Source organism: Paraburkholderia sp. J11-2, assembly GCF_905220185.1.
Taxonomy (GTDB): Bacteria; Pseudomonadota; Gammaproteobacteria; order Burkholderiales; family Burkholderiaceae; genus Paraburkholderia.
The window spans coordinates 1-54,980 of the sequence record NZ_CAJMYY010000028.1; the positions used below are offsets into that span (position 1 = coordinate 1).

Genomic DNA, 54,980 nt, shown 5'->3' on the forward strand with positions numbered 1-54,980 from the left:
TGACCCCCATCGCCGCGCGCGCCTTCGCTGGCGCGCGAGACCGTGACGACCGCCTCACCGCGACTCCTGTCGCAACAACGGCCAGGCGGACGATCGGCGTTCTGCGACAACGATCAAAACATCAGCGTGCCGAAATAATTTTTCGGCACGCTGATGCTCTCAATACGCAAGTTAGGCATTGCGGCCCATCGCATCACTCGATGACGCGGGGATGACAGTCTGCTCACCGCTTATCAAGTAGTCACGCAGGTACGCACATGCAGACTCGTACACATGTGCTGGAACCAACTGAAGCTGCCAATCGTGCACGGTCAGTACGATCTTTAGCGCGTCGATATCGGCTGCGGCAAGCTGCCATGAACCGTCCTCGCCGGCACGCAGGCTGCATCGATACAACGCGGATTCTGCGTTCTGGAACACGTCCGGCTCGCAGCCCTGCTCGATGGTGTCATGCAGAAGGTAGGTCAGATAGAGGGTGCGAAAGAGCAGCGTGACATGAAGGCTCGCGCCGTAGCGGCTGCGCAGCGCCTCGAGCGCCAGATGGTTTTGCAACGAGGTCGTGCGAACCATTGAGGCAGCCAGCGGCAAGAGCTTGTTGCGGGTCACGCGTTTGCAACCTGTTTTCCTGAATGTGGGGCGCCCCATGAATGAGTGTCCTGATGGCTCACTGAACGGGCGGAGCAAATTGCTCGCGGCGTAGGGTGCGATCTCTCAAAACACCGGATCAAGCCGGCAACGCCGAAAGGGAATAAGTGCCTGCCACGCTCCTCCATGTGAGCCGCAGGCTCTGCGGGTTGGGTAGGCAACACGGGCACTCACGCAGTAATCCCAGCGCGTTGGGGGTCAACGAATCCTGGTTCCGCCCCACGGTACGCCATCCCGCTTCCAGCAAAACTTTTCGCACTTGCCTCGCAAGGCTGCCGACGCCGTGGCCAGGGAGAAGCGTCTTCTCTGCGCGCGCTGCGCTCGATCTCAGCTACCGAAATAGATATTGCAGAAGCTGACTGGTCCGACGCATTCGTCCTTCTTTGCAGGTTTTGCGCTCTCGCTACCGGCAGGGGTTTGCGCTGCCTGTGGTGCGGCGGATTGCGCGACATGTTCGGGGACACCCGCTGCCGGTGCCTCGCTCTGCGCATAAGCACCGGCGACGGCAAACAGCGAACAGGCAGCAACAGCGATCTTCACGGACTTCATCTTTATCTCCAGTGCTATCACGTACTGTGTAAGCAGTGATGCGACTATATGATCTGGAGTCGAAATGATTAAGGACGCGGCGTGGATCGCATCTTTGCAGACCACAGCAAGATCGACGGGCCCTCGTCTTCAAGCGGTCCGCCCGCGCCGCGTTCGGTGAAACGCGGCCTGGCGCGCAATCGCGCCGAGCGGAGTGTCATGGTCGATGAGCGCGCTGCGGATGAAATGCAGATGGCTAAGGAGCCGCTGCACGTCGTGGCGGCGCTCGCGGTCGTGGCGAACGCCGGGAAGCGCCTGCTGAGCGATCCAAGTGACCGCGCGCACCGCAATCAGCGCGCGTTCGAGTTGCTCGGCGCCGGGATGTTCGAAAAGCTGCGCGATATCGCATTTGACCTGCTCGAGGCACGTGCCCCATCGGCTGTCCGTTGCATCCATCCACGCGGCGGTTTGCGCCTCGTGGCGTAGGTCGATGACGGCGTGGCCCACTTCCAGCGTGATCAGCATCCAACGCAGTGCGCGCCGATGCGCCTGCGCGCGCCCGTTGAGGAGAAGCCGCAACTGGTGCATCAGATCGTGCGTGCCCGACTGAAACGCCTGATTGAGGCCATCCAGTTCGCCGTGGCACGCAAGCATGACCTGAGCGCGCAACGCCGCGCGCATGCGCTCGACAAGCCAGGTCATGTGAGGCGGAAACACCACCGCGAATGCGAGCGCGGCCACGACCATCGCCGCGACGACCGCGATGCCGTTGTTGATCAGCAGATCCGGCGTATAGACAATGACGTTGTCGGGGCCTGCGAGCAAGCACAGGAACACGGAGAAGCCCACACCGAAGCCTCCGATGCGCGCGCGCGTCGCGAGGAATGCACCCAGAGCGAATAACGGTGCGAGCACGGCGCAAAGCAGCGGAAAAACGTCGACGTTCGGATACACGTAGCACATGAGCAGATAGCCCAACACGGCTGCGCAACCCGCGCCTGCGGCCATCTGGAAGGCCATGCGCGTGGCGCGCGGCGCGGACGAAGTCAGTGCGCATGTCAGAGCGGCCGCGATCATCGCAAGGCCACCGCTGGGCCAATCCGTCTCCACCCAGAACCAGCCGAGCGTGGCGACCACCACGGCCGTGCGCATGAAGGTGAACGCCACCACGTGCCAGCTCGTGCGCGGCACATATCGGGTGATGCGGCGCTCGGTGGGCAGGCCCGCGTGCTTGAGCGACGCCCAGGTGCGGCTGTAACGGACGATCTCGGCCGCGAAGCGATAGATCAGCTCGGCCGACGTATCGAATTCCTGCAACACGTCGGGCAAGGCAGCTTCTAGCGGCCGGCGCGTCTCGCGCACGTGGCACGGCAGCGTCCGCATGAACGTCTCCAGCCCTTGCGCGATGCGCAGCGCGTACGCGTGATCATCTTCGCCCTGGCGCGGTCGCTGCGCGAGCAGCGCGGCAAGCTCGCTGAAATACGGCGCGAGCGGCGCGATGGCTTCCTCGCTCCAGCGCAGGCGCTTTTTCAGTTGTCGCAGCGCGTGCAAACGCGCGCACACGTCCATGAACTCCCCGTTCAACCGCGCCAGCAACTGGCTGCGCGCGCGCATGATCGGGTCTTCGAAAAACGAGAATGCACGCGTGGCCTCGAAACCCACGATCTCATCGACGAGTTTCGCGAATCGCCCTTCGAACGCGCCTCTTTCGAGCCCGCTCGACAAAACGAGCGCCGCGAACGAGGTGAAGTCCAGATACCGTGTGCGCAGTGTGCTCTCCAGCAGCGAGACCGTTTGCCGGGGCAAGATGACGGCGCTAACCACGCCAGAGCACAGAATCCCCACGGCCACTTCGGCCCCGCGCCCGAGTGCGGCGAGAAAGAGACCGTTGGGCTGCATCACGAGCGGAATGCCGATCAACGCGGCAGTATAGCCCGCCAGCACGAACGCATACCAGCGAAAATGCCGATTGCGCATGGCCGCCGCCGTGCAGGCGGCGACCCATGCCGTGATACCCATGATGTATAGCTCGGGCTGCTGAATAAACACCGCGCCCAGCACCACCGCCGCAATCATACCCACAGCGGTGCCCACGATGCGATATACGCTCTTTGCGAAGACCATGCCGGACAACGGCTGCATCAGCACGAATACCGTCGTCATCGCGATACGCGGCTGCGGCATGTCGAACAGCATCGCAATGCCCGTTGCGAGCAAAGCGGCCGTGACCGTCTTGAGCAGGTGAAGCCAGATCGCGCCATGACTGGCCTGCCAATCGCGCAGGCCGAGCCGCAATGCGCGTGAGATAACTCGGGCGCGATGACGCAGATTTATCGCTCGATTTACTGCTCGCACGCGATTCATGGAGAAAGCACGACACCCGATATGTTACGAAGAGAGCCGCTGCGCACGGCGGGTTCGGGCGCCGATTGTATGAGGCTCAATCGGCCGAATTAATGGAAGACAAAAAGAACCTCCGTTCCAGATCGCTCAACAATGGCGAATCGCAACCAGCGACAATATCGCTTTTACAGCGAACAAAAAATATTCACAAGGAAGTCTGGCAGGTCTGATGGATACTCTACAAAACATGCGAGTACTGGTCCGCGTCGTCGAAGCCGGCAGTTTCACGGCTGCGGCCCAGTCGCTCAATTCACCCACGAGTGCGGTGTCACGCGCGGTCTCGGAACTGGAAGCCCGTATTCGCACCCGTCTGCTCAACCGCTCGACGCGCCGGCTCGCGCTCACGCCGGCCGGCGAGGTTTATCTAAGACGCTGCAAGCAGATACTTGCCGACGTCGCACGCGCGGAAGAAGAAGCCGGCGGCGCACACGAACGCCCCGCGGGCGCGCTGCGCATGCACAGCTTTGCGAGCATCGGCCAGCAGTACATCCTGCCCGCCATCTCGCGCTATCGCATGATGCACCCCGAAGTAACAGTCGAACTCACCCTTTCGCAGTCGCTGCCGGATCTGTTCGAGGGCAGCAGCGACGTATCGGTCATCACCGCAGCGTCGCTGCCGAATTCCGATCTCATCTCCCATCAACTGGGCAGCTCGTGCAGCATCCTTTGCACGTCGCCGGAATATGTACGAAAGCACGGCACGCCTCGCACACCGGCGGATCTCGCGCGTCACGATTGCCTGATACTCAGGACGCCAGGCACGCCCGCCCACGAATGGACGCTTGAAGGCCTCGAAGGCAGCGCCAAAATGCATGTGAGCGGTCCGGTTCAGGTCAACATTGCCGAGTCTCTCGCGGTGGCGATACGCGAGGGCCTGGGCATCGGTATGCTGCCAGTCTATACGGCGATAGAAGGCCTGCGCGACGGCACGCTCGTGCGCGTGCTGCCGCGGCACGTACTCCAGAAGAACAGCATTCATGCGCTCTATCCGTCGCGCAAGTTCGTGGATGCAAAAACGAGGACGTGGGTGGAATTCCTGCGCGTGCATCTTTCACAAGTCATCGCCCGGGACATGGCGTTGCTCGAACAACTCACGCAGCAACAACTCGCCGGTGCCGCCTCTGCGATAGCAGCGATCTAGCCGCTTCCCTTTCGATTCGTAATGCGATCCAGTCAGCGCGGAAACTTCCAGCGGCAAATCGAAGCCCAGTTGTCTGGGCCAACGACGCGCGGGGTTCACTCCCCAACGCGGGTGCCACAGCACGGTGATCGACGCTCACGAAAGTCGCGCCGGCGGCATGACGTCGACTATCTCTGGCGAACCGTTCCGTGGTGATCGGCGTGGCCTTGCGATGTTTTCGCACGAGCACGCGGAAGATGGGCCCTGCCGATCCTTCCGTCTGCCGGAAAAGTGCCTTTGGTAATCAGGGGTTAACCGCAAGTCATACGACTTCTACACTTCTTGTCATGGGTTGCAGCAAATGCCGCACCCAATACCTACCAAACTGGAGGTCGTCATCATGAAGTCGCTTGTTCGGGCTATTTTCGTTGCCGCTGCCCTTATCGTCCCGGTTGCTTCGTTCGCCCAGTCGAACGCGCCGCTGACCCGCGCACAAGTGCGCGCAGAACTCATCCAGCTCGAAAACGCAGGCTATCGCCCCGGCGACGGTGACAACGCGCACTATCCGGAGGCCATCGAGGCTGCCGAAGCCAAGGTCGCTGCGCGGAACAGCGCGGTGGGCGGTGCTCCCGCGGGTTCGTCGGCATCGGGTCCACCCGCCGTCGTGCGCCCGTCGGATGACGGCATGAAGCCGGTCTACTTCGGCCAGTAATCCCCTGCGGCCTGCGAGTCGCAGGCAAGCCGGGTTGAGCGCGCGTGAAGCGCCGGTTCCTGGCGGACCCTCCGGTTGGAGCGCGCGCCCCGCGCTCCAACCTTGCCCAGACCGCCACGGTCTGGGTCTTTTTCGCAGCCGTGCCGTTTGTCCCCCACGGCGTGACCCGATCGAGGCGAACGGGCCTTAGCGGGCGGCGCTTGTCACGCACTTCCATGCAGTTTCCGGTTGCCTCCTAGTGTAAGCGCGAGGCTTCTCCCACCTCTCCCTTGTCCTGACCCAAACACCCTGTTGCGTGCTCGTCCCCCGGCCTCCGACCAAGCTCGGCTGAGCGGTGCGTCTTGTTGACTGATAGCCCAGATAAAGCCGATGAGCTCGCGCGCAATGGCAGTACAGACCTGGTTCTCCAGATTTCCACGAGCTATCAAGTTTCGAAAGCACTGACACAGACGCTTTTTCGCGCACTTGACGATCTCCCGGACTTCAAGGGCTGTACGCTCTGCGCACCGCTGCTGCATCGCTGTCTTTCGTCCAGCATAACGATAGGTCCACGCTGCTTCGATGAATACCCGCCGGACATAGCTGTTGCCGGTCTTCTTGACGCCGCTCCGGTAACCGTCAAGCAAGATATGGCGATTTCCAAATCGCAAATCGATCGATACCCCTCGCACGGCTTTCAGCCGCCTGTCAGCTGAATCGTTGAGCTATCTGGAACACTCTCTTGCAGAAGCCGTGATTTCTTCGTCGCCGTTCTCAATCAAATATACCGATGCTAAAACGCATAGCATTACAAAATTTATACTCACATAATCAGAAGTTCCGTCAACACGATGGACTCGAAGACTTATTACGCATTACTTATAAAAAGGAAAAACATATGCCTAGTCAGAAAATAAAACTCGAAATTGGCATGGTGAATGTCGCGATCGCACTCGCCAGTTCCACCAGCGACGCTCAGTCCCTACGCCTGTCCGGGTCTATCGACGCCGGCATCGCGTATGTGAGCGACGCGGGCAACACGAACGGGCATCAAAGCGCCTGGCAGGCGAAGAACGGCGACATCAACATCAGCCGTTGGGCCTTGTCTGGCACCGAGCCGCTCAGCAGCGATCTTAGTGCGATCTTCACGCTCACCAACGGATTCTCCGTGATGAATGGCAACGCAGCGCAACAAGGGCGCCTGTTCGGCTTCCAGGCATGGATGGGGCTCTCGTCGCAGCGCGCGGGCACGCTCACGATGGGGCGTCAGTTCGACGAAGTCGTTCAGTTCGTCGAACCGTTCGCGCTCGGCGGAACGTCTTATGGCGGCGCGGGCTTCGCGCACGTCTACGACAACGACAATCTCGACAACTACACGCGCATCAACAATTCGGTCAAATACGTCACGCCCGTGCTGGGAAACCTGAAACTGGGGGCCCTGTATGGATTCTCGAATGCAGCGGGCGGCTTCGCGAACAACCGCGCATACAGCTTCGGCTTCTCGTACCAGTACGGCAACCTCGACTCTGGCGCAGGCTACCTCCAGCTCGACCGCGCCTCGAACCTGTCCACGGCCAACACGGATGGCGCCGTCCCCACCGGCGCGCCCTTCAATGCCGAGCGGCAGCGCACGTGGGCGGCAGGTGGCCTGTACCATTTCGGTCCAGGCGCGGCGGGTCTGATCGTCAGCGAAACGCGTCTCGACAACGCCACCTCGATCAACAACGTAGCCGACACCGCGATCAGCCTGCCGGGCGACGACGTACGCTTCGACAACGTTGAAGTCAACCTCCGTTACTACGTAACGACGAACTGGAACCTATCGGCGGGCTACACGTTCACGCTCGGCCGCTTCGCGATGCCTACCGGCGTGCGTTATCCGAAGTGGCACCAGGCGGGCATCGTGTCCACGTATTTTCTCACGCCGCGCACCGACGTCTATGCCGAGACGATCTATCAGCGCGCGAACCAGCTAGGAGGCACCGGCATTCAAGGCGCGCAGATCTCGAACTTCTCCCGTGCGTCAGGCGCGAACCAGCTCGTCGCGGCAGTGGGCCTGAGGCATCGCTTCTAGCATCGCGGATCACCCGCACGATCATTCAACGCGCGTCTCTCGTCGCGACATATGGCGCGTCACGCATCGCGATTGCCGCCATGTTCACTGGCGTATCCACGAGTTGCCCCCGCGCCAGTTCTTCCAGCAGCGCCATGTCGCGATCGATTACCTGCGGCAGATAGGCGCGCAGGAACTCCACCCATGTCTTCGTCTTCGCATCGACGAACTTGCGCGATGGATACAGCGCATACACGTCGACCTTTTGCAGGATGAATTGCGGCAGCACGCGCACCAACGTGCCGTTGCGCAAGCCCTCGATCGCCGCATAAACGGGTAGCATGCCGATACCTATGTGCTCGCGAATCGCCACCGCGAGCGACTCCGCGATATTCACCTGCACCGGTCCGTCCACGTGCATTTCGACGCTGCCCTCCGGTCCTTCGAGCGTCCATTCATGCACGGGCGACGTCGGCGTCTTGAGGATCAGGCAGTCGTGATGCACGAGGTCGGCGGGACTCCGCGGCGTGCCGTGTGTCCGCACGTAATCTGGCGAGGCACACAGGATGCTGCACGACACGCCCAGTCGATGCGAAACGAGATCGGAGTCCGGCAGGGAAACGGCGGTCACCAGCGATACATCGCTGCTGCCCTCGAACAGGTCGACCATGCGCTGCGACAGGGTGAGTTCGACTGTCACCTCGGGATGCAATGCCCGATACTGCGAAATCGCCGGTAGCACATACTGTTGCCCGATGCTCGCGAAACTGTGCATACGCAACGTACCCGCAGGACGCGCATGAGCGCCGCTGGCTTCTTCTTCCGCACTGGCGACGTCGGCGAGAATCTGCTTGCAGCGTTTCAGGTAGACTTCGCCGGCGGGCGTGAGCGCGTGGCGGCGAGTCGAGCGGTTGAGCAGGCGGGTGCGCAGATGCGCCTCCAGTTCCGAGAGAGCGCGCGACATGGCGCCGGTGGTTGAATCGAGCGAGTGGGCCGCGGCGGTGAAACTGCCGGCCTCGACGATGCGGACGAAGGCCCGCATGTTTTGTAGCGTATCCATCGGGCAAGATCAGGCAAGATGAGACGGGACAAGCTGGTTTGGGATCCGGTTGCGGAGCTAGGTGCGCGGTCTAATCGTGGCCGTTGCCCAGCCATTCTGGAAAGATGGGGGTCGATGAACATCGCCTCGCCTGCGTTGATTTGATTGCGCAGGATTCGGTCCGACTGGAACGGCATGCGATGCTCGATGACGCCCCCTTCGGCAAGCACCGCGTCTATTTCGTGGCCCACCGGCGTGCACGTTATTGGTGGCAATCCTTAAAGAGTACTTTGGGATGAGCTCGTCGAGCACGAGAGCGGACGCCTTGGAGGCACCGGGGGCATCATATTCTCTCATCTCGTCACGAATCAGCGATGTGGCCTGATCCGAGGTCGCAATCCTGTCGCGAAGCTGCGTCAGGCGAATCCGCTCCTCGAGCACCTCTTTCTCCTTTGATATGAAACTGTCTACCTGCCCTCCGTACGAGGAATGACGCCTCTCCAACTCCGGATGTCATCAAGTTTAAAGAAGATTGTTCGATGTATAACGCGATTTAATATCATTAAATCCATTCGTTTTTTTCATGCCATCCCTTTACGAGGCAGTGTCGCGGTAAGGCGCTGCGGCCGAATTCGCCTCTTCAACTCCATGAAGACCAGAATGCCGAAGTCGAAGACGCCGTTGCCGGCCGGGATCGGCAAGTTGTTCAAGCGCCTTCACTATCGGCCTAATGTGATTTTCTGTATGCCTGAAGTGATATGGCTTATGCGTTGAGTCTGCGCAATCTCGAAGAGATGATGGGCCGAGCGCAGCGTCAACGTTGCCCACTCGACGCACCGGTGTCCCCGCTTGAGTCGAACTCCACGCGCAGGTGGGAGCAGTCACCGTTCGCACCCTAACTGATACGCTACACTGCCTGCGTGGCACAGAACCGCCAGGAGGCTACCATCCCGACCGCCAGACGCATTACACAACGAGAAGCTAGCCCAACTCCGAGGCAATTCGATCACGAGCCGATCGGTAGTCTGGACCTTGCATACCGAACCTGAGCGCGATACGTGCCAGGTCGCGTTGCCATTGAGCATTAAAAGGTTGGTCGCCAGCCGATCCTGGGCTACCCGGCGGCTCCGCGGCTAGCAGGAAATGTGCGCGCTCACCGGTTGGCATGGACGTTCGCTCCCAGCTAGCTTCCACGCCCTTCAGCCACCGCAAACTCCACGGATCGTGCATCAGCAGTGCGAGCCTCTCCTCCCAGAGAATCAGTTTCGCATGCTGCACGTAAATGTTTGACATGCAGTCGGATCTCGAGGCGCCGTTCCAGGCGCGCATCCACGCAGTGAACTCCCCTGCGGGCATGGGGCGTGAAAGTGCATATCCCTGTACCGCATCGACACCGAGAATATGCAGCGCAGGCATAAGGTCAGCATCTTCAATACCTTCTGCGACAACCGACATTCCCAAAGAATGGCCAAGGCGGGTCAACTGATAGACGAAGCGCAGCGGATCCAGTGCAGCGCGGTTCACAACCCCAACGATCGCACGATCGATCTTGACGAGGTCAAACGGGAGCTCATTGAGCCTTGCGAGACTGCTGTGTCCCGAGCCGAGATCATCCTCCGCCAGCAGAATACCCATTGCCTTGAACTTGCCAAACTCGTCACGGGTTTCCAGGCCGGTTGGTACACGTTCCGTCTCCAGAACTTCAAGCGTCAGATACCGGGCGGCACACGAGAACTCATCCAGCGCCTCCCGTGTCGCCTGAAAATAACGGTTGTCCTGCAGGGCCTCCGTCGGGAGGTTGACAGACAATCCCATGTCAATACCCGCCTTTAACCAGAGATTTCGCTGGCCAAGTGCTTGCTTAAGTCCCCGCACATAGAGCATGAAATAGTCTTCGGCAGAGAGGACTCCCAAAAATTCGCCAGGCGTGATGAGTTGCTCTCCGTCGCGCAAACGTGCCAATACTTCGACCTTTTTAATCGATCCGCATGCCAGATCCATGATCGGCTGATAGTACATCTCAAGCGCGTCCGAACTTATCAGTTCGATCCATCTTTGCCGGATGCCAAACGGAACCGTGCGCGCGGCCCCCTCCGCCGCCTGAATGCGCGCAATTGCAAAGCCCAGTACGGTTTGAAGCAGATCAACGAAAAGACACTGACCGGCGCCGCTATATCCGCCGGGCGAGGAGCTATACAGGGACAGTATCGCCAGCGGGTGATGAGCCGGATCACGAATCGGTATGGCGACACTGGAACGAAACCCCTCGCGACGCGCTGCCTCGCGCCATATGACGGCACAAGGATCAGTCTGAAAATTCAGAACGCGCTCAGGCCTGCCGCTCCGCCATGCACGCCCTGCCGGACCTTGCCCCCTCTCTTCTTCGGAACGAATCGAGATCGGGTGACTTGATTGCTCAGCTGCTGTGAGATAGCGAACCATTCGCTTACCCGACACAGCCTCAAACCTGAGTATGCCCAGATGATCCGGACGGCCGATGGCACATCCCGATACCTCCTCTAGCGATCCTACAATCACGACGAGTTGCCGGATCAGTTCGGCATAGCACTGGGCCGCCCAGGCGAGTCGAGTCACCTGGAGTACGGCGCGTTGACGCGCGTCCTGCAAGTTCTCGTATGCTTCCAGTTGACACGCAAGATCCCGGTTAAGCCGGCGCAACAACACGGACAGCGCTTCACGACAGGAAGGGCGTTACACTTACCGGTGCTTGATCGATATCAAGCCGGACACAGGTGCTTTCCGCCAGACTGGTTGCAAATGCCAGGTCCGGGACCGTGACGCGCGGCAGGAGAACTTGAACATGAAACAAGCGGCGTAACGGACAGCACATGAGCGAACTACGTGCAGAAAACGATAAAACTCTCGCGATCCCGGGCGAGCCGGATCAAACAGCTGATGCTGGAATTTCCCAGCTCGTGCGCGTGTCGAAACCACGCACGTGCGCACATCGGGAATTTCAACGGTACTGCTTAGCTGAACATCAGACATGCTTCGCTCGCGGCCCTCACGGCAGCTTCCGCCAGAAGAGTGACGTGCTGCGCCGATGCCTCCATGATGCGAAAACCCGAAATGGCTGCTTGTAGGTGCCCCGCAAGCAGCAACGCATTCCCAGCGCCGTCGCCATTCGGTATCGCCAGGCGTCGGTTGCTGCCTGTCCGGTCACGATTCCTGTCCGTGACCCAGTGGCAGCGGTCCGGGAGAGCGGCTGAGCAGCCGTTACGACTGAGTGCACTGACGGAAAGGCCAGTCAAAGGGATACGTGTTGCTTTTCCACTAAGAGGCAAGCGATGTAGGAAATGAGTGACAAAGCGATGCCTAATACCTACGCAAAGATCCGCCGAAGCTGATTCTAATTGGCATCTAACTGACCAATACTTCCGCCACGACAGGAGAACAAGCGGTATCACCCTCCCGCTGCCGGACGGAGGCAAGCATGAGCATGAGCCCGATCGCGAAAACCCTTGTCGAATTGCTCTGCATCGCCAGAAACGACGCTGGCGCCCTGAGCCAGCATCTCCTGTTTGAACTTGCCGGGAGTCTGATCACACCCGGCGTCGCCAGTGTTCACGGTAGTAGCTGACCGTCCCGACCTCGTGGCAAACGTTTGCGAGCGCACGGGAAATGCACCAACCACAAGTGAGCGTCGATTGGCGGCACTAAAGGCAACCGGCGATGGCGTACATATCATGAGCGACTACGGCACGCTGCGGGCAATCGGGGAAGTCAATCTTTCATACATCTTGCTTGCGCAGCGCATGCTTCGTGAGAACCGTCGCATCGGCATATTCCGGCGAGGTATATCGGAACAGGTGGCCGATCTGCTGACGGGGCTTACCGTCGAGCAAACGCTCAAGCTTGCAGCAAATGATCACCTTCTGTGTATATTTAATATTACTGATCATCAGATACTGGGCGCTTTGGCGGAACGCGACAAACGCATTGATATTGCTGAGGGGGACGCAGCCGCCACTAGTGCGACCGAACCCGTCGAACGGGTCGCCGAGTGAAACGGCCCGACTGACATTGCGCCATCTGTCATTCATGTGTATTAGCCGGGACTCGATCTGACAGGTAGTCGGGCTTCGTGATGCCTGCCAGCACATACCCGGTTCCGCCCCAGCCCCTTGGCTGCGTAAACCGCATCGTCTGCAGCCTTCACCAGCGTGCAAACGTCGATAATACCTGGCGCGCCAGTAGTCGAAACGCCAATGCTCACCGTAACATGCCCGAACGGGCTTTTCACATGTTCGACCTGCAGATGCTCGATTGCGCGGCGAACTTTCTCCGCAACGCACAGCGCCCCGGCCGTACCGGTTTCAGGCAGGACCACGACAAACTCTTCGCCTCCGTAGCGCGCCACGTGGTCACAAGGCCTCGTGATGCTGGTCGATATGCTTCTTGCCACCGCCTTCAGCGCTTCGTCGCCAGCCTGATGCCCATAGTAGTCGTTGTAGGCCTTGAAGTTGTCGATGTCGACGAAGAGCAGCGAGAGCGGGCCGCCCTTGCGCCTGGCCCGGCGCCACTCGGTGGCTGTGATCTTGTCAAGCGTGCCACGGTTGTCCAATCCGGTCAGAGCGTCGCGTTGCGCCAGCCGCCGCAGTTCGGCTTCGATACGTTGGCGTCGGCGCAATTGCCTGACGAGCACCCAGGTCCCGGCCGCCTTGACCGCGGTGAACACAGTCATCAGGATTGCAAACCACCTGGCTCGTGACCACCAGTCGGCAAAAACCTCGCTCATGGCGGGCGCAACTTCGACAACCATCGGCAATCCCGCCAGGTGCCTGTAGACGTACAGCCTGCGTACTCCGTCAATGCTGGCTGTGCCAGCAAACGCGCCCTGTGTCCCCGTCATGATGCGCACGAACACCGCCGTCTTCGCAAGACTTCTTCCCACCGTGGCACGATCGTAAGGAAGCCTGGCGATCAGCGTGCCGTCTGTCTCGAACACCGCCACCGTACCGCCCGGTCCAATCGACAGTCCGTCGAGGAGACCACGAAAATAGTCGACGTCCAGCCGACCCACCACCGTACCCGCCGACGTGCCATCTGGGCGCGTGACGCGTCGAGCCAGCGCGATAACCAGAGTATTCCGCGCCGCGGCGGAAACGTAGGGGCGGCTGATAGAGAGTCCAGAGTCCGTCACGCTCGAGTGGTCCGGCAATGACGTCCGGTCTGCCCGTTCGTTTGGCTTCATCGGTGCGTCATCGGAACGGACAAGCGGATCTCCGTTTGAGTCCAGGAGCGTGATCGGCCCAAGGTAGCGGGCAGTCGCCGCGCGATCAAACAGTGCCCGGTGGCGCAGTTTCGCGGGGAGAGACATCAAACCCGGGTCTGCGGCTCCCTCGGCAACGGCCCGCAGGGAAAGATCATAAAGTTCTATGCTGCGTTGTACGTCCCGCTCCAGCACCAGAGTGAGGTTGCTTGCGTTCTGGACGGCACGATCATAGGCATCTGCTCGCGCCTCCAGGAGCATCGCGACCCCGATTCCCGCGGTGCCCAACCAGAGCATCACGCTGCAACACAACAATCCAGCCGGTGTGAGGACAGATTTCGCAGCCGTCGAACAGAACCGGGCGAGCATCCGGACCGCACTGGACGACCTTGACCTCGCCCACAACTCCGTCACGGCCTTTGGCCGCTTATATTGTTCCGGCTTCACCTGCTTTCCCCGATTCTGCTCATGTGGGCGGATTGCGCCCTTTGTTATGCACTGCGCATGGCTATACCCTATGAACTAAGCCGTCGCGGTGAACTGATCCAGATCAAACCGGCCTGCCAGTCGGGCCAGAGGTGCGACGATGCGGTACATACTTTCTCCTGCAATCGGATTCCCGAAAGGCGCGCCGGCATCGGTCGACCACGCCACGCTGCATCTTGAACTCGCGGGCAATATTGGCGCTTATGGGGCGTCCGCGCCGAATCACTGGCCCAACGAGATCTGGGCGATCAGCAGCCCGGGGGATCAGCATCGGCCGCAAGGCGGCGCCGGAGATGTTGCCGGACGGGCCGCGCCGCATTGCAAGGTATTTTCGAAAGTCTCCCGCCTTTGCCTATAGTTCAATTGCAACAACGAATGTCGTAGAGCATGGCCCAATTGCCTTGATGGCAAGCACAGACCCCTATTGATATGACCCGGCAAGGCCCGACGCGGGAGTTCGTTTCAAACCGCGAGGTCGAATCCCGGATGGAGCGAAAGTGTCATGAGCAAGTATCTGCGACTATTCCTTGCGGTCCCGTTTTTACTACTCGCGGCAGCCTGTTCAACGCAGGAGGCTTTTTCAACGGGAGCGGGTGATCCAGAACTGGAGGCTCAAGCGCGCGCAGCGCTGCAGCAACTGTTTGACACTGCGCCCAGAGCCAGGGACCTTCATGATCGGGCAAAGACTGTACTCGTATTTCCAAATATCGTTCGCGCGGGCCTCGGGGTAGGCGCGCAAGGCGGACGAGGAGTACTCTTCGACTCCGACGGTAAAGTTCTGGGCTACTTCAGAAATACCGGGGTTTCCTGGGGCCTGCAGGCTGGTGCGCAGACGCTCTCGGAAGCGTTGTTCCTGATGACCGACAGCGCCGCGCGCCAACCCTTCGATAGTAGCGGTTGGGCCGTTGGCGTAGGCCCGACCGTCGTCGTCGTGGATGCGGGTGCAGGCAGGTCGATGAACACGACAACGCTGCAGGCGGATGTCTACGCATTTATCTTTGGTCAGCAGGGGTTGATGGCCGGGCTCGGCGTACAAGGCCAACGGATTACGAGGCTCAATCCATGAGTTGGACAACGGCTTCATCGCACATCACGTTAGTGCCACTATTCCACTACACTCGCTCGCGCTGGTAGTCGTCTCCGCCCGCCACGTGCCATGCATAGACTCCGACAAACGGAACCATTGCATTGCCGAAAGTCTGTGGCGGGCCTAAAACCCCGGCGCACAACGGACCTGCGACTATCGCCGTGAGCAACTACATGTAAACCGTCTTCTGCACGGGACCAGCCTCCGCTTTCCTCGCCAGTAGTGTCAATCGAGAAATGGAAACATGATGGGCTTGATGTTGTCCTCCCATGTAGCGATACGACCAGAATTCGCGTAGTGCGCGACGGAATAACCCGCTTTCCGCCCGCGGTCCAAAAATTGCCCGCACGTTATCACTCGTCCAATCGCGGGACATGGGCCGGTAACCGCCAAACTGGCAATTCATGGATTTCATGCGGTTGTCTCGCACGCGGAGTGTTCGCGGATCAATCCGCCGTGCATTACCGTTGCGTGTTGGAATTCACGTGACTGCCCGTACCGAGCCCTACACGAAAGGGAAACTGCCTCTCAACCGATCAGCAAGCTTACTGACGACCACCGTGTATGTTGCCGGCCACGCCGCCCGCGACGCCGCCAATAATTGCGCCGGTCCACGCGTCGCCACCTGCGATCACCGCAATGCCCGCGCCGCCGGCCGGCCCGATCGCCGAGCCGCTCATCGTTCCCTGCTGACGAGGGGTCATATCCGTGCAGCCGAAGACGGCAACGAGTGTTCCTCTGCCGTTCGCTGCGGGCGAAGACGCCTGCCGGCCACCTGAAACAGGCCCACACGCATCCATGCCCCGCGCTACCTGAATAATCATCACCACACTCGTCGCGGGTTTTGGACCGATTGTGATTGAAGCCAAAGCAACGCGAATATAAGTCCGGGAGCAAGCGAACGCCGAGCTGTTCACCGCATGCGTCCATTCTCCACGAAGCGCCGGTGCCACGACAACGCTTCGCCAAGAAGATGCGGCGTGTGCTTGCCGACGCTCTCGCGGCAGGCGCGCTCGAAGTAGTCTTCGAGCAACGGACGATAATCGGGATGAGCGCATTGGGCGATGATGGCCCGTGCGCGCTGCTTGGGCGAGAGTCCGCGCAGATCCGCGAGCCCCTGCTCGGTCACGATCACGGTCACGTCATGCTCGGTGTGGTCAACATGGCTCGCCATGGGGACGATGCACGAAATGGCGCCATTCTTCGCAATGCTTGGAGTCACGAAGCACGACAGGAACCCGTTACGCGCAAAATCTCCCGACCCGCCAATGCCGTTGATGATCGACGTACCCGCGACGTGAGTGGAATTGACGTTGCCGTATATGTCGGCCTCCACCATACCGTTGATGGCGATGCAACCCAGGCGCCTCACCAGTTCGGCGTGGTTCGAGATTTCCTGGGGACGCAGCACGATACGGCTGCGGTAATGGTCGATATTGCGCTGGAATTCCTCGACGCCCTCCGGGCTCAGCGAGAGCGCTGTGGCTGAGGCGACGCGCATTGTGTCGGTACGGATCAGGTCCAGCATGCCATCCTGGATCACTTCAGTGAATGCGCTGAGGCCTTCGAAGCCGCCGTCGCGCAAACCACTGAGTACGGCATTGGCGATGTTGCCCACGCCCGATTGCAGCGGCAGGAGTTCGGGCCTCAGCCGTCCGTGAGCGATCTCATGCCGGAAGAATTCGACGAGATGTCCGGCGATGCGCGCGCTGATTGCGTCGGGTGCTGCGAAGCGGCCGAGTCGGTCGGGCGCGTGTGTCTCGACGACCGCCACCACTTTAGCGGGATCAACGCGTAAATATGGCTCGCCAATGCGGTCGCCGGGCGCGACGAGCGGAATCGGCTTACGCCCCGGCGGCAGCGCGGTGCCGTAGTAGATGTCGTGCATACCGTCGAGTCCGGCGGGCTGATTCGAGTTCACCTCAAGGATCACCTGGCTCGCCAGATCGAGCCACGTCTTGTTGTTGCCCACCGAAGTCGAAGGAATCAGGCGTCCGTCAGGCAGAATCCCGGCCACCTCGATCACCGCCATGTCGATCGGGCCGAGAAAGCCGAACCAGGCGTACTGCGCCACCTGCCCGAGGTGGATGTCCATGTACTCGATTTCGCCGCGATTGATGCGCGCACGCAGTTCGGGGTCGCTCTGGTAAGGCAGCCGAAAATCGATCGCTCCCACTTTGGCAAGCGCCCCGTCGAGTTCCGGCGCGGTGGATGCGCCAGTCAGCACGCGAATGGCGAACCGTTCGCCCCGGGCATGTGCGCCCTCGATCAGCCGCGCGAGCTCGAGCGGCACGGCCTTCGGATACCCTGATCCGGTGAACCCGCTCATGCCTACCGTCATACCCGGTTGAATCAATTTCGCCGCAGCAGCAGCGGGCATGATTCTCGACATGAGCGAGGCTTGCTGAATTCGCGTTTCCATACGCGTTCCCCCATGTTTGAACTGCGAGGCGCCCACTCGAGCCGGACTCAGGAGCACTCAAGGGCAACATCGACGCCAGCCAGTGCCTTCACGTGCGCGGCGGCGCTTCGCCCCAGTGACGACAGTGCGTAGCCACCCTCCAGACACGAAACAACACGTCCCGCCGCATGTTGCCCGGCGACTTCGACGATGCGCTGCGTAACCCATGCATAGTCGCGCTCAGTCAGGCAGAGGTTGCCCATGTCGTCTTCACGATGCCCGTCGAAGCCCGCCGAGATGAAAATCATCTCTGGCTTGAAGGCGTTCAGCGCAGGGAGCCACTTGTCGATGACCGCGGCCTGAAGTGCCTCTCCGCCGGAACGTGGCGGCAGCGGCACATTCACCATGTTTCTGCCCCGCGCAAGGTGTCCCGAATACGGGTAAAGCTGATCCCCGAAAATCGAGCACATGAGGACGCGATCGTCGTCATGAAAGATGTCTTCGCTGCCGTTCGCGTGATGCACGTCGAAGTCGACGAGGGCCACGCGGGAGAGACCGTGCACGTTCAGTGCGTGACGAATCCCCACCGCGACATTGTTGAAAAAGCAGAACCCTCCAGCTGCAGCAATCGCAGCATGGTGCCCTGGGGGCCGCACGTTGCAGAATGCCGAGTCGCACTCGCCGCCGATCACAAGGTCGGCTGCGAGCACAGCAGCCCCTGCCGCGCGCAACGCAGCGATATAGGTACAAGGATTCATGCTGGTGTCGGGATCGACATGCACATACCCTTCAATCGGCGTCATGCCCACCAGGTGTCGGATGTACGCGACGGAGTGTACCTGGGCGAGCTGCTGCTCGGTGGCAAGCGGCGCGTCGTAGGTCCGCATGTAGTCGAGGAGCCCCTTCATGAGCAGCATGTCATGGATGGCGCCAATACGATCGGGCGACTCCGGGTGCATGTACCCCATCTCATGACGCTCGCAATCGGGGTGGGAAATATAGGCTGGAAACACGTCGGCTGCTCCGAATCGAGAAGAACTGGCCGCGTGACTGACGGGAGCCTGCGGTCTCGCCAGCACGCGCGGGCTTACTCCAATGCGTCGAGTACGCGTGCACGGATTTCCTCGACGCTGCCGAGGCCCGAGACGCGCCGGTATTGCGGCGCTGTCAGGCCATGCTCGGCGCCGCGCCGCATCCATTCGGTGTAGTAGTCGATCAACGGCCTGGTCTGCGCGACGTAGACCTGGAGGCGCTTCCTGACCGTTTCTTCCGTGTCGTCATCTCGCTGGATCAACGGTTCGCCCGTCAAGTCATCCTTTCCTTCGACCTTCGGCGGATTGAACTTCACGTGATACGTGCGGCCCGATGCCGGATGGAAGCGGCGGCCGCTCATACGGACGATGATCTGATCGAACGGCACGTCGAGTTCGAGGACGTGATCGATCGTGACGCCGGCCTGCTTCATCGCCTCGGCTTGCGGCAGCGTGCGCGGAAATCCATCGAACAGATAGCCGTTCTTGCAATCGGGCTCGCGCAGGCGTTCCTTCACCAAATTGATGATGAGCTCATCGGGCACGAGTTCGCCCGAATCCATGTAGCGCTTCGCCTCGAGGCCGCATGGCGTGCCGGCCTTCACTGCCGCCCGAAGCATGTCACCGGTGGAAATCTGAGGTACCCGAAATTTTTCGCCGATGAAGCGAGCCTGTGTACCCTTGCCCGCGCCGGGCGCACCCAACAATATCGAACGCATTTGATGTCTCCTGTCTCCGGCCGTCAGGGCACGGCATTGCATGCCATTGAATTCTCGGCGCCGGCGCAGGCTGACTCTTGATGTGCATCAATCGAAGCAGAGCAATGTGTCAGCGCGGAATGTAGGCAAATCCCTACAACATCGCACATACGACTACGACACTTTCAGCCCGCACTGATTTCGCCTCTCCAGAACGCAAACAATAATGCTTTCACATACTCGACCCGCGCCCCCTTCGGCGCAGTGCGACCGGAATCAGGAGAAAGCGATGAACGGCAGCGAAGTTACCCTTCGATCACTCGTGGACAAGTGGCTGGCTCCCACTTTTTCGGCGCCGGCGCGCGTCGCGCAAGTGGGTCGCTTGCTGGCCACTCGTAGCCGCTTCGTGCGGATCGAAGGCCGCACCTCGAGCGGCACACTCACAATAGTCTTCTTCCGCCACAACGACGGCTCGTGGTGCGTATTTCCGCCCGCGCAGACAAAGCCGGCAATGCGTCAACGTCTTGCCGCGCACTGAGCTCGTTGTCGGGAGCGCGACGCTCCAGCGATTCAGGCGAGGCAAGTATCACGTCATCGTCAACACTGCAGCGCCGCTCAACCGCCCTTCGCGCAAATCGGCGAGCGCCTCGTTCGCGCGCGCGAGCGGGTACGGCGTGGTCTCGATTTCGAGCTTGTGGCGCGCGGCGATTTCCATGAACTTCACGCCGTCTTCACGCGTGAGATTCGCCACCGAGACAATGCGCCGCTCCCCCCACAGCCACGCGTAAGGAAACGAGGGAATGTCGCTCATGTGGATGCCGCCGCATACGACCGTGCCGCCCTTCGTCAGCGAGCGCAGCGCGGCGGGCACGAGTGCGCCGACCGGCGCGAACAACAGCGCCGCGTCGAGTTCCTCGGGCGCGCGCTCGTCGCTGCCGCCGGCCCACGTTGCGCCGAGCCGCCGCGCGAACTGCTGCGCCGCGGTATCGCCCGGACGCGTGAAGGCGTAGACCGTACGCCCCTGGTGACGCGCGACCTGCGCGACGATATGCGCCGCAGCGCCGAAACCGTAAATGCCGATGCGCCGCGCATCGCCCGCCATCGCCAGCGAGCGATAGCCGATGAGCCCCGCGCAGAGCAGCGGCGCGGCTTCGACGTCGCTGTACTGGCGCGGCAAATGGAAGCAGTAGCGGGCGTCGGCGACAGTGCGCGTAGCATAGCCGCCGTCGATCGTGTAGCCCGTGAAGCCGGGCGCATCACAGAGGTTCTCGCGCCCCTCGGCGCAAAAGCGGCACTGGCCGCAGGTATGGCCGAGCCACGGCACGCCCACGCGGTCGCCCGGCGCGAAGCCCGTCACGCCGGTTCCCAGCGCCGCGACCGTGCCGACGATCTCGTGGCCGGGAATCACCGGCTTTTTCGGGTGCTCGAGGTCGCCGTCTACCACGTGGAGATCGGTGCGGCACACCCCGCATGCAAGCACGTTGATCAAAATCTCGCCGTCGGCCGGCGCAGGGTCTCGCAACTCGACATCGCGCAGGAGAGGACTCCCACCATCAAATATCATCGCTCGCATTGCTCGCTCCTCGCCGCCGTATTAGCGCTGTCTCGACAGTACGATCTGGCGACAATGCCCTCGATCTCCACCAAGCTTGTCATGGCAGCGCGCCAATACCGCCGCAGCATTCCATACATCAACACCGAGTTGCAGTGTTCATCGGGCTAACCGAAGTGAACCGACGTCGTACCCCGGCCGAGTGTTGGATTCCTCGCGAATCACTGTTCGATGCGCCTGACATGTCGCCACCCGGAGCGTCCCACTGCCTTGGCGGTTTCATCCTGATATAGATCAATTTAGGTACGCGCGGTGGGACGCTCTTTGAGTCCGGTCTGTTTGATGGGGGCGCGTTGCCGTATGCAATGTCAGGGGCCGCGCAATTCCGCTTGATCTCGGTCAAATACCGCCATGGTTGCGATGCTTGGGCTACGAGCCTGCATGGCGCGCGAATCTACGTGCCCTGTGCTCATCCTCAACCATTAGGTGGGCCGACCCAACAGATAAGCAATGCGTTAAAGGCGCTACGGAACCTGTCCTCGATAGCGCTTTGTGAACGTGAGGAGTGCGTTCGAGGGGCAGCATTGATCTGCATCAAATGATCGTGCACGGGTTGGCTGTTTCATGTTCGCTACGGGTCGGCATTCAAATGCGGCAGACCCCATCTGCCAGTGGGGTCGCACAGATGACGCTCATCACCGCATTCGTCGCGCTCGTCTTCCTCTACGCTCTCGTGTCCCGACGCCTCGAGCGGACCGTAGTTACTGCGCCTATCCTGTTCACAGCGCTCGGCGCACTCATGTCGTTCTCGCATGAGGCGCTGACAGAACTCGCGCTGGACCGGAAAGATCTGCTGCTGATCGCCGAGCTGGGTCTCGTGATGACGCTGTTCACGGACGCCTCCCGCGTGCGACCGCAGATGCTCAAGGGTGAGACCAATCTGCCTGTCCGTTTGCTAAGCGGTGGAATGCTTCTCACCATGACGCTTGGCATTCTTGGTGCGATGGTTGTCGTGCGGTCGCTTACGTGGTGGGAAGCAGGCATTCTCGCGGCAATCCTGGCGCCGACCGACGCGGGGCTCGGACAGGCCATCGTCAATAGCCCACGCGTGCCGCGGCGCATTCGTCAGGCACTGAATGTGGAAGCAGGGTTGAACGACGGCCTCTCGGTCCCCTTCCTCATGTTCTTCATCGCGTTGGCGCAGACCAGGGAGACAGGCGCGGGCGGTTCGGTGCTGGCCCGCTTCCTGATTGAGCAGCTCGGTTACGGAACGCTGATCGGACTTGGCATTGGTCTGAGCGGCGGTTGGCTGCTCGGTCTCTGCCGTCGCAAGGAATGGATGGCCGTACCACTCACGCAGCTTGCCGTCGTTGCGCTCCCCTTTGCCTGCGTCCTGGCTTCGGAGGCCACCGGCGCGAGCATGTTCATCGCCGCCTTCGTCGCCGGGCTGTCGACCCAGGCGGGCTTCGGCGAAATCGGCAAGCACAGCGTCGAGTTCACGGAGGATTGGGGGCAACTGTTTAACTACTTCGTCTTCTTCCTGTTCGGGCTCCTCGTCACGCGTGTGTGGCGGCAGTTCGATTTCGCCGTCATTGCCTATAGCGTGTTGAGTCTCACGCTGATCCGCATGATTCCCGTCGCGCTCGCGTTGAGGGGCACGCACCTCAGTTCGCCGACCGTATTGTTCATGGGTTGGTTCGGCCCGAGAGGGCTCGCATCGATCGTACTCGGCCTCGTCTACCTTGAAGGTGACACAAAGCTGCTTGGCGAGGCGACCATCAAGCTGGTCGTCATGGCGACGGTACTGTTGAGCATCGTCGCACACGGGCTTACCGCGTTGCCCGCGATCCGCAGCTATACGCGTGCACTCGCGACTCTGGGTGACGACGCGCCCGAGCACGAGACTGTCGGCGTCGATCGTGCGAGCGCGGGTGGTCCCTGATTCGCGATGGTCTCGCTGGTTGCGCAAAAGAACGCCTGCGCTAGCCACGCACGACCAGCACCGGACACGACGAAATACGGAGAAGCCCCTCGGAGACGCTGCCCAGCACCGCCCTGCTCACACCGTGCCTGCCGTGCGTACCCATCAGAACAAGATCGGCGTCCTGTATTTTTGCGCAGCGCTGCAGGCATTCCGGGATCGAGTCAGATTTCCCAAGTGTCTCGCAAATCTCATACGTGGCGGCCACTTTGCGGTCTTTCATCGCTAGCCGTACTTCTTCGAGTGCGACGCGGCCGTCCTCGTTCAGCACCCTGCCGAGCGCTTCAGGATCGAAGTAGCCGGAGTAAGGCGCAAGGCCCCATTTATGCACGACGTACACCGCATGCACGTGCGCGTGAGCCACTGCTGCGAGCGAGGCGGCCTCCTTCGCAGCGCGGCGAGCGGATTCACTACCGTCGACTGCCAGCAGAATTTTTCTATAAGCGGGCTTTGTCATTTGACGGTCTCCCTGGGGCGCGACGTGACGACCGCCCAACCGTATCCGACTGGCTCCAGGTTCGGCTGATCTGCGTCAAGTGAAGCCGAACCGGCGGCGGCTTTGCGCGCCCCAAAACTAATTGATCTGAGTCAACCGCGTTCACGGTCGAGGCCGTGAGACTGAAGCAACACGACACGAGCGATATGCGTCGTGACTGCTACCGACTTGCACATGCGAGGAGACTATGTCCCACCCCGACCCAACGCCCGCCGGCGTCGCTCCATCCCCGATCCCCTTGTTGAAGGGCGCCACCATCGACGGCATGCCGGCGTATCGCGCGCTCGTCGATGAAGCGCAGCGCGACCCCGACTCGTTCTGGGCACGTCTCGCCCGCGAGCACCTCGACTGGAAACGCCCGTTCACACGCACACTCGATGCGTCGAATGCGCCGTTCTTCAAGTGGTTCGACGACGGCCTCCTCAATGCCTCGTACAACTGCCTCGACCGCCATCTCGCAAACGGTTCTGGCGAGCGCACCGCACTGATCTTCGAGGCGGACGACGGCAAGGTCACGACGCTCACCTATGCCGGATTGCACGCACGCGTATGCCGGGTCGCAAACGCTCTGCGCGCACGCGGCGTGCGGCGCGGCGATCGCGTGATGATCTATCTGCCCATGTCGATCGAAGGCGTAGTCGCGATGCAGGCGTGTGCGCGCATTGGTGCGCCGCATTCTGTCGTGTTCGGTGGTTTTTCCGCCAAGTCCCTGCATGAACGCATGGCCGACGTCGGCGCGTGTGTGCTCATCACCGCCGACGAGCAGGTGCGCGGCGGTCGCCATTTGCCGCTCAAGACGATCGCGGACGAAGCGCTCGAGATGGGCGGCGCTGCGAACGTGCACACCGTGATCGTCTATCGCCGCACGGGCGGCCCGATTCCGTGGAACGCGCAGCGCGACGTTTGGCTGCATGAACTGGAGCAGGCTCAGTCAGCCGAGTGCGAACCCGAATGGGTCGACGCGGAGCATCCGCTTTTCATTCTTTACACCTCCGGCTCCACGGGCACACCTAAAGGCGTGCAGCACAGCACCGGCGGCTATCTGCTGTGGGCGGCGCTCACGATGAAGTGGACTTTCGATATCCGGGCGTCCGACGTGTTCTGGTGCACGGCCGACATCGGCTGGATTACGGGCCATAGCTATATCTGCTACGGCCCGACCGCTGCGGGCGCAACGCAGGTTATCTTCGAAGGCGTGCCGACGTGGCCCGACGCTGGCCGCTTCTGGCAGATGATCGAGCGCCACAAGGTCTCGATTTTCTATACCGCGCCCACCGCCATCCGCTCTCTCATCAAGGCGGCGGACAGCGAACCTGCTGTGCACCCTTCTCGTTACGACCTCAGCACACTGCGCCTGCTCGGCACTGTAGGCGAACCAATCAATCCGGAGGCTTGGCGCTGGTTCGCGGAAAATGTAGGCGCGGGCCGCTGCCCCGTTCTGGACACGTTCTGGCAAACCGAGACCGGCGGCCACATGATCGCGCCGCTGCCTGGCGTCACGCCGCTGGTGGCAGGCTCGTGCACACTGCCGCTGCCCGGCATCGAGGCGGCTATCGTCGACGAATCGGGACACGATGTTCCAAACGGCCAAGGCGGCCTGCTCGTCATCAAGCGGCCCTGGCCTTCGATGCTGCGTACGATCTGGGGCAACCCCGCACGCTATCGTGCCGGCTACTTCCCGGAAGAACTGGGCGGCAAGCTCTATCTCGCCGGAGACGGCGCCATTCGCGACACGCAAACCGGCTATTTCACGATCACGGGCCGCGTGGACGACGTGCTCAACGTCTCCGGTCACCGTATGGGCACCATGGAAATTGAGTCTGCGCTGGCTGCGCACCCGCTTGTCTCGGAGGCTGCCGTGGTAGGCCGTCCCGATGCGACCACGGGCGAAGCGATCGTCGCCTTCGTCGTGCTCAAGGGCCCGCGTCCGGTCGAGGAAGAGGCGCAGCGCGTAGCCGATACATTGCGCGCCTGGATCGGCCACGAAATCGGACCGATCGCCAAGCCGCGGGAAATCCGCTTCGGCGACGCCATGCCGAAAACGCGCTCCGGCAAGATCGTTCGCCGCCTGCTGCGCTCCGTCGCGAAGGGCGAAGCCATCGAGCAGGACACTTCGACCGTCGAAAACCCCGGCGTCATTGCCCAGTTCGGCAAGGCTGCGTAAACAGGAGACACTCACCATGAAAACTTCCGCACCCAATCCCGCTGCGCTCGGCCTTGCCGGGTTCGCCCTCACGACGTGGCTGCTCAGCATGATCAATGCCGGATGGTTCGGCGGCGAGGCGCTCGGTCTCGTGCTTGCCTGCGCCCTGGCGTTCGGCGGCAGCGCGCAGGCCATTGCGGGCCTGATCGAGATTCCGCGTGGCAATACGTTCGGCGCCACGGCCTTCATCGCCTATGGCGCGTTTTGGTGGTCGCTCGCGCTGTATCTCATGTACCTGCACGAGCACGTCGTGCCGGCTTTTGTCGGCTGGTATCTGCTGCTCTGGGGTGTATTCACACTTTACATGTGGATTGCCACATGGCGCGCCTCGCGGGTCCTGCAACTCCTCTTCCTCGCGCTGTGGATTACGTTCTTCCTGCTGGCCGCGAGCGAATGGACAGGCTCGCTCCTGATCCATCACGCAGGGGGTTATGCCGGGCTCTTTACGGCACTCGTCGCGTTCTACCTTTCCGCGGCGGAGATCATCAACGAAACCCACGGCCGCTGCGTGCTGCCGACCGGCGCGCCGGCCCGCTCGAATGCCGATGACCTCGCCGCTGCACGCCCTGCGTGAACCTGAACGACTGGAGCACACCATGACCGAGCTTCAACGCATCGAATACGAACCCGCGCCGTTGCTGCCGCCCGCCCCCGCGAGCGGCGAGGCGCAAGAGTTCATCAGCCTTCCGCGCCCTCACCTCGACGGCGGCGCGCCTCTCATGACGGTTCTAGCCCACCGCAAAAGCACGCGCACCTGTGCCGACTCGGCCCTGACGCTCAATACGATCGGCGAACTGCTCTGGGCCGCCGACGGCATCAACCGGCCCGAAAGCGGTGGCCACACCGCGCCATCCGCGCACGGCATTCACGAGATCGACATTTACGCTGCGCTCCCCCTCGGTGTGTATCGTTACGAGCCTGCGCTTCACCATCTCGTGCTCAAGCATCGCGTCGACGCGCGCAACATGACCGGCTATCAGGACTTCGTGGCGAAGGCGCCGCTCGACCTCGTGTATGTGCTGCGAGGGTCGCAGGTTCTCGATACGCCGCCGCAGCAACGCGAACTTTTCGCTGGGATAGCGGCGGGTGCGATCTGCCAGAACGTTTCGCTTTACTGTGCGTCCGAGGGGCTTGCCACCGTAGTGCGAGGCTGGATCAATCGCAGGCTGCTCGCCGATGCGCTGCGTCTGAACGAGGACGAGATACCGCTCCTCGCGCAAACGGTCGGCAAGCTCCCGGTGAACTGATCCGCAGACTGGGCCGAGGCGAAGCGGCGTAAGCCGGAAAAGGAAACCACGATGATGACACGCGTCGATTTGAGCGCCGTGCAACGCGTTTATCGGCTTTGTTACGTCCGTACGCCCTGGGCATGGTTCACGCGCATTCCACTTGACCAGCAATGGGGCGAGCACTGGGAACGGGCGCCGTTCACGCGCGAGGCCGGCCTGCCCTACTCCGATGCGCCCGAACAGATCCTCAAGGTCGGCTTCGACGCGCCGCTGCTGGATCCGGAAACGGGAGAGCACGCTCACCCGTACAGCGTCCAGGAGATCAACACGCAAGCGGCGCCGTGGCTGCGCACCGAGAGCTATCTCTGCGGCCCCCCCATTCACATCATGGCGGGTGTAACGCTGCAGCGGTTTACGGAACTGGTCGAACTGGCAGGGGGAATCGTCTACGCTCCGCTAGGCTGGGGAGAACTCCCCAGGCTGCAAGTGACGTCGGACGCTGCACACTGAACGGGTGTGATGTGATTCGATTCGGAGCGGGGCCGCGGTTGCCGCAACGGTGCATAAATTCAATGGGGGTCGATTGAATCGTTCCCCCAGCCGGCGATATCGCCCAGGAAGACAAAGAAAAGAGACGATCTGATGAAGCTCCTTTTTGGCTTCGTCGATGCCGGCAGTGTCGTTGAACGTCGTGCCGGTGGCTTGCTGCATGTCAATCCGTGCATGGCTTCTGCCGATGCTCATGAAGTCGCGGGCCGCGAGCAGGACCAGGACTCCGATAAACAGCATGATGCTGCCAGGATCAAACGTCTCCTCCCTGCGCAACCCACCACCGGTTACTGAGCCGGCCCGCGAACGAGCAGCACCGGACACTGTGCCGAGCGCACGAATCGCTCCGCGACACTGCCGAGCAGTGCGCGTTTGATACCGCGCCTGCCATGGGTACCGAGCACGACCAGTTGCGCACCGTGTTCCGATGCGCAGCGCTGCAGACATTCCGCCACGCTGTCGTTGATGTCCTCAATATGGAGCAGTTCCGTTTCGCACTGCACGCCAGCCACCTGCGCTTCGGCACGGGCCTCTTCGAGCTGGATCACGGCATCCTCGCGGTACGCTGCAATCGTGTCGGCGGGCACGTAGGTGAGTCCCATGCCCACGCCCATGGGTGCCACGATATCGAGCGCATGCACAATACGCAGTTGCGCGCCCGTTAAGCCCGCGAGCTTCACCGCTTCGGCAAGCGCCCGCTTCGATGTTTCGCTGGCGTCGTAAGCCACCAGTATTTTTTCGTACATAGCAATCTCCTCTCGGGCCATTGCCCTGCGGATCGTGTGTTGCCATCTTCGAATCGGTCGGCGTTATGCGCTTGACTTGAATCAATGAACTTGGGCATCGTCGCGCCAGCCCCCGCCCAATGCCGCATACAACGCCACTGTGTCCTGCAGCCGCTGCGCCGCAGCTTCCAGCCAGGCAATCTGCGCCTGATGCAACTGGCCGTCGGCAATGAGAATCTGCAGGTAATCCACGGTCCCCGCCCGATAGTCGGCTCGCAGCAACTGCAGCGCTTCCTGTGCCGCTGTCAGCGCGCGCGATTGCGCGTCGAGCGCGAGCGCGTCGTAGTCGAGCGCATAGAGCACGTCCGCGACCTGCGCGAAGGCCGAAAGCACGGTTTGACGATATTGCGCGCGCGAGGCCGCGTAAGCCTCTTCGGCGGCCTTGCGTCCATACCAAAGCGTCCCGCCCTGAAAGAGCGGTGCGGCCACGTCTGCCGCAAGACTCCATGACTGCCCCATGCGCTGTGCGATCGATGCGGGGGACGCACCCGAGAGTCCACCCTCGGCAGAAAGCGTGATGTTCGGCAACATAGCCGCCGTCGCCACACCGATCTGCGCGCTCGCCGCATGCAGAAGCGCTTCGGCCTGCATCACGTCGGGCCGCTGGCGTACGAGTTGCGACGGCACGGTTTGCGGCAGCTCCGCTGGGAGAGTGACATCCCGCAAGGAGAGCCCAGGCGCGACCCATTGGGCAGGGAGTGCGCCTGTGAGCGAGGCCAACAGGTCGCCTGCCTGAGCGCGCTTTTGTTCCAGCACCGGCAAGGTGGCCTCCAGCGTGGCCTGCTCGTTCTGCAGCGTGAGCACCGCCGCATACGCGGCCGTTCCAGCACGCGCGCGTTCGTCGGCGATGTGCACCTGCTCGCTAACGAGGCCGATCATCTCTTGCGTCGCGTCGATCTCGTCGCACCACGCCGCACGCGCAATCATCGTGTTGACCACGTTCGATGCGATGGTCAGCAAGGCCGCCTCCAGCGCGTAGCGCTGCGCATCGCGCTCGGCTGCGAGGCCTTCCACATAACGTCGGTTGCCGCCCCACAGGTCAATGGCATAGCTGATCGAGGCAGAAAACGTGAAAAGATTGAAGACGGAGGGTGCCGCCTGCGAGCCCACGTGCAGCGGGGAATAGCGTTCGCGCGACGCGCCCGCTTCAGCATTGACCTGAGGATAAAAGACGCCCGCCCCCGCGCGCAGCAGGTCGTCGGCACGGCGCAGCGAGGCTTGCGCCTGTGCGAGCGTTGCGTTGTCGGTGAGCGCGTCGTCGACTGCGGTGTCGATGGCAGCGCTGCCGAACTGCGTCCACCAGTCGTCGCGCACGCTTACCTCAGCGCGCAGGGTCTGTGACGCTCCGGCCGCCGAGAAGGTGGTGGAACCGCCGCCCGGCAGGAACGTGTCGACTTTCGGCGCCGGCGGCCGGGAAAAATCCGGTCCGACGGCGCAACCCGCGAGCGACGCCGCGCAAAACAACGCGCGCAGGCAGACCGACAGCGTGGCGACGACGCGATGCGTTCGCCGACCTGCGCAATCGTGGTGGCCGCGCGTTCGCGCGGGCATCCTGTCAGCGAGCGGAGATATAGACATCGACGATCTGCCCAGGATAGAGATGGAGCCCCGCTTTCGGCACCACGCGAAAGATGACTGGCAGCACGCGCAAGTCCACGCGTTCGGTGCGCTGGTCCGAGAGTTCGATCTTCGGCGTGACATAGGGCTGGATACGCTCGAATTGAAGATCGGCGTCAATGCTCGCCCCGCGTACCGACATGCGCGCCTTGAGCCGTGCAGGCTCCGGCAGCCGGGATATCAGGATCTCGTCCACGTAGCACCGCACCGCGAGTTGCTCCGGTGCGGTGCCGAGCACGATTGCAGGAGCCATGCCCTGCGTGTAGGTGTCGTAGACGCCCTGTTGCGAAAGGTAGGAGCCCTGCGCCGTGTTCACTGCGAGCACCACCCCGTCGGCCGGCGCGCGCAACGTGTAATGGGCGAGCAGCGCCTCGGCGGAGGCGGCGGCCTTGCGAAGCGCCTCGACCTGGCCTTGCTGGTTGCGCACGTCGTATACCCATGCGCCCGCACGCGTGAGGCGATCCTGCCGCGTCACCACTTCCAGATTCGCGCGCGCCACCCGAACTCCGTTCTCCGCGTTGTCGAGCACGTCGCGGCTCACGGCTTTGGGGTCGATGTTCCAGGCCTCCTTCTGCTTCGCATAGGTATCCTCAGCCATCTTGAGGTTGGCCTGCGCCGAGCTCACCTGGGCGTCCGCGACATCGCGCGTTTCTGGGCGCGGCTGCGCCTGTAGTTCCTCGAGCAGCGCCTGCGCGGCGTCGGCCTGTGCGGCGAGCTGCTGGGCGTTGGCGCGCTGCACGGAATCGTCGATCGTCAGCAGCACGTCGCCAGCCTTTACGCGCTCGCCGTCGTGCACGTAGAGCCGCGTGACGGCGCCTCCGACGTCCGGGTAGATGTTGACGTTCGCGCCGGCAGGCTGGTCGCTTTCCACGATGCCTGTTGCGTACACGCCGTGTTCGTAGGGGTTGGCCGCCGGCTGGAACACCGGCGGCTGCGGCGCCTGCTGGACGCCGAAAACCCATGCGGCAACGACGCTCGCAATGAACCCCGCAATCGCGGCGGCGAACAGGATGCGATGCTTCATCGCGCGCCTCCTGTGTCGATGCCTTTGAGTTTGCCGTCCTCCATATGCAGGATGCGATCGGCGTATTCGAAAATGCGGCTGTCGTGCGTGACGATCACGATGCACCGGCGCGCATTGAGCACCTGGTGCTTCACGAACTCGATGATGGTCCGGCCCGTGTCGCCGTCGAGCGAAGCGGTAGGCTCGTCGAGCACGAGAATGTCGGGCTGGCTCACGATCGCGCGCGCGATCGCCACGCGCTGCTGCTCGCCGCCCGAGAGCTTCACGGGTGGCAGCGCCGCGCGGCCGGCGAGGCCCACCACTTCCAGATAGCGCGCGGCTTCAGTCAGTGCTTCGTCCCACGGGCGGCGCTTGAGAATGAGCGGAATCGCCACGTTCTCCGCCGTCGTGAGACGCGGAAACAGGTGATAGTCCTGAAACACGAAGCCGATGCGGTTGAGCCGGAAGTCGGCCAGCCCGTCGTCGGGCTGCGCCCAGAGGTCCACACCGTCGATCGAGACTGATCCGCCATCGGGCCTCAGAATGCCGGAGATCACACTGAGCAGCGTGGTCTTGCCACTGCCCGACGGGCCGACGATGAGGACCATTTCACCAAAGTGCGCCTGCATGGAAACGCCTTGCAGCGCCTGAGTGCGCGCCGCCCCCTCGCCGAACCATTTGTCGAGCGCGCGTGCCTCGATGGCGATCGAATCCGTCATCGCATCAACCCCGGAAGATATCGAACGGCTCGATGCGCAGCACGCGGCGCACGCCGAGATAGCTCGATAGCGAGGCGATCACCACCACCATGGCGAATGCCAGGACAAGGTTGCCATACGTGATCATCGCCGCGTAGTCGCGGATACGCAGTCGCGCGAGTGTGATGGAGGCGGCACACAGGCCCACGCCCAGCCCATAGCCTGTGAGCGAGGTGAACGCCGCCTGAAACAGGATCATCGCAACGAGTTCCCGGCGCTTTGCGCCGATTGCCTTGAGCGCGCCGAATTTTTCGAGGTTTTCGAGGATGAAGGTGTAGAACGTCTGACCCGAAATCGACAGTCCGACGATGAAGCTGATTACGGTCATCAGCAGAATATTGGTGCCAAGACTCGTCTCGTACTTGTAAAAGTTGGCGATGCGCTGCATGAACTCCTCTTTCGTATAGGCGATATAGCCGAGTGAGGCCACGATGGCCTTGATGTGCGCGATATCGCGCTCCGATTTCGGCTCGACGAGGATGTACGACGTGGTGTAGCGCGTGGAAGGGATGTACTGGATGGCCCGGCTGTATGTGGTGTAGAGCGTAGGCGTGCCGAAGAGCCCGCTGCTCGCTACTGTCGCAATGCCGACAACGACGGCACGATGGTCGTTCAGCTCGAAGTCAGTGCCCGGCGCGGGGCTGCCCAACTTGTAGAACTCGGCGTCTTGCACGGCGATAAAGCCGTTCTCCGCGTAAATATCTTCGATGCGCCCACGCTTCATGCGCGGCCAGCCATAGAGCGTGGTGTCGTCGAGACCAATGACCGTTGTGGCCTGGTAAGTGCCGTCGCGCAGTTTGACGAGCGCCGCGCCCGAATACAGCGGTACGGCGTACTTCACCCCGTCGATGCTGCGCACGGCGTCGAGCACGTAGTCGGGCATACCGATGCTGCTGGCGATCGTCTGCACAGCGGGGTCCATGACCCAGATCTTCGCGCCGACGTTGATGACCGTGGACGACGAACGATTGAGAATGCCGGCGAACATCGACATCATCTCGACCATCAGGAACACGGCGAACGTAATGCCGATCAGGAGCGCCGTGAATTTGGCACTGTCGTTGACGAGCAGCTTGAACGCGAGGCGCAGGATACCCGGCATGACGAACCGTTTAGCCATGATTGAGCGGCCCTGGGTTGAAGATGATGACTGGCCATGCCACACCGACTGCGATTGTGGCCGTGAGCCGATTCTCGGGCACGGCGGTCGAGTCCTTTTGACGTGCGTCAAATGAACGAAGCACGCCGGGAGGACTAATAGAAGCGCTAGCCGGTTTCGATCCCCCGGAGGAGACGCTGCCATGTCGTACAAAACCGTACTCACCTACCTCGACTCCAGCGATCGCGCTCAGGCGCGGCTGGGCTTTTCGCTCGAACTGGCCAGGCAATTCGACGCGCTTCTCATCGGGCTTTACACAACATTCCTGCCTGAGGCCCGGGAATATTTTTCAATCGCCGGCAGCGCTCACTATTACGACGCCTGGTGCGACGCGCGGCGTGGCCAGCGAGACGCGGCTGAGGAGGCCTTTCGTCATGCGCTGCGCGGCGACGGCCTGGACGGCGAATGGATCGCATTCGACGACTATGCCGAACAGCCCATGATCCGGCGCAGCCGTCACGCCGATCTGCTGATCGCCGGTCAGGCGGGCCCCAATGACAATTCACGGGCGTTGCGCAAGTGCTTTCTGGAAGCCGTGGTGCTGACTTCGGGCAGGCCTGTGCTGGTTTTGCCCTATGCCGGAGCCCTGCGGCCAGCAGGTAAGTCGATCGCTATCGCGTGGGACGGCAGTCGCGAAGCTGCCCGCGCCGTGCACGACGCCATGCCGTTTCTGATGGGTGCCGGACGTGTGACGGTGCTGCGCATCCGCACTGGCGATACACAACGGCTCGCGGCGCTGGGTGCCCGAGGCAGGGAGATCGACCTTATGCTGGCAAGGCACGCGGTCAACGTCGATTTTGCGGAGGTGATCAGCGATACCGACGAAACAGCCGCTGACGCCCTGCTTTCCTGGGTTGCTTCGAACGGCTGCGACTTCGTCGTTGCGGGGGCCTACAGTCATCCGCAGTGGAAAGAGCAATGGCTTGGCGGGGTGACGCGCGCCCTGCTCGAATCGGCGACCATTCCGGTGCTGATGTCACATTGAAGCAAGCGCGCCCGCGGCCCCGCCGAGGGCATCAGGTCGCGGCGGGCTTACGGGCTTCACTGTTGCCGCGTCACACCACCTCCTGCGTGCTGACGTAGAGTCGCTCCACCTCTTGCGCGTCGCACAGCGCCGTGCCGCTCGATAGCAAGGTCGCGGAGGCCGCCGCCTGTGCTAGACGTGCGGCGTCCCGCAGGGTGTCGCCGCGGCGCAGCGCGATCAGCAGCCCCGCGAGGAAGCTGTCGCCAGCGCCGGTTGCGCTTGATACGGTCACGGTCAGCGCTGGCACGCGAATCGTTTCGTCTGACGTGACGAGCAGCGCGCCGCGTTCCCCCAGCGTCAACGCAACGATCTGCGCGCGACCGCTATCGACGAGTTGCCGCGCAGCGGACAGCCATGCGGCCTCATCGGCGAGAGGTTGCTCCGCCAGAGCCGCAAGTTCGGCAAGGCTGGGCTTCACGAGATAGACGCCCGCGTCGAGTGCAAGCGCGAGCGGCAGCCCCGAGGTGTCGAGCACCACGCGGATGCCACGCAGGTTCGCCCAGCGGGTCAGGTCGGCATATGCCTTGTGGGGCAGTCCTGGCGGCAGGCTGCCGCTCAGCACGAGATAGCGCGGCGCGGGCGTAAGCGCATCGAGAGCGGCTAACGTCGCCGACCACTCATCGGCGCTGACTTGCGGCCCTGGTAGGACGAAACGGAATTCGTGGCCCGTCGAGCGTTCCGTGACGGAAAAGTTTTCGCGCGTCTCGCCTGCGATGCGTAGCCGTCGACCTGGGACACGTTCCGCTGTGAGCATCTGTTCGAGCAGACTCCCCGAAGTGCCCCCCGCTAGGTACAGCGCGAGACAGTTCGTCTCGCGGCCGTCGAGCCGCTGGATCACGCGGGCGACATTGAGACCGCCGCCTCCCGGATAACGGCGCGCGGCGTCGCAACGCAGCTTGTGCGTATCGACGACCCGCTCCACTGCCGTCGATACGTCGACGGCAGGGTTCAGCGTAAGTGTCAGGATCTCAACCACCTTCCCCCCTTCGTAGGCGTTTGCCTACACACCAAGTAAATTGCTTACGCCAGTTTCAGCGGCCGCTCATTGGAACGCGTCCGGCGGCGTTACATACTGGAGACGTACCACCGCAGCCGCTTGACTCCATCCGTTGCCAGGAGTGTTGACATGTCCACCGTCGAAATCCGCACGCCGATCGCCGCAACGCGCCCGAACGCCAGCGCCACCGACGATCCCGAAACCTTGCTCGCGCTCGCCCGTACCGCCGGCTTGCTCGTCACGCTCGACGGTCAGATAGGCCGCGAGAAGTATCAAAGCGTGGCGGGCTCGCTGCATGCGTTCCAGCGCTTCGCTGCCGCGCTGCGCGACGCCCTTGTGGCGGCCGGCGCGCCCTGAGTTCGGCGCGCATAGCCCGCCACCTCGCGATCCAGGGCGCGCAAATCGCACGTGCCCTACTCCATGTGCATGCCGCCATTGACGGCAAAATTTGCGCCTGTTACGAATGCGCCGTCGTCTGAGCACAGGTACGCAACCAGCGACGCCACCTCCTCCGGCCGGCCAAGGCGCCCGACGGGAATTTGCGGCAGGATGCGCGTATCCATGACCTCCTGAGGCACCGCTTCCACCATGGCGGTAGCGAGATAGCCTGGCGACACCGTGTTCACAGTGATACCGCGTTTCGCAACTTCGAGCGCGAGCGACATCGTAAATCCATGAATGCCGGCCTTTGCCGCCGAGTAGTTCGTCTGCCCGAAGGCCCCACGCGAACCATTCACGGAACCAATGTTCACGATGCGGCCGAACCGCCGTTCGTACATGCCTGGCAGGAAAGGCTTCGTCAGATTGAACATGCTGTCGAGATCCGTGTGCATCACGGCGTCCCACTCGGGCTTGGAAAGTTTCATGAAGCTCGCGTCGCGGGTAATGCCCGCGTTGTTGACGAGCACATCAACGCCGCCGAACTCCGCGATCACCTTTCGCGCGCCCTCCTCGCATGAGTCGTAGCTGGCAACATCGAGCCCGAATGCATGAAATGTGCGTCCTGCTTCGCGTTCGCCGTGCAGCCACGTCACCACGTGGTCATTCTGTTCCGAATGGGAAACGACCACGGTCATGCCAGCGTCGTACAGTTTCCGGCTAATGGCGGCGCCGAGCCCTCCCATTCCGCCGCTCACAAAGGCAATCCGGTCCTTGCGCATCATGCTTCTCCTCGCAGATGGGTGATCGGCCGCGGATCGGCACGATCGAGATGTCGCTCCACTATAAAAAGGCGCAGTCGCTCGCGATTGATGTGCATCAATCGGAGGCCTGCGCAGCGGAAGCCATCCGTATCCGCGAGGGTTTGACTCAAATCAATTGCGACTCCCTGGCCGAACCTAGACTGATCCCACGCCACTCTGGTTCGCGGTTTTCTCAATCGTGGAGCGCCGATCATGGAGTACCGCAGCATCCTTGTTCATCTGGACGGCAGCGAGCGCGCGAGCGCATGCATCGATCTTGCATTGCTTGTTGCGCGGCAGCACGGCGCCCACGTCAATGCGCTATTCGCACCAGTCACGATTGACCATGAAAGCGCATGGTCGATCACGCTCGATTCGGGGTATCGCTTCCGGACCCGGGAAGACAAGCGCCGAGCGCTCGAACATCAGTTCCTCAACGGACTCTCGCAGGCGAACCTCAAAGGCACCTGGCGTACTGCCACGCATCACGCCCAGCATGAGTTGCTCGCCCTCTCGCCGTTTGCGGATCTCATCGTGGTGGGCCAAAGCGATCCAAACGATCCTGACGCATCACCCAGAAGCCGCCTGCAGATCCAGGTGACGCTTGCAGCGGGACGGCCGGTGCTATGGGTGCCCTATGTCGGGACGTTTCCCACTGTGGGCGAACGGATCGTCGTTGCGTGGGACGCAGGTCAATCGGCCACGCGCGCGCTGTACGACGCGCTGCCCTTCATGCGGCTGGCCGCGCATACCACGGTCGTCACCCTTAACGCCGAGCGGGAAGGCCGCATACCAGGCGCCGACATTGCACTCGTCCTCGCGCGCCACGGCATTGACGTGGAAGTTACCCATTTGCACACGCCCCCCACGGTGTCGATTCCCGATGCCCTTCTCTCGCGCGTGGGCAAAGTCGGCAGCGACCTGCTCGTGATGGGGGCATACGGTCACGCGCGCTGGAAGGAGCTCGTGCTCGGCGGCGTCACGCAGACCGTGCTCGGGTCAATGCCGATCCCGGTTTTGATGTCGCATTGAGCGTATCGTGCGCCTGCGTTGCCCGGCGCATTCGCTCAGGTTCAAGGAAAAATCGCCATGTGCTACAAGAGCCTGCTCGTTCATCTGGACGACTCGGAACAGTGCGCGGTGCGCCTTGCGCTCGCGCTCGACCTGGCGGAACGCTTCGATGCGCATCTGACCGGACTGTACGTGTCGCATGCGCACCGGGAAACCTCCGAAGCCGCGCCAACGCCAGAGGCGCGCCTTGCGCGAACGCATGAACGCTTTCTCCTCGCTGCGGAGCGTGCGGGCCGCATTGCCGAGTGGCGCGCGCCGCAGCCTTGCGACGCCGCGATCGCGACACTGCACGCTCGCCATGCCGACCTGCTCGTGCTGGGGCAGCCAGAAGCCGCGGCTTGGGTCGCTCAAAGCACAGGCGGCTTCGTCGCGGATCTGTTGATGACCGCCGGACGACCGGCCGTCGTGGTTCCCTATTCCGGCGCCTTCACGGAATTCGCGCAAAACATTCTGGTCGCCTGGGACGGCAGCCGTGAGGCGGCGCGCGCCGTATCCGACGCGTTTCCGTTATTACAGCGTGCCCAGTCCGTCTCGATCGAAGTCGTCTCCTCGCACCGTGGCGCGCAGCGCGCGCGCGCCGAGAGCGAAGCCATCGAGGCAGCCGCATGGCTCGATCTGCACGGCGTGCAGGCGTCGTTTCACGAAAGTGCGAAGGATCCCGGGGTCCTGACCGGAGCGACGCTGCTCAGCCGCGCCAGCGACCTGCACGCTGACCTGATCGTGGCAGGCGCTTATGCGCATTCCCGGGTTCATGAAAGTGTTCTCGGCGGCGTGACGCGCACATTGCTGGAAGCGATGACGGTTCCGGTCCTCATGTCCCATTGAATCCATCTGGCGCGCAGCACCTTTAAAGAGGCGGGAATTCACCATGCTCGACCATCCACACGACCCTGCCGCCAGCGCCACACCGCTCGACAAGCTCGACGACTACGCGTTGCGTTACGCCGTGCGCCACGCCACGCTCGCCCCCTCGAGCCACAACAGCCAGCCGTGGCGATTCGTCCCCAGCCACGACCGGATCCTGCTGTGCGCCGACCGTCTGCGGGCGCTGCCCGTTGTCGATCCGTTCGATCGGGAACTGATCATCAGTTGCGGCGCGGCGCTCTTCAATCTGCGCGTGGCGCTCGCGAGCTTAGGCATTGGCTATGCGATCACGCTCTTTCCAACGAGCCTCGATCCCGACCTGCTCGCCGATGTGCGCCTGCTTCGTGAGCGGCCCGTCGGCGCGGAGCTGGCTCCGCTCGTCAGTGCAATTTCCCTGAGGGTCACCACACGTCAACCGTTTTCGCCGGCGCCGGTCTCGGCAGCCGTCGAACACGAACTGGTCGAAGCGGCCCGCGCGGAGGGTGTCGAAGTTGCCTGCGCAACCGAAGCCAGAACGCGCGAGGCAATCGCCGATCTCGTCGCCGAAGCCGACCACCGGCAGTTCGCCGATCCGAGGTTTCGCCGCGAACTGGCGAAATGGATCCACCCGCGCCACACTGGCGACGGCATGCCGGCCTATGCGGCCGGACTGGGTTCCCTGCTCGACTTCGCAACACCGCTCGTCGCCTCCGCGATACGCACATTCGACGTGGGTGGCGGGGTGGCGGCGACCCACCGGCAGCTCGCGGCAGGATCGCCCCTGTTGCTGTGCATCGCGACGAGCGTCGACGACGCGCAGGCGTGGCTCGCCGCCGGCGAGGCGCTCGAGAGGGTGCTGCTTGTGCTGACTTCGCACGGCCTGTGCGCGTCCTATCTGAATCAGCCCATCGAGGTGGTCGAACTCCGCGCGCAGCTCAGTGCGCTCCTCGGCATGCCGAAAGCCGCGTGTCCGCAGCTTCTGCTGCGCATCGGGCACGGTACGCCGGATGCACCGTCACCGCGCCGGCCGCTCAGCGAGGTCGTGGCGTAAGCGTCAACACGTACAAGACCGCGGGAAACCCGCGGCGTGCGGTCTGTCAGGCTACAGCAAGCAATTTGCCTTACCATGCGCCCTATCGGCGTGACACGCCTGGCACACCAGGATGCGCACGATACCTGGAGATTCGGCCAATCTTCCGGAGCGCTACATGCAAACGGCAGAGCCCAAGTCCTGGCTTGCACGCAACGAGAGCGATATTGCGATCGTCGACCGGTATCGTCTCCTGATCGACGCTGTACGCGACTACGCCATTTTCATGCTCGACCCAGGCGGACGCGTTGCGAGCTGGAATCCGGGCGCGCAACGCATCAAAGGCTATTCGTCAGATGAAATAGTCGGTCAGCACTTCTCCGTGTTCTACACACCGGACGATATCGCCTCAGGCAAGCCCTCGCGCCTGCTGGAGGCTGCGGCGCTTTACGGGCGCATTGAGGACGAGGGCTGGCGGGTACGCAAGGACGGTAGCCGCTTCTGGGCGAACGTCGTCATCACCGCTGTGCACGACGACCAGGATGTGCTTGTCGGTTTCGCCAAGATTACGCGGGACATGACCGAGCGGCGCAGGCTCGAAGAACTCGAGCGCGCTCATGCGGCGTCGGCGCTCACCCAGCAGGCGCGCGAGAATGAGCAGAAGCGCATCGCCCGCGAACTGCACGACGATCTCGGACAGCGGATCGCAGCACTGAAGATGGCGCTCACCCTCCACGGGACCGAACTCGCGCATGCATTGCCGACGCAAATGCACGGTGAACTGGAGGCCATCGCACAGATCGGCACGCAGATCGACGCGCTTGCTGTAGCGGTCCGGCGCATTGCCGCCGACCTGCGTCCCGCCATGCTCGACGATCTCGGGCTGCAGGCCGCGCTGGAATGGTTGGCAGAGGACTTTCAGAGCCGCTACGGCGTGACGATCCAGTGTCAACTGGCTATCTCGGAGCCTGATCTTGGCGAATTCGCGGCAACGGCCCTCTTTCGCGTCGTTCAGGAAGCGCTGACGAATGTCGCGCGCCATGCTCACGCGCACCGTGTGACTATCGAGCTTGAGAACGACGCGAAAGATTGCAGGCTTCGCGTCAGCGACGACGGCGTCGGCTTCGACCCGCTTGCGGCGGCACGTCCTGATGCATTCGGGCTCATGGGCATGCGCGAACGTATTTTGCAGCTCGGCGGCTTGCTGACGGTTGAGAGCCGTCCTGGCACGGGCGTCACGATTTCGGCGGAGCTTCGCTTGCCGCTGGACATTCATTCGGCGCTCACTGGCGCTGCACGCTAGCAAACATCCCCATTCGCTCATCTGACGCCACTCACTTCGCGAACGAATTCGAGCTGCGCCTGCTCGAGCTGTTCGGCGCAGCGCGCGTAGAGCCATCCGGGCCCGTTGTCGGTGCTGTACATGCCGCGGCACAAGCCCTTGAGCCTGATTGTCGTGGTCCCGTCCTCCGCCATCTGCCGCACCGCCCAGAAGTAGGCAATGCCGAATTCATGCGGCACGCGTGTCTCGATCGTTTCGTCGGTCGCACGTTCGATAGGCGTGGGGGAGTGCCGCTGGACGAAGCGCTGGGTACGGTTCCAGGCCTCTGCGCAGTCTTCGGGCGTGGCGCACTTGATCGCGCTCTGCTCTCGCCGAGCTTCCAGTTCGGTCTCCGAACGACGAAACGCAACATTTTCGTCGTGGTGCATGTCGCTGTACGTGGTACAGGCCGAAAGCGGTGCGATCAACAGCACCAGACCAAGCGCCCAGCCAAAGGACAACCTGCTCGACATTTTTCGCCCCCGTCCGAGAACCGGCCCGCGACTGCGGGCCACCCATTCACTCCAATGTATGAATCGCCCCGCGTGCTTCGATTGATCTGCCTCAAGGAGAGGCGAAGCCCGTTCCTCTGATGCAAGTCAAAGCTGCCGAGCTGGCACGCGCTCCAATCGATGTCAGGCGCGCACGTGGCGCGTGAAGCGAGGAGAGCATGATGAAGCTGACGTTTCTGGGCGCGGCACAGACGGTCACCGGGTCGCGCTACCTGCTGGAGGCGGCGGGCAAGCGGGTGCTGATCGATTGCGGGCTCTTCCAGGGCACCAAAAACCTGCGCCTGCGCAACTGGGATCCACTGCCCTTTCCAGCCGACTCGCTCGACGCAGTGATCCTCACGCACGCCCATATCGACCACTGCGGCTACCTGCCAGTCCTCGCGCGCAACGGCTATCGCGGCCCCGTCTATTGCACGCCCGGAACAGCGGACCTGTGCGGCATCATGCTGCGCGACAGCGCACGTTTGCAGGAGGAAGACGCGGCGTTTGCGAACCGCCACGGCTTCTCCAAACACCATCCCGCCCTTCCGCTCTACACCCTGGAGGACGCCGAACAGGCATTGCGGCTCATCGCGCCGCGCCCGTTCGACGAGCCCGTTGCGCTCGGCGAGCAATTGACGTTTCGGCTGCTGCCAGCTGGCCATATCCTAGGCGCGGCGAGCGTCGTGCTGTGCAACGGGCATACGGTGCTTGCGTTTTCCGGCGACCTCGGGCGCCCCGACGATCCCATCGTTCGCGCGCCATCGCCGCCTGTGCATGCGGACTACCTGGTGGTCGAATCGACCTACGGCGACCGGTTGCACGACGCGCTCAACCCCGAGGACGAACTTGCCGAGATGTTCGCGCGCACTTTCGCGCGTGGCGGCATCGTGGTGATGCCCTGCTTCGCCGTGGGACGCGCGCAGGAAGTTCTTTACTACATCGCGCGATTGAAACAGTCCGGGCGCATGGCCAATGTCCCGGTCTACCTCGACAGCCCGATGGCAATCAGCGTGACCGAGCTTTACCGAGGTCACATGGGTGACCATCGGCTGACGGTGTCGCAGTTGCACGCCATCGATCATGCGGCGTTCATGGCTCGAACCGTGGAGGAATCGAAGGCCATTGCCGGTCGCCACGGCCCGATGGTCATCATTGCCGGCAGCGGCATGGCGACGGGAGGTCGGGTATTGCATCATCTGAATCTGTACGCTTCCGACCCGCGCAACACGATCGCGCTCGTCGGCTACCAGGCCCCCGGCACGCGCGGCGCGGCGCTCGAGGCCCACGCGCCCGCCATCAAGCTGCACGGCGACTACGTGCGCGTGCGCGCCGAGATTTCCTCGATCACCTCTCTCTCCGCACATAGCGATTACCGGGAGACCCTGCGCTGGCTGGCCAGCATGACGTGCCCGCCCATTCGCACGTTCGTCACGCACGGCGATCCCGCGGCGGCCGACGCCTTGCGTCGGCGCATCGTCGAGACGCTCCATTGGGATTGCTGCGTGCCGGAATACGGTCAGTCGGTTGAACTCGCCGAGGAATCCGTGCGAACCCACCCCTGCCCGCCGTGCCCACCGGATGCACTGGCGTGCGCACCGGGGGCAGGCGCGGCGCCCTGAAAGGCTTCCGGAAGACGGCACTGGGCACTGCACGCCCTGCGGGTGCTGGCAGGACAAGTGCCAAACTTTTTGGGACACTGTTCCAGGTGGCTCATAAAATGGGCATACATCCCTCGTGGCACGGGATACCGGTGTCCCTCCCACTGGAGTCGGTACTACCTATGCGAATGGCCTACGCATCGATTTCGCGCAAGCGTCGCGCCCCGGACAGACGTCATGGGCTCCGGCGCTGACCCGCGTATGCGCGCCGGACAAGGCGCCCATCTGCCAATTGCCGCCCGCCTGCGCGATCCAGCCGTCTCGGCGGTACTGGCGTTCGTCGTGGCCTTTGCGCTGGCTGGCGTGATCGCAACGTTCGTTACGCGGCAGTGGCAAGCGGCGGCGGAACAGCGGTTCACACGGCGCGCAGTGGCGTTGCAGACAACGCTCAGGCAGGCGCTGATTGCCGACGAGGCCATAGTGCGCGGCGCCCGCGCTTCGCTCTCGCAAACGCCTGACCCCGATGCGGCGGCGTGGAAACGCTTCGTTTCAGCGATCGATCTGGACAACTCCCGTTCGGCGATTACCGCACTGGGTTACGTCACCCCGCACGCAAACCCGACGGCAAGCGCGGCCGACAGCGCAGGAGTCACGACGCAATGGGCCGGGCTGAGCGCCACCGTGCCCGAAGAAGCGCTCGTGGAGACCTCAGCGACGCGTGCCGCGCGCAGCTACGCCGCCGAAACCGGCACCGCCGCGCTCGCGGCGGTGCCGGGGGTGGCCGGTGCGCCTGCGCTCCTCACGCTCTGGCTGCCCGTGTACGAGACGGCGCCCAATGCACAAAACAATGCTCAGAAGGTGATTGGCTTCGCGGTCGCCTTGCTGGACGCACGGCGGCTGTTTGCGCCGCTCGCCGCCGCCGATCCCGGACTTGCGATTAGCGCCCGGATTGGATCGCCGCCTTTGGATCTCTACACGAGTGAGCGCGGCGAAGAAGACGAGGTGATGCCCGGCATGCGGTTCCAGCGCAGCGATTCCTTCCTGTTTGGCGGCGCGACGCTCGCACTCGACGTCAGCGCCGACGCCAGCCCTCTGCTCACGGGTGCAGCTGCGTGCACCACGGCCATTCTGCTCGCCGGTGCGCTCGGCGCCGCCGCGCTCGCGTTTCTCACGCAACGCCTCATGCGCGCGAACCTGGTGCCCAAGCGGGTCGCGGGCGACGCGCGGCTCAACGAAGCGCGCATGATGGGGATCATCCGCTCGTCGATGGAGGCGATCGTCACTGTCGACGAAACCCAGCGCGTGGTGATCTTCAATCCAGCCGCCGAACAGGTGTTTGGCCTGTCCGCCATGGAGGCGATCGGCTCACCGCTTTCGCGCTTTATTCCCGAGCGGTTTCGGGCTGCACACGCGCAGCATGTCGAACAGTTTGGCGAGACCGGCGTCACCGAGCGCCAGATGGGCCGTCCGCAACGTGTGCTCCACGGGCTGCGCACTAACGGCGAGGAGTTTCCCATCGAAGCATCGATTTCGCAGATCCGTGACGACTCAGGCAAGCTTTTCACGGTCATGTTGCGCGACATCACCGAACGCGTGCGCGCGGAGGAAGCGCTCAAGCGTTCGCGCGAAGAGCTCCGCGAGCTATCGGCCAATCTCCAGAACGTGCGCGAGGCCGAAAAAACACGCATTGCGCGCGAGCTGCACGATGATCTCGGCCAGCAGCTCACCGCGCTCAAGATTGATCTCTCCACGCTCGAGCGCAGGCTCGGGGAGGACAACGCCACCGACGTCCCCGCGCGCATCGCCGGCATGCGCAACCTGATCGATGCGACGGTGGCGGCCCTGCGGCGTATCGCGGCCGACCTGCGGCCGGTCATGCTCGACGACCTCGGCCTCGTGCCGGCCATCGAGTGGCTGGCAAACGACTTCACGAGCCGTTACGGTATTGCCGTCGAGCATGATCTGGACGCCGACGCCACGATGTTTTCAAACGCCGCTTCCTCTGCACTCTTTCGTATCGTTCAGGAAGCCCTGACCAATGTCGCCCGCCATGCCGAAGCGAGCCTGGTCGAGATTACACTCAAGGTGGACGGCCCAATCTGCGTCCTGCGCATCGCAGACGACGGGCTTGGTGCGACCGGCGACCCAGCCGATCCCACCGGCCCGCAGCGCAACGCCTTGCGGGACAAGTCGTTCGGCCTGCTTGGCATTCGCGAGCGCGCCCGCATGCTCGACGGCACCGTTCTAATCGACACAGCGCCCGACAAGGGTTTTGCCATGACGATCACGTTCGCACTCCATGCTCTCCTGCCCGAAGAGGCCGCTTCATGATCAAGGTGATCATCGCCGACGACCATGCGCTTATGCGCGACGGTCTGCGCCGCATACTGGAAAGCGCGCGCGACACCCAGTTCGAAGTCATAGGGGAAAGTTGCGACAGCGCGACCACACTCGCGCTCGTGCGTGAGCGCGCAGCCCAGGTCCTGGTGCTCGACCTCTCGATGCCGGGACGCAGCGGCGTGGATCTCGTCAAGCAGATCAAGGACGAAAAACCCGAATTGCGCATTCTCGTGCTGACCATGCATGCGGAGCAGCAATACGCAGTGCGCGCCTTCAAGGCGGGGGCTTCGGGTTATCTCACCAAGGAATGCGCCAGCACGGAGCTGGTCACCGCCGTGACGAAGATTGCTTCCGGTGGAGTCTACATCAGCATGACGCTGGCCGAGCGCTTCGCGCAGAGCCTGAACGAGCCCGCCGACACGCTTCCCCACCAGCGGCTTTCCGACCGCGAGTTCGAGGTATTCCGGCGTATCGCGGCCGGCCAGACGATTACCCAAATAGCGCAAGAGCTTTGCGTGAGCGCGAAGACCGTCAGCACCTACAAGGTGCGCATCCTCGAAAAGATGCAGATGCCGCACGAAGCCGCGCTCGTGCGCTACGCGATGCGGCACAAGCTCGTCGACGATCCCGACGAAGCCTGACGCTCGGCCTGACGCTGGGGTGTCGCGGCCGATTGCCGCATGACTGTAGGAATCGCCCTACACGTCTTCCGTTCCGCGTACGTCAATTTCCATCGCCGCCGATATTTTTTTGAGGCGGCGTTGCCAATACTGGCTACATGAAAGCCAGTCCTGTCCGTCAGCGCCTGCAGGTCTTCCTCGTCGAGGATGCGACTGCGGTGCGCAGGAAAATCGCCGAGGCGTTGTCGGCTATTCCGGATGTGAGCGTGATTGGCGAAGCCGAGGATTCGGCTAGCGCCCTGACCGGCATCGCGCAAAGCGGTGCCGACGTCGCGGTGGTCGATGTGAGGCTCGCGAGCGGCAGCGGCATCGAATTGCTCTCCCTGCTTGCTCTCGAGCAACCCTCGGTCGTGACGGTCGTGTTGACGAATCACTCCGGCGCACCGTTTCGCGCAGCCTGCCAACGAGCGGGAGCCCATTTTTTCTTCGACAAGACGTCCGAGTTCGAAGCCGCCTGCGAAGCCATTGAAGCGTTAGTGAAACAGCGCGTCACACCCGCGCGCTGAACTGGAGACGATCATGTACGCCGAGCCCGACTGCGAAACCTCACTATCTACGCCGCCGTCCGCGAGCTGGCACGCGGTGCCGCTGCAGCCAGCCGTTCGCGAGGCCGCGCCGCGCCAGCCGGCTACGCGCTGCTCGACCTGTTCGCTGCGCGCGGTCTGCATGCCGCCGGACCTCACGTCGACCGAACTCCAGCAACTCGACGCTGTGGTTCTCACCACGCGCAATGTGCGCCGCGGCGAAACGCTGTTTCGTGCGCGCGACGCCTTTCAGAGCCTCTATGCCGTACGCACCGGATCGTTCAAGACGGTCGTCATGCATCGGGACGGGCGCGAGCAGGTCACGGGCTTCCAGATTCCGGGCGAGCCGCTCGGGCTCGACGGCGTTTGCTCCGGCACACACAGCTGCGACGCCATCGCACTCGAAGACAGCACGGTTTGCATCATGCCGTTCGGTCAGCTCGAAGCGTTCTGCCGCGAGAGCCGGCGCATGCAGCGCCATCTCTACCAGCTCATGAGCGGCGAGATCGTGCGCGAATCCAGCCTGATGATGCTGCTCGGCACGATGACCGCCGAACAGCGCCTCGCCACGTTTCTGCTCGATCTCGCGGCGCGCTTCCAGGCGCGCGGCTACTCCGGCGCGCAATTCAACCTGAAGATGAGCAGGGAGGAAATCGGCTGTTTCCTCGGCATGAAGCTCGAAACGGTGAGCCGGATGTTCTCGCGCTTTCAGCGCGAAGGCCTCGTCGAACCGAACGGCAAGCAGATTCGCATCGTCGACGTCGAGGGACTCGCGCGCGTGTGACGCAAGGTGTGGTGCACGAATCGCGGCGTTGGGACCGCTCACTGGTGTTGGCGCAGTAAGCCTCATCGCTGATGCGTATGTTTTTGCGGCGCCTGGTACCCGGCGCCGCTTTTTTTCATGACATCCTGACGCAAACACCTGTAAGCGGAATCCGCTGGCGATTGACACATATCAACGGGATAAAGGGCGCCGATGACACCATGAATCTGGCCGGCGGTCTTCCGGCCACACTCGAGGAGAGATTCAATGCCACGCATTCCCATGCCTGTTGCTTGCGTCCCGGTGAATCCGTCTTTCTACCGCCGCGCGAGCGTGACCCTGTTTTACGCCGCAGCGGTGTGCGCTGCCGCGTTGTATACCGTTGCTGCGCACGCACAGGTCGTCGAACCCACCGAACTCGTCGATCAGCAGCACTGCATGTTCTGCCACACGTCAGATGCGCCATTTCTCGCGCCGTCGTTTCACCAGATTGCCGAACGTTACCGCGACAAGCCGAATGCCAACGTCATGCTTGAAGACAAGCTCAGGCATGGCGGTAAAGCACATTGGGGCGATATGGCCATGCCCCTGCCCGCAGACCGCGGCGGCCCGCTATCGGGCGAGGACGCGCATACGCTCGTTCAGTGGGTACTGAGCCAGTAACTGCACAACGGTTCTAAAGGAGTGCCTCCATGCGCGTCACAGTCCATCTCGACAGTTTCGAGCAGTTCGACCCTTCTGCTTACGCGATCATCTGGATCGACACGGAGGAGAGGAAATGGTCCCGCGAAGGTCATGCGGGCGTGACGCTGCCCGAATGGGGGCAATGCTGCTCATCCCCGCGCGGCACGAGCCTGCTGGCGTGCGAAGACCAGCGCGAGGTTTGCCTGCTCGAAGCGCTGGACCTTGGAGCGAGCGACGGTCCATTCGAAGGCGAAGGTGGCGCCGCACACTTGCATGCGGGCACGAGCGCCGGGCCGCTCGAAGCACGCTGGCGCGTGCAATGTATTGACGAGAGCGTGCCCGATCCCGAAGATGGCCTTTTCGCCGACGAAGCCTGATGGTGCTTCCCTCGCAGGCGTCGCGTTGATCAGTGATCGCGGCGCGATGCACCGCCTGGGTAAACGACACGTGCGGGCGCGGCTGAATTGAGTTGGCGCTCGGCCGCGTCGAATGCCGCGCGCATGGCGGCCACTGGGTCGTCACCCTCGCAATGGTCGAGCGGCGCGAGTTCCCTCGCAGTTGAAACGAGGTCGAGACGAACGTCATAGGCCGGCTGGCAGATTCCGCGCTGCAAGGGGTGCATCCGCTCGATCGCGAGATGACAACCTGCCAGCACGCCGCTGAACCGCTCGAGGCGCAGCAACTGAATGCCCGCCTCCGCCTCGAGGGCAGATGAACCGGCGAAACCCAGATAAACGATTTGCATCCCGAGTCCCATCACCGCGCCCCTTCAAAAAACAGCATTGTCGCTGCCCGATGGCTCGTTCACGCCACCAGCCAGGTCTGACTACAGTTCGAACGCGTGGCGGATTTTCAGGTCGATCCACACCATGCCTTCGCGCAGCCCTTCGAGCACCGCCTCTCGTTCGGTTTCGAACACACGATGATGCGTGAATGCGTGGGAGAAGCGCTGCATTTGCGGACCATGCATAACGCTCACTTCGCAGTGAAAACCGCCGTGCGGATCCGGCGACGTGATGGCCTGGACGCTCCAGGCGTCCGAATCGACATGGCCGGTAAGTGACATGATTGCGTTCTCCTTGAGACGTGAGGGTAAGCGACTGGACCTGCGATTGATTTCAGAATAAGACCGGGCAGCCTGCGGCAGTTGATGCACGTCAACCTGACTCGCGCCGCTCACCGCGCTGCGATACCGAGGGCGTGCGTCGCCAGCGCCTGTTTCGTTGCGCGACTCGCCGGCGCCGCAACGAAAACCGGGCAGCCAGCGTCGCGCAGGGCATGTGACGCCACGCTGCCGGGCAACGCCTGCGCGCGCACGCGCCGCCCTTGCAAGCCGATAACGAGAAGATCCGCGCGCCAGCCACGCACCTCGCGCAGAATCGTGCTGGCGACGTCGTCGAATTCGTCGTACGTCGCCAGCGCCGCAAGCGATACCCGGGTGCCGCAGGACGCAACGAGCGCTTCGGCACGGGCAAGCGTACTGGCGCGGTCGTCCTCGAACAGATGGTCGAGTCCTCGCCCTGCCACACGGAGTGTGCGTTCCACGACGTAGATCACGCGCAATTCCACCTCGGTCGGCAGGCATCCAACTGCGAGTTGAAGCGCGGCATAGGCGCTCGCGCTTCCGTCGACCGCAATCAACGCGCGAGCAAGCGGAGGTTCGTCCAGCGCAAGTAATTGCGACGGCACATAGAGCAACGTGCGCCTCGTCGCGTACGCGACTTCCTCGGGGTCGAGCCTGCAGGCCCAGTGTTGCCCGCGGTGATGCGCGGCGAGTGCTACCAGATCGGCGTCGAAAGCGTCGGCAGCGCGCGCAAGGGCGACCGGCGCTTTGGTATGCAGCACCGAGAGATCAAGGAGTTGGACGTCCGGTTCGCGCCGCTCGAATGCCAATGCATTCGACGCGTCGCGCAAGTCGAGTTCTGCGTGACGGACCATGGCCGCGTGGGTCCCGGCACGGCCCGGCAGCCCCAGCTCGAGCGAGGGAAACAGGGCGGCGGGATCGGCGACGAGTTCGACGAGCCTGATCGGCGCATCGCGACTTGCAAGGCGGCTGGCAAACGCCGCAAGCGGAGCGAGACCGCCCCCGCCCTCGGCAGTGGCAATGAGGCGCTGGAAGGGTTTCGAGCGGAGTTCCATGAACGTATCCAGTTCAGCCGGACGACAACCATCGCGGCACAATGCGTGGCCGCGTCCTGGGTCTGCAGTCACGTCAGCATCAACGTTGTCGAGCCTTGCGGCACGAGGAGTAGCGGCAGCACCGTGCGCTGCGCGACTTCGGCAGCGACGCTTGCGTAACGCCACCGGCCACCTTCATGGCCGCCACGCGTGCCGAGCACCAGCAGATCCGCGTGCCACTGCAATGCCGCCTGAATGATCGCGTGCGCCGTTGACTCGCCTTCGTGCCCAGCTTCGAGGATGACTGCGTCGAAGTCCTCGGGATGCTGTGCCGCCGCCGGGTCACACGCGAGATAACCCACGCGCACTGGCGTACCCGGCGCGGCCAGCCTTGCCGCTTCACGCACGGCGCAAGCCGATGCCGCGCTTGCATCGCTCGCCACGAAAACGCGGCCGGGTGGGACCGAGCAGTGGCGCGCGGTGGGTGTGGGCAGCATCAGCACCGGGGAGGCCGTTTCGCCCGCGAGCGCTACCGGATTGGCCGGTGCCCCGATCGTCAAGTCGGCTTTCCAGAGGCGCACTGCGCGCGCCAGTGCTTCATTGCGCGCCGCGCTGTCAGGCCCGGTACCGAGGAATTCACAGTCCGCCTCGATTCCGCGTAGCACCAGCAGTTCGCGAGCGGTTTCGAGCGTCGCGGCCAGCGTGATCCGATTGGAGCACTGCTGCGCGGGCCGCTGATCCGAATCCGGCAGCGAGGCCGAAGGGGCAAGACCCGCAAGACGCACGTGCGCGCCATGAGCGGCCCAGCCCGCTACGCATTCGAGCAGCGAGGCTACGCGCTCCATTCCGGTAAACAAGACATAGAGGCGTGAATAGGGCGCAACGTGCTGCATTCCGGCGGCCGTGGCAGTCGATCGTTTCATTATTTGCCCCCTCGTTCATGCTCCCGCTACGCGTTGCGCCGCGAGCAAGCCGGGCTGCACAAACACAAAAAAGGCGCAAAGCGAATGCCCCTGCGCCGTAAAGGCGCGCACCGTGCTGTCATGCACGGATCGACGCGCCCTCTCCCCCGTCTCGACGACGTCAGACGCTCACTGGATCTCCAGCCGCTTCTGTTCAGCGGCCACCTTTTTCGGCAGCGTGAGCGAGAGTACGCCGTCCTGATACTGCGCGGTTGCGCCGCTCTCGTCGATATCACTGGCAAGCGAGAACCTGCGAGCAAAGGAGCCGCTATAACGTTCGCGGCGAATGACTCGCTCGCCTTCCTTCTGCTCGGTCTTGCGCTCGACCTTCGCGTGAATCGCAACCACATTCCCGTCAATTTTTACGTCGATGTCCTTCTTGTCGATGCCCGGCATCTCGGCCTTGACGGTGTAGGCCTTGTCGTTTTCGGTGACGTCGAGCTTGATCGTCGAGAGTTCGCTCTCCTCGGCGGCCAGCGCGCCGCGCATCGGCCGAAACAGCCCCTGGAAGAGGTCCGAAACAGGCTCCATGGAAAACGGGTCATAACGTGTCAGATTGCTCATTGCCTTGCTCCTTTAGGCTTGCGTGGCGCACAACCCTGCGATGAGTCGCGCTGTATTCAATCTAGGCACGGACTGCCGTTTCCGATTGATCTGCCTCAATGTCTCCTTTTTCCGAAATCCGTGGCGTGCCGCGTCTCTATACGAAGAGATGATTGATTCAAATCAAGCGCAATAAGCCCTCCGTTTCTAGACTCGAATCACTTTCTCCGCCCCCAAAGGCGGCGCGACCACCCCGTTCGCTGGAGATCACGATGAGCTACAAGACAATCATGGTGCACATGGATACGAGCGCACGCGCAAGCGCGCGACTCTCGCTTGCGTTGAAGCTGGCCCGCACGTTCGGAGCGCATCTCGATGGACTCTTCGCAGCGTTCGAGCCGCACCCTCGCGAGTTTTACGTGATGGCCGGCACGGCCGACTATTACGACACGCACCGCAAGCTGCGCCGCGAACAACGCGGCGCAATCGAACGCCTCTTTCGCGCCGAACTGTCGCGCGCGCAGGTCGATGGCAGCTGGGTGGCCCCAGAGGGGGACCCGGTCGCGGCGGTCATGCAGCGCAGCCGGACCGCTGACCTCGTGATCCTCGGGCAAACCGATCAGGACGATCCGGAATCCTATATTGCCGAACACTTTCCGGAAGCCGTGCTTCTGGGTGCGGGCGGCCCTGTGCTGTTGATGCCATACACAGGCAGCTTCGAGTCGATCGGCGAACGCGTGCTCGTGGGCTGGAATGGCAGCCGCGAGGCCGCTCGCGCGGTTCACGACGCCTTGCCTTTCATCGCCCGGGCGGCCCACGTGACCATCGTGGCCGCTTCCTCGACCTTCACGCCCGCCGAGTCCCAGGCCTCGTGTGCCGACCTCGCGGCCATGCTTGCGCGCCATGGCGCAACAGCAGTCGATATCACGCGACTCGATCGCGCCGCAACTGAATCCACCGGTGACGCGCTGCTCAGTTACGCGGCCGACGGCGGCTACGATCTGCTCGTGATGGGTGCATACGGACACGCGCGCCTGCAGGAACTCGTCCTCGGCGGCGCCACGCGCTCGATCCTTGCCACGATGACCGTGCCGGTACTCATGTCCCATTGACGAAGCGCCACACGCCTCGCGTCGTTATCAGACGGATACAAACGGAGCCCTTACCATGTACTCGCGCATTCTGGTTGCCCTTGACGGCAGCAAGACCGCCTCTCACGCCCTCGACACCGCCATCAGGCTCGCACTCGAAACCGGGGCGCAACTACAAGCGCTCTATGTGGTCGACCTCCCTGTCATCGCGTACGACGTGCCGGGATACGATCCTTCGATCGTGCGCGACGCCTATATCGAGGAAGGTCGCGTGATTCGTGCCGATGCCGATGCGCGTATGGCGCAGCAAGGCGTGAAAGGCACGTCGCGCTCGATCGAGGTCGAACTGCCTGCGGAAGACGTGGCGCAATGCATCGAGCGGGCCGCGGCTGACTGGCGAGCCGATCTGATCGTCATGGGCACGCATGGGCGCCGCGGCGTGCGCCGCCTCATGCTGGGCAGCGTTGCGGAGCGCGTGCTGCGCTGCGCGCGCTGTCCCGTTTTGCTCGTGCCTGCGCGTACGGCGCCATCCGGGCAGGAAAAGCAGGCAAACGACGCGCGCATTCCGGCGTAAATCATCTCGCGCGGATAGCCACGTCTGCGTGAGCCACGTTTTCCCGACATGGCTCCGGCGGTGCGGTCCATGCCATCCCCGATTTCCCCCTGACTTCCCCTTGCGCAAGAAAGCGAATTCGCCGCGACGCTGGCCGACGAGAGCGAGGCCGACAAAAAGAAACTGGGCCAGTCACGTTGCTGGCCCAGCCTTCCCCACGCCTTAAACCGCCACATTCCTCACATCGGCGTGAACACCACCGGGTAGCCGAGGTGATCCTCGACACCCTTGACGCCCGCCACACGCTCCGCGGAAACGAGTATCGCCTTGCGCTCTTCCTCCGAATTCACGGTGCCCCAGAAGTGGACGATCCCTTCCTTGACGACGACGTTTTCCGCCGCCATAGCCCAGCGATGCCCATCGAGCGCGTGCAACACATTGCGATGGATGGTCTCGTCCGAAGCGAGCCCCGCCTGATCCGGCCGCGCGGCACTCGCCAGCGCGCGTATCAGGTTCGCACGACTGACGATACCCACGAGCTTGCCCTGATCCAGCACGGGCACTCGCTTGATATGAAGGCGTTCGAGCACATCGGCGATCTCGCTGAGCGGCGTGGCAGGCGAAACCGAAACGACATTGTCCGTCATGACGTCTTCCACTTTCGCCGCGTTTTCCTTCAGGTACTCGCCTGCCAGCTTGCGCGTCGAATGGAGGAATTCCCCAAACCAGCTTCGCTGCGGCTTGCCGGTGCCCGTTTCCACGCGATGCAGCAGATCGCTTTCGCTGAGAATGCCGACGACCGCCCCGCCATCGTCAACGACCGGAATGCCGCTGATGTGGTGTTCGGTGAGGAGCGTCGCCGCCTCGAAAATCGACGCATTGGGGCGAACGGTGACGACGTCCGTCGTCATGATGTCTGATGCTTGCATGAGGTCCTCCGTTAAGGGCCAACGCCCCGATGTGACTCAATTTAAAGCTTGCCGGGCTGTGCACTTTGACTTGAATCAAGCGCGCGGCCTGACTTCGAACGGGCTTTCACGGCATCGTCCGATTCCTCGTACATGCGGAAGTAGCCGCTGTGAAGCGTGATCGCCTCCGACTGCGTCGCGTCGATCATGCGAGCCGCCGCTCGTTCGATCGCGTCCCGATGGGCCAGGAATGCCTCGCGCAAATCCGCTTCGCGCAGCGACGCGGCGCCGAAATGATCTTCGAGCGCCTCGGCCGTGATCGCGCATTCGACTTGCAGCTCGCCGGCCGTGGCGGGAAAGGTCAACGTGAGCCGGTTGGCGTCATAGTGCGGCAAGCGATCGGAAAAGATGATGTTCATGCTGGTGCACTCCATCGCATGGGTCGCTCGCGGGCGAGCTAGATCGTGATGTAGCCCTGGAAGCACCATGGCAGCTCCATGTGCAATATCTCTGTCGTGGCGGGCGCGCATGCCATGCAGGAGCCGAAAAAGCCCGGCGCGCCGTCGGCCGAAAACACCGGCACGAACGAAAGCGAGTCGTTGATCGTGACAAGGAAGTCGGGGTTGTAGCATGAGGGCGCAATAATCTTCACCGACTCGAAGAACGCAGCGCCATCCGCATTACGCGCCCATTCTGTCGCTTGCGAAGATGTGGGACTGCGCATCTCGTAGCACGCCGGCAACTCGATGGTCCGGCCGCCGTGGGAAATCCGTTCCGCAGGCCGAAAAACCAGCGTCGCGCCCGGATACGGCAGGCAGCGCGGCGATTGCGGTATCGGCCCTTCGGGCCCGAGGCGCAGGGGCGGCCACGCCGCGAGCGAAAGGCACAGTTCAGGTGTGCGTTGGGCGAAGTAATCCGTGAGCCAGTTCATCTCTCTCTCTCCTTGCGTCGGACAGTCAGGCATGGCGCCTCAGTCCTCGTCTCCATACCAGTTGCGAATTGCGCCCCAGACTTCCTCGGCCGATTCGCAGAAGCGAAAGAGCGCGAGATCGTCCGGGTCGATCATTCCGGCCTCGGCCATTGCATCGAAATCGATGACGCTGCGCCACCACGTCTCTCCCACGAGGACAACGGGAATAGGCGCGATCTTGCCCGTTTGCGAAAGCGTCAGGACTTCGAAGAGTTCGTCACAGGTTCCGTATCCGCCGGGAAAGAACACGGCCGCCTTCGCGCGCTCCAGAAAATGAAGCTTGCGGATGGCGAAGTAATGGAAGCGGAAGCACAGTTCCGGCGTCAGATACGCGTTGGGAAACTGTTCGTGCGGCAAGGCGATATTCATCCCCACTGTGGGCACGCCCGCATCGAACGCGCCCCTGTTGGCCGCTTCCATGATGCCGGGGCCGCCGCCCGTCACCACGGTGAGCCTGGGGAGCTTGTCGGTGCCCGGCGCATGACCGACTAGCGCACCGAACCTGCGCGCGACGTCGTAGTAGACGCTGCGTCGAAGG

57 protein-coding genes and 2 pseudogenes (1 of these 59 running past the window's edge) are annotated in these 54,980 nt (G+C 62.7%); 30 read left to right on the forward strand and 29 right to left on the reverse strand.

Going from position 1 to position 54,980, the window contains the following annotated elements; all coding sequences use genetic code 11:
- Positions 1 to 171 precede the first annotated feature (171 nt).
- From U5A57_RS31590 to U5A57_RS31600, 3 genes are all read right to left on the reverse strand, one after another.
- Positions 172 to 606, reverse strand: coding sequence for a hypothetical protein (locus tag U5A57_RS31590; RefSeq protein WP_321915612.1), 435 nt, complete (start codon positions 604 to 606; stop codon positions 172 to 174).
- Between the two features lie 366 nt (positions 607 to 972).
- Positions 973 to 1,194 (reverse strand): hypothetical protein, encoded by a 222-nt coding sequence (locus U5A57_RS31595; RefSeq protein ID WP_321915613.1) that lies wholly within the window; start codon positions 1,192 to 1,194, stop codon positions 973 to 975.
- Positions 1,195 to 1,323: 129 nt separating this feature from the next.
- Complete coding sequence (locus U5A57_RS31600; protein ID WP_321915614.1) at positions 1,324 to 3,537, reverse strand: FUSC family protein; 2,214 nt, start codon at positions 3,535 to 3,537, stop codon at positions 1,324 to 1,326.
- A gap of 208 nt (positions 3,538 to 3,745) precedes the next feature.
- On the opposite strand from U5A57_RS31600, the gene U5A57_RS31605 reads away from it, so the two are divergent.
- The 4 genes from U5A57_RS31605 (at position 3,746) to U5A57_RS31620 (ending at position 7,461) form a co-directional block, all read left to right on the forward strand.
- On the forward strand, positions 3,746 to 4,717 hold the full coding sequence (locus U5A57_RS31605) for a LysR family transcriptional regulator (RefSeq protein WP_321915615.1): 972 nt from the start codon (positions 3,746 to 3,748) through the stop codon (positions 4,715 to 4,717).
- A 379-nt stretch (positions 4,718 to 5,096) separates the two neighbouring features.
- Complete coding sequence (locus U5A57_RS31610; RefSeq protein WP_321915616.1) at positions 5,097 to 5,408, forward strand: DUF4148 domain-containing protein; 312 nt, start codon at positions 5,097 to 5,099, stop codon at positions 5,406 to 5,408.
- Between the two features lie 344 nt (positions 5,409 to 5,752).
- Positions 5,753 to 6,103 (forward strand): hypothetical protein, encoded by a 351-nt coding sequence (locus U5A57_RS31615; protein ID WP_321915617.1) that lies wholly within the window; start codon positions 5,753 to 5,755, stop codon positions 6,101 to 6,103.
- Between the two features lie 182 nt (positions 6,104 to 6,285).
- Positions 6,286 to 7,461 (forward strand): porin, encoded by a 1,176-nt coding sequence (locus U5A57_RS31620; protein WP_321915618.1) that lies wholly within the window; start codon positions 6,286 to 6,288, stop codon positions 7,459 to 7,461.
- A gap of 25 nt (positions 7,462 to 7,486) precedes the next feature.
- On the opposite strand, the gene U5A57_RS31625 is transcribed toward U5A57_RS31620, so the two are convergent.
- A complete protein-coding gene (locus U5A57_RS31625) occupies positions 7,487 to 8,500 on the reverse strand; it encodes a LysR family transcriptional regulator (RefSeq protein ID WP_321915619.1) in 1,014 nt (337 codons plus the stop codon).
- A gap of 627 nt (positions 8,501 to 9,127) precedes the next feature.
- Here U5A57_RS31625 and U5A57_RS31630 point away from each other — a divergent pair.
- A pseudogene (locus U5A57_RS31630) lies at positions 9,128 to 9,319 on the forward strand (IS6 family transposase); the annotation flags it as partial.
- Between the two features lie 141 nt (positions 9,320 to 9,460).
- Here the strand turns inward: U5A57_RS31630 and U5A57_RS31635 are convergent.
- Positions 9,461 to 11,164: an EAL domain-containing protein gene (locus U5A57_RS31635; RefSeq protein ID WP_321915620.1), complete on the reverse strand. Its 1,704-nt coding sequence runs from the start codon at positions 11,162 to 11,164 to the stop codon at positions 9,461 to 9,463.
- Between the two features lie 769 nt (positions 11,165 to 11,933).
- Here U5A57_RS31635 and U5A57_RS31640 point away from each other — a divergent pair.
- Both U5A57_RS31640 and flhD read left to right on the forward strand, forming a co-directional pair.
- Complete coding sequence (locus tag U5A57_RS31640; protein WP_321915621.1) at positions 11,934 to 12,080, forward strand: hypothetical protein; 147 nt, start codon at positions 11,934 to 11,936, stop codon at positions 12,078 to 12,080.
- Between the two features lie 106 nt (positions 12,081 to 12,186).
- Complete coding sequence (flhD, locus tag U5A57_RS31645) at positions 12,187 to 12,507, forward strand: flagellar transcriptional regulator FlhD (RefSeq protein WP_321915622.1); 321 nt, start codon at positions 12,187 to 12,189, stop codon at positions 12,505 to 12,507.
- A 41-nt stretch (positions 12,508 to 12,548) separates the two neighbouring features.
- Here the strand turns inward: flhD and U5A57_RS31650 are convergent, their stop codons facing one another.
- Positions 12,549 to 14,081, reverse strand: coding sequence for a diguanylate cyclase (locus U5A57_RS31650; RefSeq protein ID WP_415774295.1), 1,533 nt, complete (start codon positions 14,079 to 14,081; stop codon positions 12,549 to 12,551).
- 619 nt (positions 14,082 to 14,700) lie between these two features.
- On the opposite strand from U5A57_RS31650, the gene U5A57_RS31655 reads away from it, so the two are divergent.
- Positions 14,701 to 15,264, forward strand: a complete 564-nt coding sequence (locus U5A57_RS31655; protein WP_321915623.1) for a YSC84-related protein — start codon at positions 14,701 to 14,703, stop codon at positions 15,262 to 15,264.
- A 566-nt stretch (positions 15,265 to 15,830) separates the two neighbouring features.
- On the opposite strand, the gene U5A57_RS31660 is transcribed toward U5A57_RS31655, so the two are convergent.
- The 4 genes from U5A57_RS31660 to adk form a co-directional block, all read right to left on the reverse strand.
- Positions 15,831 to 15,989: a hypothetical protein gene (locus tag U5A57_RS31660; RefSeq protein ID WP_321915624.1), complete on the reverse strand. Its 159-nt coding sequence runs from the start codon at positions 15,987 to 15,989 to the stop codon at positions 15,831 to 15,833.
- 209 nt (positions 15,990 to 16,198) lie between these two features.
- Complete coding sequence (locus U5A57_RS31665; protein ID WP_321915625.1) at positions 16,199 to 17,707, reverse strand: acetyl-CoA hydrolase/transferase family protein; 1,509 nt, start codon at positions 17,705 to 17,707, stop codon at positions 16,199 to 16,201.
- A gap of 47 nt (positions 17,708 to 17,754) precedes the next feature.
- Positions 17,755 to 18,699 (reverse strand): histone deacetylase family protein, encoded by a 945-nt coding sequence (locus tag U5A57_RS31670; RefSeq protein WP_321915626.1) that lies wholly within the window; start codon positions 18,697 to 18,699, stop codon positions 17,755 to 17,757.
- 74 nt (positions 18,700 to 18,773) lie between these two features.
- Positions 18,774 to 19,436, reverse strand: coding sequence for an adenylate kinase (gene adk, locus U5A57_RS31675; protein ID WP_321915627.1), 663 nt, complete (start codon positions 19,434 to 19,436; stop codon positions 18,774 to 18,776).
- A gap of 268 nt (positions 19,437 to 19,704) precedes the next feature.
- Between adk and U5A57_RS31680 the strand changes: the two genes are divergently transcribed.
- Entirely contained in the window at positions 19,705 to 19,953 is a 249-nt protein-coding gene (locus U5A57_RS31680; protein ID WP_321915628.1) for a hypothetical protein, read from the forward strand.
- A gap of 48 nt (positions 19,954 to 20,001) precedes the next feature.
- Here U5A57_RS31680 and U5A57_RS31685 read toward each other — a convergent pair whose 3' ends face one another.
- Positions 20,002 to 20,988 carry a zinc-dependent alcohol dehydrogenase family protein gene (locus tag U5A57_RS31685; RefSeq protein ID WP_321915629.1) on the reverse strand — a complete coding sequence of 329 codons (987 nt, stop codon included), beginning with the start codon at positions 20,986 to 20,988 and terminating at the stop codon, positions 20,002 to 20,004.
- A 577-nt stretch (positions 20,989 to 21,565) separates the two neighbouring features.
- Here U5A57_RS31685 and U5A57_RS31690 point away from each other — a divergent pair.
- Positions 21,566 to 22,909, forward strand: coding sequence for a cation:proton antiporter (locus tag U5A57_RS31690; protein WP_321915630.1), 1,344 nt, complete (start codon positions 21,566 to 21,568; stop codon positions 22,907 to 22,909).
- Positions 22,910 to 22,949: 40 nt separating this feature from the next.
- Here U5A57_RS31690 and U5A57_RS31695 read toward each other — a convergent pair whose 3' ends face one another.
- Positions 22,950 to 23,405, reverse strand: a complete 456-nt coding sequence (locus U5A57_RS31695; protein ID WP_321915631.1) for a universal stress protein — start codon at positions 23,403 to 23,405, stop codon at positions 22,950 to 22,952.
- Positions 23,406 to 23,631: 226 nt separating this feature from the next.
- On the opposite strand from U5A57_RS31695, the gene acs reads away from it, so the two are divergent.
- The 5 genes from acs to U5A57_RS31720 all read left to right on the forward strand — a co-directional run bounded on the left by acs (position 23,632) and on the right by U5A57_RS31720 (position 27,719).
- Complete coding sequence (gene acs / locus U5A57_RS31700) at positions 23,632 to 25,608, forward strand: acetate--CoA ligase (protein WP_321915632.1); 1,977 nt, start codon at positions 23,632 to 23,634, stop codon at positions 25,606 to 25,608.
- A gap of 16 nt (positions 25,609 to 25,624) precedes the next feature.
- Positions 25,625 to 26,221: an acetate uptake transporter gene (locus tag U5A57_RS31705; RefSeq protein ID WP_321915633.1), complete on the forward strand. Its 597-nt coding sequence runs from the start codon at positions 25,625 to 25,627 to the stop codon at positions 26,219 to 26,221.
- Between the two features lie 22 nt (positions 26,222 to 26,243).
- Complete coding sequence (locus U5A57_RS31710; RefSeq protein ID WP_321915634.1) at positions 26,244 to 26,894, forward strand: nitroreductase family protein; 651 nt, start codon at positions 26,244 to 26,246, stop codon at positions 26,892 to 26,894.
- A 51-nt stretch (positions 26,895 to 26,945) separates the two neighbouring features.
- Positions 26,946 to 27,386, forward strand: coding sequence for a hypothetical protein (locus tag U5A57_RS31715; RefSeq protein WP_321915635.1), 441 nt, complete (start codon positions 26,946 to 26,948; stop codon positions 27,384 to 27,386).
- Between the two features lie 132 nt (positions 27,387 to 27,518).
- The gene (locus tag U5A57_RS31720; RefSeq protein WP_321915732.1) at positions 27,519 to 27,719 is read left to right on the forward strand and encodes a hypothetical protein; all 201 of its coding nucleotides are present in this window, start codon (positions 27,519 to 27,521) and stop codon (positions 27,717 to 27,719) included.
- On the opposite strand, the gene U5A57_RS31725 is transcribed toward U5A57_RS31720, so the two are convergent.
- From U5A57_RS31725 to U5A57_RS31745, 5 genes are all read right to left on the reverse strand, one after another.
- Positions 27,713 to 28,171 carry a universal stress protein gene (locus U5A57_RS31725; RefSeq protein ID WP_321915636.1) on the reverse strand — a complete coding sequence of 153 codons (459 nt, stop codon included), beginning with the start codon at positions 28,169 to 28,171 and terminating at the stop codon, positions 27,713 to 27,715. The two genes, U5A57_RS31720 and U5A57_RS31725, sit on opposite strands and share 7 nt — an antisense overlap.
- A gap of 81 nt (positions 28,172 to 28,252) precedes the next feature.
- On the reverse strand, positions 28,253 to 29,788 hold the full coding sequence (locus U5A57_RS31730; RefSeq protein WP_321915637.1) for an efflux transporter outer membrane subunit: 1,536 nt from the start codon (positions 29,786 to 29,788) through the stop codon (positions 28,253 to 28,255).
- Positions 29,766 to 30,851, reverse strand: coding sequence for an HlyD family secretion protein (locus tag U5A57_RS31735; protein WP_321915638.1), 1,086 nt, complete (start codon positions 30,849 to 30,851; stop codon positions 29,766 to 29,768). Before U5A57_RS31735 ends, U5A57_RS31730 begins: the two co-directional genes overlap by 23 nt.
- Positions 30,848 to 31,549 carry an ABC transporter ATP-binding protein gene (locus U5A57_RS31740; RefSeq protein ID WP_321915639.1) on the reverse strand — a complete coding sequence of 234 codons (702 nt, stop codon included), beginning with the start codon at positions 31,547 to 31,549 and terminating at the stop codon, positions 30,848 to 30,850. The genes U5A57_RS31735 and U5A57_RS31740 overlap by 4 nt, the downstream gene beginning before the upstream one ends.
- A 4-nt stretch (positions 31,550 to 31,553) precedes the next feature.
- Positions 31,554 to 32,690, reverse strand: coding sequence for an ABC transporter permease (locus tag U5A57_RS31745; RefSeq protein WP_321915726.1), 1,137 nt, complete (start codon positions 32,688 to 32,690; stop codon positions 31,554 to 31,556).
- A 199-nt stretch (positions 32,691 to 32,889) separates the two neighbouring features.
- On the opposite strand from U5A57_RS31745, the gene U5A57_RS31750 reads away from it, so the two are divergent.
- The gene (locus U5A57_RS31750) at positions 32,890 to 33,732 is read left to right on the forward strand and encodes a universal stress protein (RefSeq protein ID WP_321915640.1); all 843 of its coding nucleotides are present in this window, start codon (positions 32,890 to 32,892) and stop codon (positions 33,730 to 33,732) included.
- Positions 33,733 to 33,802: 70 nt separating this feature from the next.
- Here the strand turns inward: U5A57_RS31750 and U5A57_RS31755 are convergent, their stop codons facing one another.
- The gene (locus U5A57_RS31755; protein ID WP_321915641.1) at positions 33,803 to 34,747 is read right to left on the reverse strand and encodes a 1-phosphofructokinase family hexose kinase; all 945 of its coding nucleotides are present in this window, start codon (positions 34,745 to 34,747) and stop codon (positions 33,803 to 33,805) included.
- Positions 34,748 to 34,897: 150 nt separating this feature from the next.
- Between U5A57_RS31755 and U5A57_RS31760 the strand changes: the two are divergent.
- Positions 34,898 to 35,122, forward strand: a pseudogene (locus U5A57_RS31760) (hypothetical protein); the annotation flags it as partial.
- Between the two features lie 59 nt (positions 35,123 to 35,181).
- On the opposite strand, the gene U5A57_RS31765 reads toward U5A57_RS31760, so the two are convergent.
- Positions 35,182 to 35,928, reverse strand: coding sequence for a beta-ketoacyl-ACP reductase (locus U5A57_RS31765; RefSeq protein ID WP_321915727.1), 747 nt, complete (start codon positions 35,926 to 35,928; stop codon positions 35,182 to 35,184).
- Positions 35,929 to 36,162: 234 nt separating this feature from the next.
- Here U5A57_RS31765 and U5A57_RS31770 point away from each other — a divergent pair, with 234 nt between their 5' ends.
- The 4 genes from U5A57_RS31770 (at position 36,163) to U5A57_RS31785 (ending at position 40,196) form a co-directional block, all read left to right on the forward strand.
- The gene (locus U5A57_RS31770) at positions 36,163 to 36,981 is read left to right on the forward strand and encodes a universal stress protein (RefSeq protein WP_321915643.1); all 819 of its coding nucleotides are present in this window, start codon (positions 36,163 to 36,165) and stop codon (positions 36,979 to 36,981) included.
- 57 nt (positions 36,982 to 37,038) lie between these two features.
- Positions 37,039 to 37,845 (forward strand): universal stress protein, encoded by an 807-nt coding sequence (locus U5A57_RS31775; RefSeq protein WP_321915644.1) that lies wholly within the window; start codon positions 37,039 to 37,041, stop codon positions 37,843 to 37,845.
- Between the two features lie 43 nt (positions 37,846 to 37,888).
- Entirely contained in the window at positions 37,889 to 38,914 is a 1,026-nt protein-coding gene (locus U5A57_RS31780; protein WP_321915645.1) for an Acg family FMN-binding oxidoreductase, read from the forward strand.
- 157 nt (positions 38,915 to 39,071) lie between these two features.
- The gene (locus U5A57_RS31785; protein ID WP_321915646.1) at positions 39,072 to 40,196 is read left to right on the forward strand and encodes a PAS domain-containing sensor histidine kinase; all 1,125 of its coding nucleotides are present in this window, start codon (positions 39,072 to 39,074) and stop codon (positions 40,194 to 40,196) included.
- A 17-nt stretch (positions 40,197 to 40,213) separates the two neighbouring features.
- Here U5A57_RS31785 and U5A57_RS31790 read toward each other — a convergent pair whose 3' ends face one another.
- Positions 40,214 to 40,687: a hypothetical protein gene (locus U5A57_RS31790; RefSeq protein WP_321915647.1), complete on the reverse strand. Its 474-nt coding sequence runs from the start codon at positions 40,685 to 40,687 to the stop codon at positions 40,214 to 40,216.
- 200 nt (positions 40,688 to 40,887) lie between these two features.
- On the opposite strand from U5A57_RS31790, the gene U5A57_RS31795 reads away from it, so the two are divergent.
- From U5A57_RS31795 to U5A57_RS31825, 7 genes are all read left to right on the forward strand, one after another.
- Positions 40,888 to 42,327: an MBL fold metallo-hydrolase gene (locus U5A57_RS31795; RefSeq protein WP_321915728.1), complete on the forward strand. Its 1,440-nt coding sequence runs from the start codon at positions 40,888 to 40,890 to the stop codon at positions 42,325 to 42,327.
- Positions 42,328 to 42,543: 216 nt separating this feature from the next.
- Positions 42,544 to 44,637 (forward strand): PAS domain S-box protein, encoded by a 2,094-nt coding sequence (locus U5A57_RS31800; RefSeq protein WP_321915648.1) that lies wholly within the window; start codon positions 42,544 to 42,546, stop codon positions 44,635 to 44,637.
- Positions 44,634 to 45,287, forward strand: coding sequence for a response regulator transcription factor (locus tag U5A57_RS31805; RefSeq protein ID WP_321915649.1), 654 nt, complete (start codon positions 44,634 to 44,636; stop codon positions 45,285 to 45,287). Before U5A57_RS31800 ends, U5A57_RS31805 begins: the two co-directional genes overlap by 4 nt.
- Positions 45,288 to 45,424: 137 nt before the next feature.
- Positions 45,425 to 45,832: a response regulator transcription factor gene (locus U5A57_RS31810; protein ID WP_321915650.1), complete on the forward strand. Its 408-nt coding sequence runs from the start codon at positions 45,425 to 45,427 to the stop codon at positions 45,830 to 45,832.
- A 13-nt stretch (positions 45,833 to 45,845) separates the two neighbouring features.
- The gene (locus tag U5A57_RS31815) at positions 45,846 to 46,634 is read left to right on the forward strand and encodes a helix-turn-helix domain-containing protein (protein WP_321915651.1); all 789 of its coding nucleotides are present in this window, start codon (positions 45,846 to 45,848) and stop codon (positions 46,632 to 46,634) included.
- A 246-nt stretch (positions 46,635 to 46,880) separates the two neighbouring features.
- Positions 46,881 to 47,276, forward strand: a complete 396-nt coding sequence (locus tag U5A57_RS31820; RefSeq protein WP_321915652.1) for a cytochrome C — start codon at positions 46,881 to 46,883, stop codon at positions 47,274 to 47,276.
- A gap of 29 nt (positions 47,277 to 47,305) precedes the next feature.
- Complete coding sequence (locus U5A57_RS31825) at positions 47,306 to 47,674, forward strand: DUF3564 family protein (RefSeq protein ID WP_321915653.1); 369 nt, start codon at positions 47,306 to 47,308, stop codon at positions 47,672 to 47,674.
- Between the two features lie 29 nt (positions 47,675 to 47,703).
- On the opposite strand, the gene U5A57_RS31830 is transcribed toward U5A57_RS31825, so the two are convergent.
- The 5 genes from U5A57_RS31830 to U5A57_RS31850 all read right to left on the reverse strand — a co-directional run bounded on the left by U5A57_RS31830 (position 47,704) and on the right by U5A57_RS31850 (position 50,941).
- Positions 47,704 to 48,042, reverse strand: coding sequence for a hypothetical protein (locus tag U5A57_RS31830; RefSeq protein WP_321915654.1), 339 nt, complete (start codon positions 48,040 to 48,042; stop codon positions 47,704 to 47,706).
- Positions 48,043 to 48,123: 81 nt separating this feature from the next.
- Complete coding sequence (locus U5A57_RS31835) at positions 48,124 to 48,363, reverse strand: UDP-glucose 4-epimerase (RefSeq protein WP_321915655.1); 240 nt, start codon at positions 48,361 to 48,363, stop codon at positions 48,124 to 48,126.
- 110 nt (positions 48,364 to 48,473) lie between these two features.
- Positions 48,474 to 49,436, reverse strand: a complete 963-nt coding sequence (locus U5A57_RS31840; protein WP_321915656.1) for a universal stress protein — start codon at positions 49,434 to 49,436, stop codon at positions 48,474 to 48,476.
- Between the two features lie 68 nt (positions 49,437 to 49,504).
- On the reverse strand, positions 49,505 to 50,338 hold the full coding sequence (locus tag U5A57_RS31845; RefSeq protein WP_321915657.1) for a universal stress protein: 834 nt from the start codon (positions 50,336 to 50,338) through the stop codon (positions 49,505 to 49,507).
- A 168-nt stretch (positions 50,339 to 50,506) separates the two neighbouring features.
- A complete protein-coding gene (locus tag U5A57_RS31850) occupies positions 50,507 to 50,941 on the reverse strand; it encodes an Hsp20/alpha crystallin family protein (protein WP_321915658.1) in 435 nt (144 codons plus the stop codon).
- A gap of 251 nt (positions 50,942 to 51,192) precedes the next feature.
- On the opposite strand from U5A57_RS31850, the gene U5A57_RS31855 reads away from it, so the two are divergent.
- Together U5A57_RS31855 and U5A57_RS31860 are read left to right on the forward strand one after the other, a co-directional pair.
- Positions 51,193 to 52,032, forward strand: coding sequence for a universal stress protein (locus tag U5A57_RS31855; protein WP_321915659.1), 840 nt, complete (start codon positions 51,193 to 51,195; stop codon positions 52,030 to 52,032).
- A gap of 55 nt (positions 52,033 to 52,087) precedes the next feature.
- Positions 52,088 to 52,585, forward strand: a complete 498-nt coding sequence (locus U5A57_RS31860; RefSeq protein WP_321915660.1) for a universal stress protein — start codon at positions 52,088 to 52,090, stop codon at positions 52,583 to 52,585.
- A gap of 218 nt (positions 52,586 to 52,803) precedes the next feature.
- On the opposite strand, the gene U5A57_RS31865 is transcribed toward U5A57_RS31860, so the two are convergent.
- The 4 genes in view from U5A57_RS31865 to U5A57_RS31880 are tightly spaced (at most 41 nt apart) and all read right to left on the reverse strand, a layout consistent with a single transcriptional unit that may run on beyond the window.
- Complete coding sequence (locus tag U5A57_RS31865) at positions 52,804 to 53,493, reverse strand: CBS domain-containing protein (RefSeq protein ID WP_321915661.1); 690 nt, start codon at positions 53,491 to 53,493, stop codon at positions 52,804 to 52,806.
- A gap of 41 nt (positions 53,494 to 53,534) precedes the next feature.
- Positions 53,535 to 53,891, reverse strand: a complete 357-nt coding sequence (locus U5A57_RS31870; RefSeq protein ID WP_321915662.1) for a DUF1488 domain-containing protein — start codon at positions 53,889 to 53,891, stop codon at positions 53,535 to 53,537.
- Between the two features lie 38 nt (positions 53,892 to 53,929).
- Complete coding sequence (locus U5A57_RS31875) at positions 53,930 to 54,403, reverse strand: hypothetical protein (protein ID WP_321915663.1); 474 nt, start codon at positions 54,401 to 54,403, stop codon at positions 53,930 to 53,932.
- Positions 54,404 to 54,442: 39 nt separating this feature from the next.
- Positions 54,443 to 54,980, reverse strand: partial view of an LOG family protein gene (locus tag U5A57_RS31880; RefSeq protein WP_321915664.1) — the 3' portion only. 398 nt of this gene lie beyond the right edge of the window; 538 of the gene's 936 nt are visible here — the last part of the coding sequence; the start codon falls outside the window, past its right edge; the stop codon is at positions 54,443 to 54,445.

Bases quoted from the DNA above. Each gene is read 5' to 3' on its own strand.
- U5A57_RS31595 (WP_321915613.1), bottom strand. From the start codon at position 1,194: ATGAAGTCCGTGAAGATCGCTGTTGCTGCCTGTTCGCTGTTTGCCGTC.
- U5A57_RS31600 (WP_321915614.1), bottom strand. From the start codon at position 3,537: ATGAATCGCGTGCGAGCAGTAAATCGAGCGATAAATCTGCGTCATCGC.
- U5A57_RS31605 (WP_321915615.1), top strand. From the start codon at position 3,746: ATGGATACTCTACAAAACATGCGAGTACTGGTCCGCGTCGTCGAAGCC.
- U5A57_RS31610 (WP_321915616.1), top strand. From the start codon at position 5,097: ATGAAGTCGCTTGTTCGGGCTATTTTCGTTGCCGCTGCCCTTATCGTC.
- U5A57_RS31620 (WP_321915618.1), top strand. From the start codon at position 6,286: ATGCCTAGTCAGAAAATAAAACTCGAAATTGGCATGGTGAATGTCGCG.
- U5A57_RS31625 (WP_321915619.1), bottom strand. From the start codon at position 8,500: ATGGATACGCTACAAAACATGCGGGCCTTCGTCCGCATCGTCGAGGCC.
- U5A57_RS31640 (WP_321915621.1), top strand. From the start codon at position 11,934: ATGAGCATGAGCCCGATCGCGAAAACCCTTGTCGAATTGCTCTGCATC.
- flhD (WP_321915622.1), top strand. From the start codon at position 12,187: ATGAGCGACTACGGCACGCTGCGGGCAATCGGGGAAGTCAATCTTTCA.
- U5A57_RS31650 (WP_415774295.1), bottom strand. From the start codon at position 14,081: ATGCTCGCCCGGTTCTGTTCGACGGCTGCGAAATCTGTCCTCACACCG.
- U5A57_RS31655 (WP_321915623.1), top strand. From the start codon at position 14,701: ATGAGCAAGTATCTGCGACTATTCCTTGCGGTCCCGTTTTTACTACTC.
- U5A57_RS31660 (WP_321915624.1), bottom strand. From the start codon at position 15,989: ATGACCCCTCGTCAGCAGGGAACGATGAGCGGCTCGGCGATCGGGCCG.
- U5A57_RS31665 (WP_321915625.1), bottom strand. From the start codon at position 17,707: ATGGAAACGCGAATTCAGCAAGCCTCGCTCATGTCGAGAATCATGCCC.
- adk (WP_321915627.1), bottom strand. From the start codon at position 19,436: ATGCGTTCGATATTGTTGGGTGCGCCCGGCGCGGGCAAGGGTACACAG.
- U5A57_RS31680 (WP_321915628.1), top strand. From the start codon at position 19,705: ATGAACGGCAGCGAAGTTACCCTTCGATCACTCGTGGACAAGTGGCTG.
- U5A57_RS31685 (WP_321915629.1), bottom strand. From the start codon at position 20,988: ATGCGAGCGATGATATTTGATGGTGGGAGTCCTCTCCTGCGCGATGTC.
- U5A57_RS31690 (WP_321915630.1), top strand. From the start codon at position 21,566: ATGATCGTGCACGGGTTGGCTGTTTCATGTTCGCTACGGGTCGGCATT.
- U5A57_RS31695 (WP_321915631.1), bottom strand. From the start codon at position 23,405: ATGACAAAGCCCGCTTATAGAAAAATTCTGCTGGCAGTCGACGGTAGT.
- acs (WP_321915632.1), top strand. From the start codon at position 23,632: ATGTCCCACCCCGACCCAACGCCCGCCGGCGTCGCTCCATCCCCGATC.
- U5A57_RS31705 (WP_321915633.1), top strand. From the start codon at position 25,625: ATGAAAACTTCCGCACCCAATCCCGCTGCGCTCGGCCTTGCCGGGTTC.
- U5A57_RS31710 (WP_321915634.1), top strand. From the start codon at position 26,244: ATGACCGAGCTTCAACGCATCGAATACGAACCCGCGCCGTTGCTGCCG.
- U5A57_RS31715 (WP_321915635.1), top strand. From the start codon at position 26,946: ATGATGACACGCGTCGATTTGAGCGCCGTGCAACGCGTTTATCGGCTT.
- U5A57_RS31720 (WP_321915732.1), top strand. From the start codon at position 27,519: ATGAAGCTCCTTTTTGGCTTCGTCGATGCCGGCAGTGTCGTTGAACGT.
- U5A57_RS31725 (WP_321915636.1), bottom strand. From the start codon at position 28,171: ATGTACGAAAAAATACTGGTGGCTTACGACGCCAGCGAAACATCGAAG.
- U5A57_RS31730 (WP_321915637.1), bottom strand. From the start codon at position 29,788: ATGTCTATATCTCCGCTCGCTGACAGGATGCCCGCGCGAACGCGCGGC.
- U5A57_RS31735 (WP_321915638.1), bottom strand. From the start codon at position 30,851: ATGAAGCATCGCATCCTGTTCGCCGCCGCGATTGCGGGGTTCATTGCG.
- U5A57_RS31740 (WP_321915639.1), bottom strand. From the start codon at position 31,549: ATGACGGATTCGATCGCCATCGAGGCACGCGCGCTCGACAAATGGTTC.
- U5A57_RS31745 (WP_321915726.1), bottom strand. From the start codon at position 32,690: ATGCCGGGTATCCTGCGCCTCGCGTTCAAGCTGCTCGTCAACGACAGT.
- U5A57_RS31750 (WP_321915640.1), top strand. From the start codon at position 32,890: ATGTCGTACAAAACCGTACTCACCTACCTCGACTCCAGCGATCGCGCT.
- U5A57_RS31765 (WP_321915727.1), bottom strand. From the start codon at position 35,928: ATGCGCAAGGACCGGATTGCCTTTGTGAGCGGCGGAATGGGAGGGCTC.
- U5A57_RS31770 (WP_321915643.1), top strand. From the start codon at position 36,163: ATGGAGTACCGCAGCATCCTTGTTCATCTGGACGGCAGCGAGCGCGCG.
- U5A57_RS31775 (WP_321915644.1), top strand. From the start codon at position 37,039: ATGTGCTACAAGAGCCTGCTCGTTCATCTGGACGACTCGGAACAGTGC.
- U5A57_RS31780 (WP_321915645.1), top strand. From the start codon at position 37,889: ATGCTCGACCATCCACACGACCCTGCCGCCAGCGCCACACCGCTCGAC.
- U5A57_RS31785 (WP_321915646.1), top strand. From the start codon at position 39,072: ATGCAAACGGCAGAGCCCAAGTCCTGGCTTGCACGCAACGAGAGCGAT.
- U5A57_RS31790 (WP_321915647.1), bottom strand. From the start codon at position 40,687: ATGTCGAGCAGGTTGTCCTTTGGCTGGGCGCTTGGTCTGGTGCTGTTG.
- U5A57_RS31795 (WP_321915728.1), top strand. From the start codon at position 40,888: ATGAAGCTGACGTTTCTGGGCGCGGCACAGACGGTCACCGGGTCGCGC.
- U5A57_RS31800 (WP_321915648.1), top strand. From the start codon at position 42,544: ATGGGCTCCGGCGCTGACCCGCGTATGCGCGCCGGACAAGGCGCCCAT.
- U5A57_RS31805 (WP_321915649.1), top strand. From the start codon at position 44,634: ATGATCAAGGTGATCATCGCCGACGACCATGCGCTTATGCGCGACGGT.
- U5A57_RS31810 (WP_321915650.1), top strand. From the start codon at position 45,425: ATGAAAGCCAGTCCTGTCCGTCAGCGCCTGCAGGTCTTCCTCGTCGAG.
- U5A57_RS31815 (WP_321915651.1), top strand. From the start codon at position 45,846: ATGTACGCCGAGCCCGACTGCGAAACCTCACTATCTACGCCGCCGTCC.
- U5A57_RS31820 (WP_321915652.1), top strand. From the start codon at position 46,881: ATGCCACGCATTCCCATGCCTGTTGCTTGCGTCCCGGTGAATCCGTCT.
- U5A57_RS31825 (WP_321915653.1), top strand. From the start codon at position 47,306: ATGCGCGTCACAGTCCATCTCGACAGTTTCGAGCAGTTCGACCCTTCT.
- U5A57_RS31830 (WP_321915654.1), bottom strand. From the start codon at position 48,042: ATGCAAATCGTTTATCTGGGTTTCGCCGGTTCATCTGCCCTCGAGGCG.
- U5A57_RS31835 (WP_321915655.1), bottom strand. From the start codon at position 48,363: ATGTCACTTACCGGCCATGTCGATTCGGACGCCTGGAGCGTCCAGGCC.
- U5A57_RS31840 (WP_321915656.1), bottom strand. From the start codon at position 49,436: ATGGAACTCCGCTCGAAACCCTTCCAGCGCCTCATTGCCACTGCCGAG.
- U5A57_RS31845 (WP_321915657.1), bottom strand. From the start codon at position 50,338: ATGAAACGATCGACTGCCACGGCCGCCGGAATGCAGCACGTTGCGCCC.
- U5A57_RS31850 (WP_321915658.1), bottom strand. From the start codon at position 50,941: ATGAGCAATCTGACACGTTATGACCCGTTTTCCATGGAGCCTGTTTCG.
- U5A57_RS31855 (WP_321915659.1), top strand. From the start codon at position 51,193: ATGAGCTACAAGACAATCATGGTGCACATGGATACGAGCGCACGCGCA.
- U5A57_RS31860 (WP_321915660.1), top strand. From the start codon at position 52,088: ATGTACTCGCGCATTCTGGTTGCCCTTGACGGCAGCAAGACCGCCTCT.
- U5A57_RS31865 (WP_321915661.1), bottom strand. From the start codon at position 53,493: ATGCAAGCATCAGACATCATGACGACGGACGTCGTCACCGTTCGCCCC.
- U5A57_RS31870 (WP_321915662.1), bottom strand. From the start codon at position 53,891: ATGAACATCATCTTTTCCGATCGCTTGCCGCACTATGACGCCAACCGG.
- U5A57_RS31875 (WP_321915663.1), bottom strand. From the start codon at position 54,403: ATGAACTGGCTCACGGATTACTTCGCCCAACGCACACCTGAACTGTGC.